Raw genomic sequence first — 57223 nt, forward strand, 5'->3', positions numbered from 1 at the left:
TGAATTGTCTGAAAATAAAAGAAATAAACTGATATCAAAAAAAGAAGAAAAAGTGCCAACGATTACTTGACACATACATTTTAGCAAATAGCCGTTGACTTTTCAAGGCTTTTCAGTCATAATTGTAATAACTTACTAGACGCCGTACTAGAATGCGGTCTACTATATGGCACCTGCCGCTTCCGGCTTATGCCGCCGGTATTTTTTTTCTGCATACCGTACAGCGTCCCGCCCGATAGATTTATCGCTTTTATCTATAGGCAATCAAAGTTTATGAAGTATTTTTTCTAAGGAGGATCTGATCATGGAACTGAACCCAAAATTAAATCTTGATAATTTTGAGGCATCTTTTTTAGCTGTGGATACACACACAGTCGGAGAATTTACACGTATTGTAGTTTCCGGTTTCCCGAAACTGGAAGGTAATACCATGATTGAAAGAAAGAACTATCTCGCAGAGCATTACGATCATTTTCGTCAGGCTTTGATGTTTGAACCACGGGGACATCACGACATGTTTGGCGCTGTTGTGACAGAACCGGTCAACCCTGAAGCTGATTTCGGCGTTATTTTCATGGATACCGGAGAGTATCTGAACATGTGCGGACATGGTACAATCGGTACAGTTACAGCCGTAATCGAAACAGGACTGATCGAAGCAAAAGAACCTGAGACAGAAGTCGTTCTTGAGGCTCCGGCCGGATTAATCCGTACAAAGGCTCAGGTAAAAGACGGAAAAGTTGTCAGCGTTACTTTGACAAACGTACCTGCATTCCTTTATAAAGAAAATCTCAAAACAGTCGTAGACGGAAGAGAAATTACTTATGATATTTCCTTCGGCGGAAGTTTCTTTGCCATTATCGATGCAGAACAGCCGTCTCTGAATCTTCACGTAGATTCCAAGACTGTTCCGTTCCTTCAGGATTTTGGAATGAAGCTTCTGGAGAATGTCAACAAAGAAGTAAAAGTAAAACATCCGGAGCTCGACATTACAACTGTAGACCTTGCCGAGTTCTACTGTCATACAGATACACCTGGATGCAGCCGCAGAAATGTTGTAATCTTCGGCGATCATATGGCTGACCGTTCTCCGTGCGGAACAGGTACAAGCGCAAAACTTGCCACACTGTACGCAAAAGGTGAAATCGGTATCGGTGAACCTTTCGTATACGAAAGCTTTATCGGCTCCCAGTTCAAAGGTGTTATTCTCGGTGAAGCAAAAGTAGGCGATTACAATGCTGTTATTCCGCGGATTACAGGATCTGCTTATGTTACAGGTCTTTCCACCTACGTCATTGACCCGGACGATCCGCTGAAATACGGATTCCGCGTAGGTCACTAGACCTCACAGTCATGCAGAAAGGACACAGATTTTTATGCCAAGAAAACGTTCTTCCACGAAAAGCCGTATAGTAAAAGCGGCATGGAATCTTTTTTACAAAAAAGGCTATGACAAAACAACCGTAGAAGATATTATCGCTCTTTCCAAGACATCAAAAGGAACCTTTTACCATTACTTCAAGGGGAAAGAGGCACTGCTGAATTCCATCTCCGATCTGTTTGACTCAAAATATGAAGATCTTCAGTCAAAAATTGATCCGGATCTGTCTGCCTATGATACACTTCTGTATCTGAACAGAGAACTGTTCCATATGATCGAAACGAGCATTGATGTTAATCTTATTTCGTTTTTGTATTCTTCTCAGCTTGTCACAAAAGACCACCGGTCGCTTCTTGACGAGCAGCGTCTGTACTTTACCTGGCTGAGAGAGATCCTGGAACACGCGGTGGAAACCGGAGAGTTTCATCCCGGCTGTACTGTCGATGAACTGCTCAAGATTTACGCCATGTATGAGCGTTCCATGATTTATGACTGGGCATTATGCCGGGGTACATATTCCCTGTCCGAGTACAGCGGGCGTCTTCTGCCCCACGTACTGGATACATTTGTTCATGGTATTTAAAGAGAATCCTGCACTTTTCATGCAGGATTCTCTTTTTTCTTTTTTACAAAAGACTTCCGACCGAAAGGAACAACGGTGCAAACACCAGCGAAACAATTGTCATCAGTTTGATCAGAATATTAATAGACGGCCCCGAGGTATCTTTGAAAGGATCACCCACGGTATCTCCGACTACTGCCGCTTTGTGCGCCTCACTTCCCTTTCCACCGTGATGTCCGTCCTCAATATATTTTTTTGCGTTATCCCAGGCTCCGCCTGCATTGGACATGAAAATGGCCATCAGGACACCGGTTACAAGCGCTCCTGCCAGAAGACCGCCCAGCGCCCCCGTTCCAAGGATCAGCCCTGTTACTACCGGAGATGCGACCGCCATAATTCCCGGGATCAGCATTTCCTTCAAGGCTGCTGTTGTAGAAATTGCCACACAGGATTTGTAATCAGGTTTTTCTGTACCGTCCATAATCCCCGGCATTGCCTTAAACTGTCTTCTTACTTCTTCGATCATCTGGTATGCTGCTTTCGATACACTCTGCATTGTCATGGACGAGAATAGAAACGGCAGCATTCCTCCAATAAAAAGTCCGATAATAACTCTGTTGTCCAGAATATCAATCTGATCCAGCCTGACTGCCTCAGCGTAGGACACAAACAATGCCAGCGCGGTCAGGGCTGCAGAACCGATGGCAAATCCTTTTCCTATCGCCGCTGTCGTATTTCCAACGGAATCGAGCTTATCCGTAATCTGACGGACCGATTCGTCCAGCCCCGCCATCTCTGCAATACCTCCCGCATTATCCGCGATCGGGCCATAGGCATCCACCGCAACAGTAATAGCCGTTGTAGACAGCATTCCTACTGCGGCCAGCGCAATTCCATAAAGACCGCTGCACTGGTATGCCGCAAAAATACCGACACAGATCAGAAGAACCGGCGCCGCTGTCGATTTCATTCCGACAGCCATACCGCTGATAATCGTTGTCGCCGCTCCTGTCTCTGACTGCTTTCCAATCTCTTTTACCGAATTATAATCTGCTGATGTATAAATTTCTGTGATAATTCCGATCAGCAGGCCCACAGCCAGACCGGAAATCACCGCTCCCGCCATCCTGAGGCTGCCAAAGAACGCAAGGCTGAAGACAAGCGACACAACAACCACCAGTGCGCTTGATACATACGTTCCCATCTTAAGAGCTCTGTGCGGATTCGACTTTTCATCTCCTTTTACAAAGAAGGTCGCAAGAACAGAAGCAATCAGTCCAAGCCCGGAAATCACGAGCGGATACGCGACGCCTGCCGTCTCATGATATACGATTCCAAGTGTCAGAGCCGAAATCAATGCCCCTACATAAGACTCAAAAAGGTCAGCTCCCATTCCGGCCACGTCTCCGACATTATCTCCGACATTGTCCGCGATGACAGCCGGATTTCTCGGATCATCTTCCGGTATTCCGGCCTCTACTTTTCCGACCAGGTCAGCGCCAACATCTGCCGCCTTCGTATAGATACCGCCTCCCACACGGGCAAACAGTGCGATGGAAGATGCTCCGAAGCTGAATCCGGAGAGCACATCAATATTTCCTGTAATCAGATAAATCATGCTGACACCGAGAACCCCGAGACCTGCCACACAAAGCCCCATCACGGCTCCACCGGAAAATGCTATGGAAAGAGCCCGGTTCATACCGGATTTCATTGCCGCATTTGCCGTTCGGACATTTGCCTTTGTCGCCACCTGCATTCCAAAGTAACCGGCAAGTGTCGAAAACAGAGCACCTGCTACAAAACACACGGCCGTTACAAGGCTTCTCGTTCCAATACCGATCAGTACAAACAGCACTACAACAAAGACTATCAGAATCCGGTATTCCGCCATCAGGAAAGCTCCAGCTCCTTCCGCAATGGCTTCGGAAATTTCCCGCATTCTCCTGGTTCCTGCCTCCTGTCTGGAAACCTTAAGCGCCAGATAAACCGCAAACAGAAGTGCCGCTGCAGCAAATACAGGAACTACTTTCAGCATTAATGTCATATCATCTCCTCCTCTCAATTTCATGACTTTGCTGTACTTTCTGCTTTTACAGAACAGCCCGCCCCGCGGAAATTTGTCCCCCAAAAAGCAAAACCGGATTTTCATAATGAAAATCCGGTTTTCTCCTGATTATACCATACATTCGTGAAGCTCTTCGTGTTCAATTCCCACCTGATCCATGATGTCAAGCACCGAATCCCTGTCCGTAAGATCCGCACACCAGGCAAGTCCGCATCCCGCCGAAATCGCCCTTGGTACAGGGATCAGTCTGCCATTCACTTCATGTTCTTTACAAGTCTTTTCCATTGCCATAGCATCTGCTGTCGTATGGAATGTCACTACCAGCTTTAATTCTTTCTTTCTCATGATTCAATCACTATTTCAAATTCAGAGCCCTTTTCCGTCACGGTAACCTTCTTGCCTTTATCTTTCGCGAATTTCTCTACATTCGTTCTCTGATGAGGTTCGCTTACAAGTACCTTTACCGGCTCCGTCGTTCCTTTGATCGCCTCTGCTGTCAGCATGATCGGTTCCGGACAGGAAAGTCCTCTTGCATCTACTTCCTTCATTTCATTATCATCCTTTCTCATAGAATAACATACATTTCATTAAAATACCATACTATTTCGCCATTTTCCGCTTATTTGTCAATGCAATTATGAAACATACGACAATACAGATGACAACTGCAATCTGACCTGCTGTGCTGACTCCGCCTGCGGACGCTGCCTTGTCCGCAGTTGCCGCACTTGCTGCCGCGCCTGCCAGTCCAAAGTTATGTGATACAGCAGCGCCGACAAACAGTCCCAGTACCGTGACTGCGGAATCGGAAGATCCCTGTCCTGCCAGAACGAGCTGGCGAAGAGGACATCCACCGGCAAGTACTGCCGCGAACCCTACCGCATACATCCCGAGAATATTCCACAGATGCGCGGAATGTGCGATCGGCTGTCCACTGAATCCGAGGTGGAATCCGCCTGTTGCGATATTATAAATCAGCATAACTGCAAACAGTCCTACGATAACAGAAATCAGATCGAAACTTTTGACAAGAATAATATCACGGATACTTCCCGCAAAACACATTCTGGATTTCTGCGCAAAAGCTCCAAAGATCAAACCACCGATCAGAGAAATCAGAATCGGGGCGTGAAGGGCTCCCGGGCCTGCCCCCGGCTCTGATGCAGCAAGCAGTGTTGTGCATACGCTTAAAATCAGAATTCCCACCATCAGAATCGGAAGTACTGTACCACTTGCGGCATTGGTCTCATGTGCCCGTCCAAGGCTGAATCCTTTCTTCAGGAAAAATGCTCCTGTTGCAACGCCGGCAGCAAATCCGATCAGGGCAACCCATGCATTCAGGTCACCTGCTGACATACGGAGTACCATACGAAGCGGGCAGCCAAGGAATGCAAGAGAACCGATCATAATGATCATTCCAAGGACAAAACGGATCATCGGAGAAGATCCTCCGGTAGACCGGTATTCCTTTGTCGCTAATGAGATCGCAAATGCTCCCAGCACAATTCCTACAATTTCAGGTCTGGCATACTGTACTGCCGCCGCGCTGTGGAATTTCAGAGCTCCTGCAGTGTCCCTGACAAAACATGCGATACAGATCGCCATATTCGCCGGGTTTCCTGTTGCAGCCAGAACTGCAGCAACAATACCGCAGACAACGCCGGCAAGCGCCAGTTTTTTCTTTGAGTCAGATAAATTCATTCTCTTTCCTCCTGTTCCTTATTCTTCTTTCGCGAGTTCTTCTACTGCACGGATGGCAGTCTGAATCTCTTCCTCAGTATTGAAATGGGAGAAGCTGAAGCGTACGGATCCCTGTTCTACCGTACCGAGCGCTTCATGCATCAAAGGCGCGCAGTGTCCGCCCGGTCTCGTGGAAATGTCGTACGTCATCAGAAGTTCGTCGCTGACTTCCGCGGAATCATAATCCCCGATATTCAGTGTAACGATCGGGCATCTCTCTTCCGTCTCGAAATCACCGTAGATTTTCACGCCGGGAATATCTTTTACCCCCTCGTAAAACATCCGCATCCACTTCTGCTCGGTTCTGCGGATCGTATCAATCCCAACACGTTCGATGTAGCCGAGTGCCGCATTCAGTCCTGCGATTCCATGCCCGTTGAGTGTGCCTGCCTCCAGTGCCGTCGGCATTTCAGACGGATGATGATGATTGTATGTCTGTACTCCGCTTCCTCCCATCTTCAGCGGACGAATCTTCAGTCCTTCTCTCACATAAAGCCCACCGGTTCCCTGCGGGCCCAGGAGTCCTTTGTGTCCTGTAAAGCAGAGTACATCCACATGCATGGCTTTGACATCAATCGGGAAAACCCCCGCCGTCTGGGATGCATCCACAATATAGAGAACACCATGGTCATGTGCCATCTTTCCGATCCTTCCAATATCAACCAGATTTCCCGTCAGATTGGATCCGTGTGTCGTCACGATGGCCTTTGTCTCTGGACGGATTGCCTGCTCGATCTCTTCATAACAGATCCTGCCCTTGTCATCACTCTTTACAAAGGTCACTTCCACTCCTTTTTCCTGAAGATCATAGATCGGCCTGAGGACAGAATTATGCTCCAACACAGTCGTAATTACATGATCTCCAGGATCTATCAATCCCCGGATTGCCGTATTCAGGCTTTCGGTAGAATTGGATGTAAACGCGATCTGCTTCGGATCCTCCGCACCAAAGAGCTTTGCCAGGCGCTCTCTTGCTTCATAAATGATCCGCGCCGCCCCCAGAGATGCTGTATTGGCACCTCGCCCTGCATTTCCAAGGGAACCCATTGCATTTACAACCGCATCGATCACTTCCTGCGGCTTATGCATCGTAGTCGCCGCATTATCAAGATAAATCATAGTCTCTCCCTCCCATTACCTCTAGTATATCTTTTTTATCAAATCCAGTCTAATTTAAAAACCCTATGAAAATTGCCAATTTATAGAAACATTCTATAAATTGGCAATCTGTAATTACTTGTGAATTTGATACATTTCTTTCACTACTTTAATAAACCGCTCAGCGGATTTTGAAAGGTGAAAGTTTTTATTGTAAACGACATTCAGGTCCCGGCCTTCTCCTTCACCCGGCACCTTGCGGCAAAGCACCTTTCCTGTTCTGACCTCTTCTTCCGCTGCCAGTCTGGAGATAATGGAAATTCCCATTCCGTTCATGACGGAACGTTTAATTGCCTCCTGGCTCTCCATACTTGCGACTACGGTAAGCTGATCCACATCGATCCCGTAGCGTTTCAGCTGTTTTTCCGCTTCCTTTCGTGTCCCGGATCCTTCCTCCCTCATGATATAGGATTCTGATTTCAGCCAGTCCAGATTTTCCTGCTCCATAAGCGCCTGATACTTTTCCGTATTCGGCATAATGATAATCAGTTCATCCTTATAGAAAGGAATATATTTGCAGAACTTCCTCTCGAGAACAGTTCCGGAAAACCCGATATCAGCCGCTCCCCCGGAGATCAGTTCGATCACTTTGGAACTGTCCGTCTCAATGATCTTAAACTGCTCTTTCGGATATTTCTCAATGAACCTTGCCAAAATCCCCGGCAGAATATACTGCGCCGGAATTGTGGATGCCGCAATTGTGATCTTTCTGACATCCGACTGTCTCTCTCCGCAGAAACATGCCTCAATCTGCTCTTCCAGATCAATCATCTGTTTTGCGTAGCTGTAGAGAACGGTTCCATCCTCGGACAGACTCACCTCTTTTGTATTTCTGATAAACAGCCTTGCATCCAGCTCCTTTTCCAACGAGGCAATATGTGCGCTGATCGTCGGCTGTGTCAGATACAGCTCCCTTGCCGCTTTGGAAAAGCTCTTCTTATCTGCAACACATACGAATGCCTCCAACTGTTTTAAATTCATAAATATGCAACCCTTTCGCTCTCTGCTCCTGTTTTCTTAGTCACTTTCTGGCTGTCCATATATTCCAGGATCGGCTTGGCGCTCTTCCGGCTTGTTCCAAACATATCCCGCACCTCAGCAATCGTAATCAAACCGTCCTTCTGAAGTTTCTCAATAATCTTTGCTTTTGCTTTCTCCATATAGGACGCCAGTGTATACATTTCATCGTTGATCTTTACGACAGTTCCGTCGGAAATCAGCACCTGAAGCACATCTTCCTTCACTCCGTCCGGGAGCTTCGGAAATACGATCTCTGAAAAACGGACAAAATCATACCCCGCTTTCTCAAAGGTCTCAAGAATCGTCCGGGATGCTTTCTCAAATACCGCATCTTTTGGTATCTCATAAGCCGGGGCATGGAGGTACTCTCCGCTGCGTCCGATCTTTCCCTCATTTATCAGCATTTCAATATACATGTCAAATACATTTGGCTTGACCTGCTTCATAAAGCGCATATGCACTTCTGCCTTCGGCATACCCGGCCGGTACGGATGAGCCTTATGGAATCCTTCCAGCTCTTTTAAAATGGACTCTGTCATGCTCTCCTGCGAACTTCTGTGCCATACATAGGTATCTTTCTTCATAGGGAACACATGAATCTGTCCTGCCGCCTGCAGCTCTTTTACATCTTCCTCCACTTCCTCCGGTGCAAGCGCAGTGATCTTGGCCAGTTCCGCAACTGTCACCATAGTCTTGTCATGCTGGCGGATATGAAGCTCGATCACATCAGCAGAGGAGCCGGACTCTTTTTTCTTCAGTTCCTCAATCACATCCGGCTGGAATCTCTTCTTCCATTTCGGATTCGGCTCCAGAATCACGCCGCCCCCGATGGTCTCCATTGGAGAATAGAAGCGCACAACAAACCGGTCGCCTCTTCGCACGGCGATCTCCTCCTCCAGACGCAGCTGCACAAAGCCGCTCTCGCCCGGTCCGATCTCCTCTTTATCAAGCAGGACGGCACGGCACAGAACTTCGCTTGTCCCTGTAAACAGGTGAAGTCTTGCATTATTGGTAAGGATCCTCATGGAAGATGGAAGGACATTGAGCCTTACGTCCAGAAGATCTGTATTTTTCATATTTTTCGGTGGCGCAAGAACACAGCCCCTCTTGATCTCAGACTTTTTGATGTTGGAGAGATTGATGGCCACACGCTGTCCGGCATAGCAGACATCCACATTTTCGCCGTGGACCTGGATATTCCGGATTTTACATTCTTTTCCGATCGGATACATGCAAAGGGTATCCTCTTTCCGGATTGTCCCCGCAAGCAGGGTTCCGGTAATGATTGTCCCGAATCCGGATATGGTAAACGCACGGTCAATCGGAAGTCTCGGAATCGTATGAATATCTTTTTCCGTCACTTCATTTTCCGTCATCCGCTGGATCGTATCGATAAGATCAGGCAGCCCCTCTCCTGTAGCGGCGGATACCTTTACAATCGGTGCATTCTCAAGGAATGTGCCATGCAGTTCCTCACGCACTTCCTCCTCGACAAGCTCCATCCACTCTTCATCCACAAGATCGCATTTGTTGAGGACAATGATACTCTTCTCAATACCAAGCTCGCCAAGAATGTCCATATGTTCTCTTGTCTGCGGCATGATTCCCTCATCCGCCGCGATTACAAGCATGACCAGATCCATCCCTACCACGCCTGCAACCATATTGTTGATAAAACGCTCATGTCCCGGCACGTCGATAATCCCTGCCCGGTCGCCGTTTGGAAGGTCGAAGTAGGTAAATCCAAGATCGATCGTGATCCCTCTTCTCTGCTCTTCTTCCCATCGGTCTGTATTTCTTCCTGTCAGCGCCTTGATCAGCGTCGTCTTTCCATGGTCAATATGACCGGCTGTTCCTATGATAATGTGTTTCATGTTATTTCATTCCCACTGTCTCTATCGTAATTATAATATCTGCTTTAACTCGTCTGCCGCAAGCTTCATCCGGTCTTCCTCGATGGTCCTCACATCCATCAGAATCGTATCGTTGACCGTCCTTGGGATGATCGGAACCTCCAGATGGCGCATTGCCGTCTCAAGCTCCGGAACACTCATCGTTTCCGGACGGATGCCGACAGCCATACTCGGAATCCTCTCAAGCGGAAGAGATCCCCCTCCGATCTGGGATTCACACTTCTGAAGAGTGATAGCCGCCTTAAGTCCTTTTCTTTCCAGCATCCGTTTAAATCGTCTTGCAGACTTTTCCACCTCTTCGGCAGATTTTGTAATCATGCGAAGAACCGGAATCTTGTTTACCGCGTTTTCTTCGCTTAAATATTCCTGTAATACCAGCTCCAGCGCCGTCGCCGTAAACTTGTCGATACGGAGGGCTCTTGTCAGCTGGTTCTTCTTCATTTTATCAATGTATTTTTTCTTTCCGACGATAATTCCCGCCTGCGGTCCTCCAAGAAGCTTGTCCCCGCTGAAGCAGACTACATCCGCTCCCTTCCGGATGGAATCCTGTACCGTCGGCTCATAAGTCAGTCCGTATTTACTCAGATCAATGAGTACACCGCTTCCGAGGTCTTCGATAATCGGAAGATCATACTCCTGTCCCAGCGGAATCAGATCGTCGATGCCTACGGACTCGGTAAATCCGACAATCCGGTAATTACTTGTGTGAACCTTCAGAAAAGCTTTCGTCTCCTCTGTGACAGCATCCGCGTAATCAGAATAGTGCGTCTTATTCGTCGTTCCCACTTCCACAAGTCTGGCTCCGCTTTGCTCCATCACGTCCGGAATCCTGAATTTCCCGCCGATTTCCACAAGCTCTCCTCTGGATACGACAACCTCTCCTCCTTTTGCCATGGAACTTAAAATCAGCATAACGGCAGAAGCATTATTATTGACTGCCATGGCAGCCTCCGCTCCCGTAATCTTGCAGAGAAGCTTCTCAAAGTGAGAGTACCTCTCCCCACGTCTGCCGGCCTCCAGATCATACTCCAGATTGGAGTATCCGCATGCTACTTCCGCAAGCCTTGCCATATGCTCCCTGCTGATCGGGGCACGTCCCAGATTGGTGTGGAGAATCGTACCTGTCGCATTGATCACCGGGCGCATATCCGGCGTATGCATCTTCTCCACCCGCCGGATAATATCCGGAATCAGATTGTCAATTCCGCGGCGGATCGTCTCCTCTTCGTCGCATGTCCGGATCAGTCCGCGCACATACTCTGTCTGCTCCCTGATAGCATCCATCACCGTGTCTCGTTCATAAATCGAAGCTGCGTTTTGGATTCTTTCATCTTCCAGCAGTATATCCACCTTCGGAATACTGCGGTAAAAAATATTTTTGTCCATTTTCGTCTCTTTTCCATTCTCCGGCATCTATACAAGCCGGATGAATGTGTTGTCCTCCTGATCTTTTTCCGATACTTCGCCTATCATGGCCACCCTGGTATCCAGTCCCTTTTTCTCAAAATCTTCCATGACAGCATCTGCCTGCTCCGGCGCAACGCTGATCAGAAGCCCTCCGGATGTCTGCGGATCATAAAGAAGATCCACGTAGTGTTCCGGCGTACTGCCGATATCCACATACTGTCCGGAATGTCCTCTGTTTTTATACGCCCCTGCCGGAATCAGTCCCATCTTTGCATACTCAACCGCATCCGCAAAATACGGGATCTTTCTCACATCCAGATTCAGGCACACTCCGCTTGCAGTTGCCATCTCGGCCCCGTGTCCAAGAAGCCCGAATCCTGTCACGTCCGTGCAGGCGGATACGTCATACTTCTCCACAACCTCTTTCGCTTTCTTGTTGAGAGAAGACATGACAGTCTCTGCCTCCTTGATCGCTCTTTCAGAAGCCATCTCCGCTTTGATCGCCGTATTGACGATACCGTTTCCAATCTGCTTTGTCAGAATAAGCTTATCTCCCGGCCTGCATCCGTAATTTTTAAAAATCTTCTTCGGATGAACGAATCCGGAAACACAGAGTCCGTATTTCGGTTCATCATCCTGAATGGTGTGTCCGCCCACCAGCACGGCGCCTGCTTCCATCACCTTGTCCGCTCCGCCTTTTAAGATTTCTCCTAAAATGGACGGATCCAGACAGTTCGGGAATCCGACGATGTTAAGCGCCACCTTCGGCTCTCCTCCCATGGCCCACACATCGCTTAACGAATTGGCTGCCGCAATCTGGCCGAACATATATGGATCATCTACGATCGGAGTGAAGAAATCAACCGTCTGGATCATGGCGATGTCATCTGTCACCTTGTAGATCGCAGCATCATCCGCTGTCTCGATTCCGACGATCAGGTTGTCATCATGGAATTTCGGTAGCTTACCCAGAACCTGGGCAAGGGTCTCAGGACCTATCTTGGCGGCTCACCCCGCCGTCTTTGTCATTTGTGTCAATTTCACATCCTGAATCATCTTTTTCTTCTTCTCCTTTCGCATGTACTTATAGAAAAAACTTATAACTTTTTTATTATATCATAAACCGAAACAAGATCAACCAAAAATCTACGTTTCCCGTCAAAAAAATATCAGGATCAGCACAGTCTGATGCCGATCCTGATGTATACTTCCATACTGTTGTCTTTATGGTCTGATCACTTTTGATGCCTGTTCCATCGTCTCTACAATGCTGTACATATTTGTTACTGTTCCGACAGCCAGCTTCTCTTTCAGTCCATAGTAATCAAGACATGTTCCGCACGTCATGATCTCAACGCCCTGTGCCTCCAGATTCTTCAGATCTTCCAGAGAGTCGGACTCCTCTGTCGTCAGTGTCGCGCCTCCATTATAAAAGAGCATGGTCTTTGGCAGCTCCTCAAGCTGTGTCACCGCAAAGAGGAAACTTTTCATCAGGACTTTTCCCAGCTCCTCGTTTCCGCTTCCCATCTTGTCCGAAGATACGACAACGATCGTATTTCCTCTCTTGTCCGGTGTGCAGGAAACCTCTTCTTCAGCCTCTTCTTCTGCCGGTGCACCTTCCATCTCAATCAGGATGCGGTATTCTTTCTCCGCTTTCTTTTCGGATGTTACTTTTCCGCCTGAGGACTGAGCCATCTTTGTCACATTCTGAACAGCGATTTCGTTATCTACCAGTACTTCGATTGTATCCGGTCCTGTCAGCTCCTTCATTGCTTTCTTTGTTTTAATTACAGGAATCGGACAATTATCTCCGATTGCGTTTACTTTGATCATTTCTTGTTCCACCTTTCCTGTTTAGTTCCATATCTACCGATTATTTTAACACTAAGCAAATAGCCGGTAAACGGATTTACTTATCGGTTTTTCGTATATCAATCATTTGCTTTTTCTATAGGTTCAGCTCAAAAAGGGTGTTTTTCATTGAGCTTTTATTCCTTTACTGCTATAATAAACAGGATTATGGAGGATTCACAAAACGGAATCACACCGTCACGATAAATATCAGATATAGAAAGGATTGTTAATCATGTGGATTGCAGATGGTTGGAAAGATTATGAAGTCATAGACTGTTCCGGCGGGGAAAAGCTGGAACGCTGGGGTGATTACATCCTGGTCCGCCCGGACCCGCAGGTAATCTGGAATACTGAAAAGACAAACCGCGGGTGGTATCATCCAAACGCACATTATCACAGAAGTAAAAAAGGCGGCGGAGAATGGGAATTCTTCAGCCTTCCGAAGCAATGGCAGATCCATTACCGGGATCTGACCTTTAATCTGAAGCCTTTCAGCTTTAAACATACGGGACTCTTCCCTGAACAGGCGGCAAACTGGGACTGGTTTTCTGAAAAAATCCGTTCCGCCGGACGCCCGGTCAAGGTGTTGAACCTGTTTGCCTACACCGGAGGAGCCACTCTTGCGGCTGCCGCTGCCGGAGCGCACGTCACTCACGTGGACGCTTCCAAAGGCATGGTCACATGGGCAAAGGAAAATGCTGCTTCTTCCGGCCTTTCGGACGCGCCGATCCGCTGGCTTGTGGACGACTGTATGAAATTTGTCGAAAGAGAAATCCGCAGAGGAAATCATTATGATGCCATCATCATGGATCCGCCTTCCTACGGCCGCGGACCAAAAGGCGAGATCTGGAAGATCGAGGATGCCATTCATCCTCTGATCCAGAAGTGTACACAGATTCTGTCCGACAAGCCGCTGTTTTTCCTTGTCAACTCTTACACAACCGGCCTCGCTCCTGCAGTTCTGGCCTATATGCTCGGCACGGAGTTGAAACAGTTCCACGGTCATGTGGACTCTCAGGAAATCGGTCTTCCGGTTTCTTCAAACGGTCTTGTACTTCCATGCGGGGCAAGCGGCCGTTGGGAAAGCGGGGTTTCGGCATAATGAAAATTCAGATCCTCTCCTTCCCGGAACAGTTATCTTCAGAGGGCACCTCATTTGAGGTGTCCCATTTACTCTGGGGGACGAAATTTGCTCCTCCCGTTACAGGCCGGATCGGATATGTGCCCGGTGACGGATTCTACGTGGAAATGACCTGTTTTGAGACAGATCCGCTCCGCCGTCAGACCGGCTTTCAGGTTCCTGTTTACCTGGACAGTGCCATGGAAGCGTTTTTTCACTTCCCGTTTTCCGGAAAGCGAAGCCGGAAACTCTCTCCGTATATCAATCTGGAATTCAACGCAAACGGCGCTCTCCTTGCCCAGTACGGATTTGCCCGTACCGGCCGTACCCTGTTTTCGGAAGCAGAATGCCGTGCGCTGTCACACCATGTCCGTCTGATGCCGGACTGCTGGAAACTGACCTTCCATCTTCCGCTTTCCCTTTTGGAACAGATTTACGGAATCACAAAATCCGGTCTTCCCGATACCTTTTCCTGCAACTTTTATAAGATTTCGGAAGATCCGTCCATCGAGCATTACGCTGCATTTTCGCCCATCCTGTCAGACGCTCCGGATTTTCACAGACCGGAATTTTTTGAAAAAGCCACGTTTTGAAAGTACTTTCTCTTTTTATGTGTTATACTGTAACTATCAAACAAAAGGGAGATTTTAGTCATGAGATTCTACGTGGAAAAAGATTACGATGCTCTGAGTCAGAGAGCTGCCAACATCATCGCAGCACAGGTTATTTCAAAACCGGACTGTGTACTTGGTCTGGCTACAGGTTCTTCTCCGGTCGGAACCTACAAAAACCTTGTTGCCAAATACGAGAATGGTGACCTTGATTTTTCACAGGTGAAGACAGCCAATCTGGATGAGTACAAGGGACTTCCAAAAGATAATGATCAGAGCTACTATTATTTCATGCATGATCATCTGTTTGATCATGTAAATATCGATCCGGCAAACACCAATATCCCGGACGGCACATGCGAAGACAGCGAAGCAGAATGTGCGCACTACGAAGAAGTCGTTGCTTCTCTCGGCGGTGTGGATCTTCAGCTTCTCGGAATCGGACACAATGGTCATATCGGATTCAACGAACCGGGCAGTGAATTCCCGAAAGCAACGCATTGTGTTGACCTTCAGCCAAGTACGATTGAAGCAAATAAACGTTTCTTTGCTTCCGCTGATGATGTTCCGAAACAGGCTTACAGCATGGGAATCGGAACCATTATGCGCGCAAAGAAAATTCTCCTTATTGTAAGCGGAGAAGATAAAGCTGAAGCGGTCGCAAAATCATTCTTTGGGCCTGTTACACCGGAAGTACCTGCATCAATCCTGCAGTTCCATCCGGACGTAACCGTTGTAGCTGATGAGGCTGCTTTTTCCAAAGTTCCTCGTTAACATGTAATCAGGGATGCCGGGAGGAAGGATTCTTTCCCGGCATCCTTTTCTTTCAGACAAAGGAGTACTATTATGATTATCAAAAATGTAAAAGTATACGGGGAGGATTTTCACTTCCATCCGGGTGATGTAGTGATTGAAGACGGACTGTTTTGCGAAACTGCTTCCGGTTCCGGTGAAGTTGTGGACGGCGGCGGTGCCTACGCCATTCCGGGACTGATTGACATTCATTTTCACGGATGCATGGGAGCCGACGTCTGTGATAACGATCCGGAAGCACTTCGGACAATTGCCGAATACGAAGCTTCCATCGGTGTAACAACCATCTGTCCGGCCACCATGACACTTCCTTCAGAAGAGCTCAAGAAGATTCTTGCTACCGCTGCTTCCTACACAAATGAGCAGGGTGCACATCTTGTGGGTCTGAATATGGAAGGGCCTTTTATCAGCATCGCAAAGAAAGGCGCGCAGGACGAAAGGAATATCATTCCGTGTGATGCCGCTCTTTTTAATGAATTTCAGGATGCCGCAAAAGGGCTGATCAAATTTATCGGCGTTGCGCCGGAAATGGGTCTGGAACGGACACTTGATTTTATCCGAAAAGTGAAGGACAACGTATCCGTTTCTCTGGCACATACAAACGCTCCATATGCAGACGCAAAGGCCGCTTTCGATGCCGGAGCCTGCCATGCGGTTCATCTTTTCAATGCCATGCCTGCATTTACCCACCGGGAACCGGGTGTTGTCGGCGCTGTATTTGACAGTCCACATGTATTCGCAGAGCTGATCTGTGACGGGGTCCACATTCATCCGGCCATGGTACGGGCTGCCTTTGCCATGCTTGGTTCCGAAAGAATCTGCCTGATCAGTGACAGTATGCGCGCCACAGGAATGCCGGACGGCTCCTACACCCTCGGCGGACTGGATGTCAATGTGTCCGGAAAACATGCCACTCTGGCAGAGGGCGGAGCACTGGCCGGATCCGTGACAAACCTTGCCGACTGTATGCGTACCGCAATAACTGAGATGGACATTCCGCTGGAAGACGCTGTCCGTTGTGCCACCTACAATCCGGCACGCGCACTGCACCTGGAGCATCTGTACGGAAGCATCTCTCCCGGCAAAATCGGAAATCTGGTCCTGTTAAATCCGGATCTTTCCCTGAAACAGGTTATCATCAACGGCTAATGACAAGGAGGTGCCGGATATGAACCATCAGGATTTCATCTCCCGTCCGGGATTTGTCTACCGGATCGGAAATCAATATTATTACCTTGGAAAGTGGATCTGTCAAAAATGCAGTGATTCTGACGCTGCAGACTCCCACTATATGTATGAACTGGCATATAAGGAACAAAATCCCGCGGACCTGAACCTCTATTTCCAGAAGCTTCGGGCCTACAGCGATTTCGCTCTTACGCCTCCTCTTGACAAAGAAGGCGTACACCGTGCTCAGGATCTTCTTCTGGAAAGTCTGTCCGACATACAGGCAGAAGACCTGACACATCAGATTCACGTCTTTGAGGAATGCTGCAGCCGCTTTCTGAATCTTTAGGATGTACGCACATTTCTCATACATCACAAAATCAGCCGCACAGAGAAGGACTGCCTTTTCTGTACGGCTGATTCTTACTTTTCTTTCAGGATATTGATCACATCAAACAATGATTCACACTGCCATGTGCTGAGACTTTTGATCTCCTCGTCCGGCCTGACCAGATCCGGTATGACAATCGGATACATGCCCGCCGCATGCGCAGAACGGATTCCATTCGGCGAGTCCTCCAGTGCGGCTGCTTCCGAAGGCTTCACTCCAAGTTTCTCACATGCTTTCAGATAAATCTCCGGGTCCGGCTTGGCATGTGTGACCATATCGCCAAAGACCGCGGCGTCAAAATAATCCCAGATCCCTCCCTCTTTCAGAAGCGTTCTGGAATAGGCCTCCCCGGACGAAGTGGCGACCGCCAGCAGGTATCCTTCTTCTTTTGCGTAGGAAAGCAGCTCATCCACACCCGGCTTTTTCGGAACTCCTTCCGTCTCCTTCAATTCATAGAAAATCTCCCTTGTCATCTGATTAAAGGTCTCTACCGGAAATTCCTCTCCAAATGTCTCCCTGAAATACCTGCTTCTTCTTACAACATTAAACCCGAGGGTATGATAGATGTGATCTCCTACGTTTGGGTATCCCAGCCGTTCTCCGGCGATATACCACGATTTTTGGACCACTTTCTCCGAGTCAAAGAGAAGCCCGTCCATGTCAAATACCAGTGCCCTGATCTTTGGCTGCATCGTCTTTCATCCTTTCTGCTTTATAGTTTTCCGCTTCCCATGGCATCCTTTACATAGGAGGTCACGTCTTCAAGCTTTTGCAGAATTTCCTGACGTTCTTCCCACTCTTCGCCTTTGAGATCAAGGTCTACCAGTGCCTGTTTTACTTCTTTTAATTTTAAAATCAGTTCCTGTCCCATAAACTTTCCCTCCTGATGTTCTTTTGCCTATATTTTACTACTTCCGTCTTCCAAGGTAAAGGAGTTTTAATTTTCCCACTCCCAGAGATTCTTCTTTTCCTGATTTTCTTTTGGCGTTTTGAAAATCAGTTCCGGGCTCTTGGCGCTTACTTTCGTGTAAGGCGGCACGGACTCTGTAATGAAAGTATTTCCTCCGATAATGCAGTGTTCCCCGATCACGGTATCTCCACCAAGGACGGTGGAATTCGAGTAGATCGTCACATGGTCGCCGATGGTAGGGTGTCGTTTCAGTCCGGCAAGCTTCTGTCCGTTTCTTGTAGACAGCGCCCCGAGCGTCACGCCCTGATAAAGTTTGACATAGTCACCGATCTCGGTCGTCTCCCCGATTACAATTCCGGTGCCGTGGTCAATAAAGAAATATTCTCCGATTCTGGCTCCCGGATTGATATCGATCCCTGTTCTTCCATGCGCATACTCTGACATGATCCGCGGAATAAACGGGATCTTTTCACCATAAAGCACATGGGCAATCCGGTACACATAAACCGCGAACAGTCCAGGATAGGAAAAGATAATCTCCTCCCGGCTCTGGGCCGCCGGGTCCCCATCAAATCCAGCCTGTACATCTTTGAGCATCAGATTCTGGATATCCGGAATCCGGGAGAAGAAGCGGTCCGTCACTTCCTGAGCCTTCTGCTCTACATTCTCTTCTTTCCCCTGATATCTCAGTGCAATGGTGATCTGCTCTTTCAGCGCATCGTAAAGATGGTTGATCCGGTATCCTGCATAGTAGGCGGTATCCAGTTCCAGCGCGCTGTCTTTTCCAAAATATCCCGGAAAAATAATCTGTCTGAGATCACGGATAATCTCAATCACCGCCGCGCGCTCCGGAAGCCTCCGCCCTTTTTTCGGCATGAACAGTTCCTCAGTGAGGTAATTACGGTTCAGTTTTTCTACAACTTCTTTTATCGCATCTTTTTTCATAATGACTCCATTTTCTTTTTGCTTTATCTTATTACAGTGTGAATGTGATGTCAACCTTGTTCTTTTCCATGCAGTCCTCTCCCTTCCCTGACGTTCCGGGCCGGGTAAAAGAAAAAAACAGGAAGATCTGCATCAGAACCTCCTGCTCTTTTTTGTGAGTTACATTATAGCCATGAATGACAACTCTATTTTATTTTAAAGTTGTTACTTTTGCAAGTACTTTTTTACTGATGCGGATACATAAATTTCTGTACCCTTTCCGGACATTCCTCATCCCCTGTATAATACAGGATATCATTGAGTTTAAACACCGCTTTTGGCCCCGGAGACATCATAAGCACTCCATTTCTCCTGATTGCGATCACGGTCGCAAAGGTTTCCTGCCAGAAATCCACTTCCCCGACAGTCCGGTCCAGATAAGGAGTCTGATCTGTAATCACAATTTCATACGGGATAAATGGATTGGTTGACCGGTAACGCTCAATCTGATCAATCATCTCTGTCAGATAATCATAAAGCTCTTTGATTTCCTCCTGCTGGCGTTCCACACTGTCAAGAATATTCCGTTTTAGATTCTGGATTGATTTTGTCTGTTTCTGCTGCTGAAGAAAATTCTTTGCATTATCCACCGACTTGATCAGAACACCGCTGTTTTTCTCAATCGTCACCACATCCCAGTCCGCAAGAATGCACATTGCTCTGCGCGCTGTCTCCGAAGAAACACTGTACTGACTCCCGATGGCGGATCTTGCATAGATTTTCTGATCCTCCTGATAAATTCCATTTACAATTTTATAGGCAATATCCGTAGCAATCTGCTGATACTTCGGGATTCCGTTATCTGCTCTTCTCTTATTCATTCTGTCTGTCCTCCCTTTCTTTGCATGTCGGCTCTTTTCTTTCGTGCTACCGGATGACGGAATAATGATGCGGAGATGTGATCTGCGCGCTCCAGCAGCTGCAGATGCCGTTCCTCCGCCCCTCGCACCAGTCTGCGCTGGTACAGTGCATCGTTACATCCGGGACGGCGAACATGCCGCTGTAACGTCCGGATACCTTCCCGTTCTCCTGTCCCGCTACGTACCCGTTGGATACGAGGAAGTGCTTCGGAGCATACTCCGAGAAATCCCAGTAACAGGCATCCGTCCCATGTCCCGGAAGCGTAATGCACCAGTATTCTCTGTGAAGTCCGGCGAGCCCGTCCTCATTTGCCGCCAGCCATGCCGCCCTTTCTTTCCAGGTGTTTCCTGTATAGAGAAAATTCCTGCTGCCGTCTTCACGGGTATGAAAAATCAGTCCTGTCCTGTCATGAAATGCTTTCAGAATCTCAAGATGTTTCTGGCACCGTTCCACCATTCCAAGAAACCGCTCGTTTCTACGCAGCTTTCTGAAGTCCGACCGGAAGTTTTTGATGTCCTCTTCCAGTTCCACCGGGATTCCCTCTTCATTTCTCGGAACATCCGCGCTTCTGGAAATGGCAAGAAGCCGCATGTAAATCTCTCTCATTCTTGAGGAGACCCGGACCAGTTCTCTCCACATGCAGCGGTCCTGCTCATAAAAAGCGTCGAGAATCCCCGCGGACTTAAGTGTCTGTTCCATCTCCGCTTTCAGTCCGTCTTTCTGCGGCCAGAGTACCTGATACCTCCCGCCGATGCTCTCTCCCCTTTTCAGGAAACAAAGCCTGCCCGGAAAAGTTAAAAGTACTTCCATCAGGCTGGTAAGTGTCACCGCTTTTCCCGGAAGAAACCCTCCTCTGGAAAGATCCTGCAAAAGCAGCAGAGCAAGCACCTCGTTCATCCACCGTTCCGAAAAGAGATCCGGAAGGTATACAGTCCGGATTCCGTCACCCGGCCGTACCCGGCCTGTCTGGAGGAACCCGCTGATATGTTCCGGATCAAACTGTGTAATCAGCAAATCATATCCCTCTTCTGCCGCCCGGTCCTGTATCTCCCGGTAAATCTCTCCGCTGTCTGTCCCATTGATTCTTTTATTGCGGGTTCCACAGTTGACTGCCAGTTTTTCTGTTCCGTCTTCCAGCAGGAAACATTCTCCAAGCCCCATATTGTACATCTGTATTTCCATATTCCGGTCCTCTCTTTTGTCCTTGTTCCAGACTCCCCCTACGTCTGACAGGAGATCCCCTGCCGTCCGGCCGGAATCTCCTGTCTGCATTCGTCTGTCTGACTTTTCTCTTTACTCCTCATCCTGGAGTTTTCGTACCACTTCTTTCATGGATTTGCGGAACTCTTCTTCATTGGAATTATAAAACAGAAGGAGCTCCTGATCTTTGCTTTTGTCGTTCAGTTCTTCCGGGATGGAAAAATCAGTCTTTGCCATGTACTCATCCCAGTGTGCCAGCTTCCATGTGTCACGGTCGCTGTTTCTCCGGATCATCCTCTTCTTGCAGATCGCCGGATCTGTGACAACCCACACAACATAAAGTCTTGCATTCTTTCGCATCAGATCCTGCCGGAGGCTCTCCATAAATCTCGGATTTCTGACCTCACGGGTAAACGGCGCGTTGATCAGCGCAATGTCATCGTATTCCAGCGCATCCACCGCCATATCCAGAATCGCCGCATATTCGTAATCACGGATATGTTCTTCAAAGAAATCCGAGCTTCTGTCATATGGCTGATTTGCCACTTCAAAAATCTGTCTGCTCAGAATAATCAGTGCATCTTTATCCAGATATACAACATGATTCAGTTCTGCCGCAAGTTTCATGGCAACATAGGTTTTTCCGCATGCCGGTGGTGATGTAACTAAAATGAGTTTCTTTTTCATGGATTCATGCCCCTTTCCTCATATTATCTATACACTATCATACCACAATGTCTAGCAAACCTCATCAAAATTTTGTCCCGCGAACTGAGAATGATACAGTTTTTCGTACATTCCTTTCTTTGCCAGAAGCTCTTCGTGTGTTCCCTGTTCCACAATATCTCCGTCCCGCAGTACCAGAATCATGTCCGCGTCCCGGATTGTAGAAAGCCGGTGGGCGATAACGAAGGATGTTCTTCCCTCCATCACCCGAAGCATGGCTTCCTGAAGCCTTCTCTCAAGTCTGGTGTCCACCGAGGATGTCGCCTCGTCCAGAATCAGAATCTGCGGATCCTTTAAGATCGCTCTTGCGATGGTAAGGAGCTGCTTTTCTCCCTGAGAAATATTGTTCGCTTCCTCATTGATCAGTGAATCGTATCCTCTGGACAGTGTGCGGATGTAGTGATGGACATTTGCCATCTTCGCAGCGCTGATAATCTCATCTTTTCTTGCATTCTGTCTTCCGTAGCGGATATTATCATAAATACTTCCGGAGAACAGCCATGTATCCTGCAGTACGAGCGAGAACAGCGATCTCAGATCTTCCCGTTTCATATCCCGGATATCAACGCCGTCAATCTTGATGGAACCACCCTTCACGTCGTAAAAGCGGAGCAGCAGATTCATCAGCGTTGTCTTTCCTGCTCCTGTCGGACCGACGATCGCCACCGTCTGGCCTTTCTTGACATCGATATTGACATCTTTCATCAGAAGTTCCTTATCGTATCCAAACTGTACATGTTCAAAGGTCACATTGCCTTCGATTTTATCCTTTGCAATCTCTGCCTTTCCGCCCTGATCCTCTTCCGTCTCAGCAAGAAGGGTAAAGATTCTGCGCATGGCGGAAAAGGCTGCCTGTACCTGTGCGGAAAGCTGGGAAACCTGGGACAGCGGATCGTTGATCTGCCAGATATAGCGCACAAATGCCTGAAGCTGTCCGATCGTAATGGTCCCCTGAATAACCTGAAGACATCCGATTACCGCACAGGTACCGATCGTCAGGTAAGTCACAAGTGACACGCAGGGAGAAATCAAAGAGGAGACAAACTGCGCCTTGAACGCGGAATTTCTCATCTTCTGATTGACTTCCTCAAACTGTTTTTCCACATCTTCCTGTTTATTGTAACTGATAATCTCATTAAATCCGCCGTACAGCTCCGTGATTGCACCATTCAATTGTCCTACGGTTTTCTGCTGAATGTCAAACAGATCCTGGGAACGCTTTACAAATACCTTCGTAATAAGCGCCACGAGCGGAATAATGATCAATGCAATCAGCGTCATCGCTACATTGATCCGAAGCATCATGCTGACCGCAAGAATAAAAGTCAGCACCCCGCTGATCACCCTGGTCAGCGTCTGCTGCAGAGCATTGCTCAGCGTATCCACATCGTTGGTCACACAGCTTAATACATCTCCAAAAGCGTGCTCGTCAAAATAGCTGACCGGCATCTTCTGGATTTTCTTCTGAAGTGCCCCTCTCAAATCATGCATCGTCTGCTGAATCGCATTGGTCAGGAAAAATGCCGACACAAGGAGCGCCAGTGCCCTTGTCACATAACTTGTACCAAGAAGCGCCAGAATGCGGAATACCTTGTCAAAATGTACATGTGCCCCGCTGACACCCTGGAGAATTTCAGACGCGTCCCGGGCGAGCTGTGTCGTTGCAAGCCCCTCTATTGTCGGATTCAGGGAATAGATTGCTGTCGCAAACACTGTCGTCAGGACTGCCACTAAAAGTTTTCCTTTGTACGGACTTACAAACCGTCCCATCCCTTTCATACATGCCTTCCAGCCGATCTGTTCTTTATTCATAAGCCAGTTCCTCCTCACTCAGCTGGGAAGCTGCAATTTCATGATATACACTGCAGTTTTTAAGCAGTTCTTTGTGCGTGCCCTTTCCGACGATCCTGCCCTCGTCCAGAACAATAATCTGGTCTGCATCCATAATCGTAGAGACTCTTTGCGCAACGATCAGGACAATCTCATCCGTCATCTCCTTACGAAGCTCACTGCGCAGCTTTGCGTCCGTCCGGAAATCCAGTGCGGAGAAAGAATCGTCATAGATATAGATATCCGCGTGCCGCACCAGTGCTCTTGCGATCGAAAGCCTCTGCTTCTGTCCTCCGGAAACATTTCCCGCGCCTTCTACAATCCTCTCCTGAAACTGCCCCGGTTTCTCCATAATGAAATCATAGGCCTGCGCTACTTTTGCCGCATGGACTACTTCTTCCATGCTCGCGTTCCGGTTGCCGAAACGGATATTCTCCTCGATTGTCCCACTGAAAAGATTGGCCTTCTGGGACACAAATCCGATCCGTTCGCGGAGCTTATAAATGTCCATATCCCGTACGTCCACTCCGTTGATCAAAATCTTTCCGGCTGATACATCATAAAATCTCGGGATCAGCTTGATCAACGTACTCTTTCCGGAACCGGTGCTTCCGATAAATGCTACCGTCTCGCCTTTCTTCGCCTCGAAAGAAATATGCTGCAGAGCTGCTTCTTCTCCGTCCGGATAAGCAAAAGTAACATCATCAAATACGATACTCTTTTCCCTGTCCTCTGTCTTTGAAGCATCCGGGTGGTTCTCGATGATTGACTCGGTTTTAAGTACCCGCCGGATACGTTTTGCCGACACATTCGCCCTTGGATACATCATAAACACAAGGCAGAACAGCAATACGGAAAACATTGCATGGAAAACATAGTCCATAAAAGCAATCAGCTTTCCAACAGGAAGTGTACCGGCATCAATCATAAAGCTCGCAACAACATAGATCGCAATGATCGCAAGATTCATCATAAGAAAGAATACCGGATCTGTCGAGGTCATCAGCTTAAACAGCTTTTTCGACTGGTTCATAAAATTTACATTTTCTTTGTCAAACCGTTCAGATTCATATTCATCATTATTAAAAGAACGAATGACACGGATACCGGTCAGATTCTCACGGAAAATCCGGTTGATAGAATCCAGTGACGCCTGCTGCCTCTCACTGATCGGAGAGGAAATCTTCGCCACAATAACGACCCCGATAATAATCAGAGGAATCGTAGAAATAATGATCAGCGACAGATCCAAAGAGGTGCGGACTGTCAGCATGAAACTTACTACAATCATAACCGGGGTCAACACTGCCGTCCTCAAAATTACATTCATAAACATCATGATCTGAAAAGCATCATTGTTTGTTCTCGTAATCAGAGATGCCACTCCGATCTCATTCATTTCGCTGTGCGAAAAAGTCTGTACCTTTCGGAAAACATCCTGCCGGATATCATGAGCAATCCCTGTGGAAATCCGGGCACAGCAGTAACCAAGAAGAATGGTGCCGCAGACGCCAATCACAGAAATCACCGCTGTCAGCACTCCCATCTTCATCAAAAATCCTTTGTCCTCATTCATGACTCCCTGGTCGATCATATAGGAAATGATCGTCGGAATCCCCAGTTCCACCAGAGCAAATCCAAAGACGGAAATCACGTTCAGGACAAACCAGAATTTGTATCTTTTCAGATACTCCAAAATCAGTTTCACCTCATAACCTCCCTCATCCAAAAGTGTTGTAAGCCCAATGTATCATATCCTATATTTTCCGGCAAGAGGGGAATGCATTTTCACGTAAAAAAAGGGATTCCGGACTGTTTCCAACATCACAAAACGGACATTGGAACAGTTCCGGAATCCTTTTTCTATTCTGTCTTAAATCAGCATTTTATTTCTGTGCAATCTCATACATTGCTGCCGCCAGAATCTGGTAGGACAGCATCATTTTCTCTACATCCGCACATTCATTCGGCTGGTGAATGACATCCGGCTCTCCCGGGAATGTCGGCCCAAAAGCAACCATATTATCAAATGCTTTTGCATATGTACCGCCTCCGATGGCGATCGGCTGATCGTCTCTTCCTGTTTCTTCTTTATATACGTTCATCAGCTTCCGGATCAGCTCAGAATCCTTCGGCACGTATAACAGTTTGCCTTCAGACTCCAGATCTGCATTCATTCCATAAGCCTCTGCCTGTTTCTTCATTGTTGCAACAAGGGTGTCGCGGTCTCCGTTCTTTGGATAGCGGATATCCAGTGTGAAGAACAGATCTTCCTCTGTGCATTTTACAACACCAAGGTTGACTGTTGTCTCTCCTGTCTCCTCGTCTGTCCAGCAGATATCGAGAGATTTTCCATTTGTCTCTGTTCCGATCTTTTCCAGAATAAAGTTGATCATCTGTCCCGGATCTCCATCGATGCCACAATCTTTTACAGCCTCAAACAGCTTGATTGCCGCATTGACTCCTTTTTCCGGAGTACTGCCATGTGCGCCCTGTCCTTCTGCCACGATTGTAGTCTTTCCATCTGCCTTTGTCACGGTGATGCCGTCTGCTTCTTTGACATCCAGATCACCTTCTACAACCATTGTACATTTTGGTGTTACGACATTCTTTGCTGTACCGCCCTCAATAGAAAGCACTTTGACACTGGACGGATTTTCTACTTTCTTTGTAACTTCCCAGAAAGACTGTCCCTTTTCACAGAAGATAACCGGGAACTGTCCGTCCGGAGTAAAGCCGATCGCAGGCTGTTCTCCGCCAGCTTCGTTATAATGTTTTACACAGGAAGAACCGTTTTCTTCATCTGTTCCGAAAATCACACGGATTCTTCTGTCGATCGGAAGTCCGAGATCACGGATCGCTTTCAGTGCATAAATCGCTCCTATTACCGGTCCCTTGTCATCCAGAACTCCGCGGCCGTACATCTGTCCGTCATGAATCTCGCATGCCAGCGGCGGGTATTTCCATCCCTCTCCAAGCGGAACAACATCCAGATGTCCAAGAACCGCTGCCATTTCTTCGCCCTCGCCATATTCGATCCAGCCAACCTTGTTGTCAAGATTGCCTGTCTTAAATCCAAGCTTCTCGCCCAGTGCCAGAGCGTGGTCCAGAGCTTCCTTCGGTCCTCTTCCATATGGTGCGTCTTCCTCCGGTGCGCCTTTGACACTTTCGATTGCGACACTCTCTTTGATGGAAGCAAAGATCTCATCTTTAAGCTCCATCATCTTCTCGTTTAATTTTTCATATCCCATTGCTATAACTCCTTTCGCTGAATCACTTCAGCATAGTAACTCACAGAATTATTCTATAATATTCCATGGCAAAAGGCAAGAGATATCAGACGATTTTGCCAGGAGAAAACTACTGAGAAACCCGCCCGGTTCCGATAGTCAGATTTTTCGGCTTTCTGGGGAAATTTCTCCATTATAACCGCAGGTTTTAGCGGCCGCAGACGGTTTGATCTGGCAATTCTTGTTTCGCAACCGTAGATTCTGATTTCTACGGTTCAAATGCAATACCCTCTTCTTTTAACCGTAATATCTGATTTGGCTTTCTCTCATACGAGTCATGTCCCCTATTTCCAGATGGCAAAAGCAGGGCAGTACCGTTTGCCGCGATACTGCCCTACTATAATCATTAACCTTTTTACGAAACCAGTTCCCACATCTTTATCTTCGCTTCGTCCGCCTGAATTTGAAGTCCGTAGTTTTCCGGATAAAATCTCGTGGAAAAGACATACTCTCCATCATTTACAAACACCTCACAGGTCGATACATCTGTGAGAATGGTTACATTATTCAGAGTTTCGATTTCCTGATACCGGATGGTCCGTCCGCCGGACGCATTCTCTTTGGAAGGATTGATAAACCGCATCTCAAATCTGCTGTCCCGATATTCAAGAATCAATTCTTCTCCGAGTACAGCATGGAACTTATTTTCTTTGATTTCCGTAATTCTTGCTTCATAAACAGGTTCTTCTTCCACATAAAGGCCGCCTGTCGCTTCTGCCAGAATCCGTTTCCTTTCTTCCAGTTCTCTGACCGGACGCTGCAGGACTCTTCCGTCTTTCACATAAATTTCTCTTGGAATAGTGAAGCAGTGCTGCCATCCGTCCTCGATAGTCCGGTTTATATATTCCGGACAGTCCGGCATTCCCATCCATCCAATCTGGACTCTCCGGCCATCCTCTGTCTCAAAGCTCTGCGGCGCATAATAATCAAAACCGTAATCCCAGAGTACATATTCCGAAAGCGTACACTGCTCTGCAACGTGGCCTTTCACTTCAAAATAACCGGACTGGTAGACATTTTTGTCTTTCCATTTCTCACCTTCCAGTCCCTGTACCGATGCAGAGAGAATCTTCTTTCCATCAATTTCAAAGTAGTCCGGACATTCCCACATGAAGCCAAACGGCTCTTTTGTGGTAATTCTGTTTTTCAATAACCAGTGAATCCGGTCTGAAGATGCAAATAGAAGCGCCTCTCCAACATCATCTTTCCGTCTGGCCCCCTGAATCATGTAGTAGATGCCATTCCCTTTCCAGACTTTCGGATCCCGAACATGTTTTGTCACATCTTCCGGATAATCTTCATTTGTCATCAAAAGCTGCTTTCGTCCAAATTGGAAGCCATCCTCGCTCTCCACGAGTATGGTGTTGGCTTCCCTTCCTTCCGTCACATAATCAAAGTCGCCGTCCAGCTTGACATTTCCGGTATAGTAGAAAGAAATTCTGCCATCTTCTGTCAACGCACAGCCGGAATAAACACCATGGCAGTCGAACGGCTGATCCGGGTAAAGTGCCGCTCCCTTATATTCCCAGTGAAGCATGTCACGGCTTGTGGAATGTCCCCACAGTTTCAGGCCTCCCTCCACGTCAAATGGAGAGTACTGAAAAAAGGCATGATACAGGCCTTGATACTGGCACAGCCCGTTCGGATCGTTCAGCCATCCGGCCGGAGGGGCCAGATGGAATCTTGGCCGGAACCTGTCTGGCTCTCCGGACCGGCTCTCAATCTTCTCAATCATTTTGACCAGTTTTGTAAGATCTTTGGATAATGCATTCATTGAATTCTAAGCTCCTGTTCTGATCGTCATTACTGTCGTTCCCCGGCTGACCTCCTGCGGTTCAGCCTTATCAACCGCCGCAAAGCTGTCGGCATTGGTCAGAATCATCATGGTTGCCGTATCGTATCCGGCCTTTTTAATCTGATCAAGATCCGCTTCGATCAGCAGATCCCCGGCATGTACCTGATCCCCGTCCGCTACTCTTGTCGTAAATCCTTTTCCTTCCATCTTGACTGTATCGATTCCTACATGAATCAAAATCTCTCCTCCGAGACTGCTTGCAATGCAGACTGCATGTCCCGTCTCATAGATACTGACAATCTGACCGTCACAAGGTGCCACGATCTGTCCGTCTGACGGGATGACTGCCGCCGTCTTCCCAAGCACTTCCGCCGCAAACGTCGGATCACTGACCTCAGATACCGGAATCAATGTTCCGTTGACCGGTGTATGAAGTTCTTCGCTTCCGGCCGTTGCTGTTGTGTTCGCAGGAATCTCGCCTGCCTCTTTTTCATCCCTGTGTTCTTCCGGCAATGTCTGCGGCGCATCCGCCTTCACAACTTCCGGCTTCTGATCTTTATTCTGATCCTTATAAAGAATAAAAGAGAGAATAAATGCCACACCCACTGCGATGACCATCTCGATAATATACTGAACCGGCTGTTCCAGACAAAGCAGGATTCCGAAAATACCCGTTACACCGGTTCCTTTTGCTCCCAGATGCACGATTGAGGCATAAAGTGCTCCACATCCTCCTCCGATACACCCTGCGATAAACGGTTTGAAAAACCGAAGGTTGACGCCGAAAATTGCCGGCTCCGTGATTCCCATAAACGCACTTAATGACGAAGGAAGGGCAAGTGATTTCACCTTTTTATCTCTGGATTTGATTCCCACTGCCAGCGCCGCCGCACCCTGTGCAATGTTTGCCGCACTTGCAAGAGGAAGCCAGTAGGTCACTCCGTACTGTGCAATCTGTCCAAGGTCAATGGCCGTGTACATCTGGTGGATGCCTGTTACAACCGTTGGAGCATAAAGTCCGCCCATGATAAGGCTTCCGATCCCAAGCGGCAGGGTAAGCAGCCACTGAATCGCACTCAGAACCGCATTTTCCGCCCATACGAAAACCGGACCGATAACCGCAAGTGTAAGGTATCCTGTCACAAACACGCTGACCAGAGGGGTAACAAAAAGATCCAGGACCTCAGGCACGACTTTGTGAAGTTTCTTTTCCAGTACTGATAACAGCCATACTGCAATGACAACCGGAATAACATGTCCCTGATAACCGACCATGTCAATGTCATACAGTCCGAAAAAGACGGACTGGGTAGCCTGCACACCTTCTGTCGCTACGGTGTAGGCATTCTGAAGACTCGGATTGATCATAATCATACCGATGACTGCTCCCAGATACGGGTTGGCACCGAATGCTTTTGCTGCCGAAAACGCGATGAGGATCTGTAAGAATGTATACGCCGTATTGCTGAAGATATTGGCAAATACATAGAAGGACCCGCTCGTATCAATGTTGATAAATCCATTGGAATTCATAAAGTCCAGAGAGTTCATGATTCCCATAAGGAATCCGCTTGCCACAATGGCCGGAATGATCGGAACGAAAATGTCCCCCAGAAGCTTGATTGCCCTCATAAATATATTCTGCTTCTGTACCGCGGCCTCCTTGGCCTCTGCCTTGGAACTGGCCGTCACTCCGGAAACCGCAATGAATTCATCAAAGACCTTATTGACCGTCCCTGTTCCAAGGATGATCTGAAGCTGTCCGGATGCCTCAAATACGCCCTTTACGCCGTCTACGTTTTCCAGGGCTGTTTTATCCGCTCTGGAATTGTCTGCAATGACAAGGCGAAGCCTTGTTGCGCAGTGTGCGGCAGAAACAATATTTTTGCTTCCGCCCACATGCTCCAGGATTTCTTCTGCTGTTTTTCTGTAATCCATGTTTCTCCTCCTTCATTTTATGTAATCGATTTCATATCCTGCATAAATAATAACGAAAAAAGTGCCACTTGTAAATATGGCACTTTTACTGATTTTTCTATTCTGTTTTTGTGAAAATTGATTGCTTATCTGTTTTATCCTCTGTCTAATGTTCCATAATCTGGTATCCGAGTTTCATCCGGATCGGCACCTGATGTCCTTCTTCAATAATGTCCAGCAGCATTTCCGCAGCCTTGATTCCGCTTGTTTTATAGTAAAAATGGACTGTTGTGATTCCCTCGGAAACTGCTTTTAAGAACTGATTGTCCCCAAAACCCGTCACTTTCACCTTTTCTCTTCTTTCCTTTTTGCACTCTTTCAAAGCTTCCATCGCTCCCGCCGCGATTGTATCTGTCGCGCATGATATGATATCGATATCACTATTTTTCTCTAAAATCGCTTTTGCCTGACGGTACCCGGACTCAACAGAAAACTCCGAAAGCCCGTACAGTTCTTCCGGAAGAACAATTCCCGCCTCCAGAAGTCCGGCCCGGAATCCGTCTTCTCTTTCCTGCCCGACAGCCCGGTCATCTCTTGTCACTCCGATATAGGCAATTTTTTTCTTTTCTTTTCCGGCAATCCTCCCTGCCAGATCTTTCGCTGCGCCATAATCATCATGATACACACAGTTTGCTTTATCCGTATACTGTCCCAGCACTACGATGGGAACCTTGCTCTGCTCAAAAAATTTCTCGTGCTTTTTGGAGATGACCGTTCCGATCAGAATAATCCCGTCTACCGGATAATTTTCAAACAGCCGCATATATTCCAGCTCTTTTTCCGACCGGTTGTTCGTGACAGTAAGCAACATCTGAAACTGCTTTTCCGCCAGTACTTCTCCAATCCCGTCCGTCACCCGCGCAATGGACTCGGAACTGAGCTTTGGTGCTACAACACCGATCAGCCTGGCTTTTTTCGTCCTCAGAATCCGCGCCTGGGCCGACGGATGATATCCGGTCTTCTCAATAGCCTCCCGTATCCGTTCTTTTTTCTCTTCACTTACATATCCACCATTCAGATATCTGGAAACAGCCGCACTTGACACCTGCGCGAGCTGTGCGATTTCTTTGATTGTCATATCAAACTTTTCCTCCTTTGCCTGCATTCTCTGCATCCACATCTTCATTCAACAGTGTGAAATGATTTTTGCGAAACGTCAGAACTCCTTCCTTCTTCAGCTTTCCAAGCACCGCTGAAAGGGCACTTCGGTCCGCCGCAAGATAATCCGCAAGCCCCTGCCGGTCAAACGGGATCTCAAAACTATTGCTTCCCTGTCTCGCCGCCTGTCCGCCAAGATATGACAACACTTTCTCACGAAGTGTTCTTCTGGAAAGATGGGCGACCCTCCCTGCAAGAAACAGATTTTTCTTCGCCAGGATCTGCATCATATTTTCCACAAGGATCTGCTGCGCCCTTCCTGTCCCGCTTCGCCTCATCATCCGTCCAAAATGAATCCACAGTACTTCCGTATCTCTGGCTGCCTCCACCGTAACAAGAGACGGCTCACCTGCCGCCGCAAAGGCCTCCGCAAAAATCTCTCCCGGCATTCCCTGCGCAAGCAGTGTAGTACTTCCGCTGAACTCTTCTCTCAATATATGAATACATCCTTCCAGCACGATACCGAATTCACCCGGAACCATTCCCGCATGAAGCAGGACTTCCCCTTTCCGGTAATATTTCTTTATAGCCCGGATCTCCTCTACAAGCCCCCGGATTTCCATATCGGTCATGCCCGAAAACAACGGGCATTCTGCTATAATTTGTATTTGATCCATAATTCTCCTTCGTTGTAATTACAACCGACTCTTTTTCCTGAGTGTACTATCCTATACTCAGGAAGTCAAGCCGTTTCCTGTAAACAAAATGAACAAGGAGGAATATGATGATCAGAAAAATAATCAAAATCAACGAAGAACTCTGCAATGGCTGCGGCCTCTGTGCCCAGGCGTGCCACGAGGGCGCAATTGAAATGATAGATGGAAAAGCAAAACTGGTGCATGAACATTACTGCGACGGTCTTGGAGACTGTCTGCCTGCATGCCCTGCCAATGCAATTACATTTGAAGAGCGGGAGGCGCCTGCTTATGATGAGGCAGCTGTCAAAGCTGCTCAGGCAGAGAAAGCCGGAAAAGCAGAAACCGAAAAGCCGGCACTTGCCTGCGGATGCCCTGGAAGCATGGCAAAAGCCATTCATCGCAGCGGGGTAGCGCAGACCGCGCCGCAGCCTACCGGCTGTCCGGGACTTCTTTCCCAGTGGCCGGTTCAGATCAAGCTGGTACCGGAACAGGCTCCGTACTATCACAATGCGAATCTTCTGATCGCCGCCGACTGTACCGCTTATGCATATGGAAATTTCCACCAGGATTTCATCCGAAACCACATCACGCTCATCGGATGTCCAAAACTGGACGAAGGCGACTACACGGAGAAACTGACCTCAATTTTAGCAAACAATGAGATCAAAAGCCTTACGATCGCACGGATGCAGGTTCCTTGCTGCGGCGGTCTGGAGCGCGCGGCAGTACAGGCATTGAAAAACAGCGGAAAAATGATTCCCTGGCAGGTCCGGGTCATCACACCGGAAGGACAGATTCTGGACCGTTAACTTTCCGCTGCTTTTGATCAAAGAATCATTTTATATTTTTTTACAAAACAAGGAGGACGTCCGTCACGTCCTCCTCTTTGTTTATCTTCCTACTATTTTTCTGATCACACAGAGCACAACACCAATCACACTGCATCCGAGTATAACTGTGCTGACACGCTCCACTACTGCAAGTGCCAGTCTCGCACCTTCCAGAACCTGTGGACTTGCCGGGATCACCGGTACCACATAACCTGCAGCTGCCGCCAGAATGGCAAACAGAATAAATGCTGTCAGCCCTCGTCCCGTGTCGTAGCTTCTGACACGATTACCGTCCGGCATCTTCTTTCCTCCAAGAAGCCAGAGTGCAGAAATGACACCGTACAGGAGAATGACTCCCGCAATGCCAAGGTAGAGCGCCTGTGCATAATTCCGGTCTGCGGCCACCCGCCAGATCTCGCCAAGCGTACTTCTCTCAACCCAGAATTCCTGCCACAATTCCAGAACAATCACAGCCATCACGACAAAACATCCACATTTCAGCGCAATGGAAATTCCCTTTCCGACTGCTTTTCCTGCTGTCTTTCCGGCTTTTCCTGCCACACGTCCGGCTGCTTTCACCGGGCGGGCCGCTGAGCCTGATTTCTTTTTCTTCTGTCTGTCCTGATCCCGTTGCTCCTGCTCTCGTCTGCCGTCTTTGCGGCTGTCTTTCTGAGGCGCTTTTTTCACCGGTTTTTTACCATTTTTACCGTCTTTTCCTGTACCGGATCCCTGCTGCTGCGGACGGCGCTTTCCCGGACGGCTCTGTCCGCTCGTGCTGCGTGCCCCGGCAGTCTGCTTCTTCTGAGGCTGTCCGTTTGCAGGCTCAGCGGCCTTTGGCTCTTCCGTTTTCTTGTCGAGGTTCCAGTTCTCCTCGTCTCTCCAGTCTTCTATCTCAAACGGCTCCTCTTCAGACTTGTCCTGCGCACCGCCTTGTTCCCCGGAGGCTGCATCCGGCCGGCTGTCCAGATCTTCATCATCATCCAGCCACTCCACATCGATCCAGTCATCCTGTCCCTGAGGCTCTTCCCGTCTGATATGATCTTTAATCCGTCCTCCCTTATGTTCCATACAATCAGTCTCCCCTTCCGTAAATCTGATTTCTTCTGTAACACATGTATTTTAACACGGATTCTTTTAGATAAAATGGTTTTCACATTTTTTTAAGAATTTTAAGTAAATCGTAATCTCCTGTCTTTCTCCAGCCTATCCAAGATATGTCTCAAGCAGAAGAAGAGTATTCTTCACTCCATCCACATGGCTTCTCTCGTATCCGTGAGATGCATAAACACCTGCCCCGATCAATCCATGGCGCACATCATATCCGGCTGTCAGTGCAGCATCCGCATCCGATCCGTAATGAGGATAAACATCCACCGCAAAATCGCATCCCGCTTTTTTCGCCGCCTCAATCAGATTAGAAACGACATCATAATTGTAAGGTCCCTTGCTGTCTTTTGCACAGATCGATACCTGATGCTCTTTGCAGGCAAGACCGTCTCCTACACATCCCATATCCACGGAAAGCACTTCTGTCACACCATCCGGAATGGAAGCGGATCCGCCGTGTCCAACCTCTTCAAAAACTGTCATGTGGAGATAAATTCTCCGCTTCGGAGTCACGCCATCCTCTTTGATATGCTTTGCGTATCCAAGAAGCATTGCGGTACTGAGCTTATCATCCAGGAAACGGCTCTTGATATAGCCGCTCTTTGTAATTGTTGTTCTCGGTTCAAAGCAGACAAAATCTCCGGTCATAATTCCCAGCTTCTCCGTCTCCTCTTTGGAAGATGTCTTTTCGTCAACAACAATCTCCATCACATCGTATGTCCGCTTTGTCTCCGCGTATTTACCATTTACGTGAACAGAGGCGTTGCAAAGCTGGCATGTCCCGTCATAGATACGTCCGTCCCGTGTCCGGATGCGGACAGTCTCACCTTCTGCGGAGTTGGCGTCGATTCCTCCCACCGGAGAAATCTCCAGACATCCGTTGCTCTTGATCTGTGAAACCATCGCGCCCAGTGTATCTACATGAGACTCTACAAAGACCGCATTGTCCGCGTCTTCTCCGCCGAGATCCGCAATCACTCCACCTTTTACTGTGCGGTATGCCGGCACTCCCAGTTTCTCAAATTCATTTAAAAGATAATCCGTCACCTCTTTTGTATAGCCTGACGGGCTGTCGATTGCAAGCAGGTTTTTCAGCTGCTCCAGTACGTATTCCATATTCATTGGTCCTTCTCCTTTCTCATACCTTCTGTTTCTCTTTATATGATCCATTATAGCATCAGACGGGCCTGTTTTGCTACCCATCCATTAAAACGTTTCCCATAATTTACATTTTCTTTTCAAATGCTATAATAAAATAGAACGCAGTGAAATGCTGTGTAATTGATGGATGCGCTTTTACGCATCACTGTAGTTTTATCGAAAGGAATGAGTATCATGCATAATCAACTGACTGTTACCCTTTTTAAGCGGTATTTCATTCTCCTGGCCGGTCTTACCATCATGGCTTTCGGGGTGGCATTTTCCATCAAGGCCAGTCTCGGGACATCGCCGATCTCCAGTGTTCCTTATGTCATCAGCCTGTTTTCTCCGTTTACTGTAGGAACCGCTACTATTCTCATGCACTGCGTTTTTATACTGCTCCAGATTTTAATTCTCCGAAGAAAATATCATCTGATTCAGCTGATGCAGCTTCCTGTAGCCTTTCTCTTTGGATATCTCACTGATTTCGCGGTCTGGGCGGTCCGCGGCATACAGTGCCATACATACTGGCAGCAGTGGATTGTCTGTCTGGCGGGTATCTTTCTGGTAGCCGTCGGGGTCAGCCTGGAGGTCAAGGCCGGTGTAGTCGTTCTCGCCGGAGAAGGAGTAGTCCTTGCCATCTGCCAGGTTCTTCCGGTCAAATTCGGTTATATGAAGGTGGGATTTGATGTGACATTAGTACTGACTGCCTGCATCCTTTCGCTCGTGTTTACTCAAAGCCTTCAGGGTGTCAGGGAAGGAACCGTTGCCGCTGCCCTTCTGGTCGGACTGATTGCAAAACGTCTGGGAAAAATATGGGAGAGATTTCCGCTGGAAGAAGCATAAAAACTGCTTTGGCAGCATACTTTCTGTTGACACTTTCACAAATCTCCGATATCTTAATTATTAGTGAGTTATTTCTATATTGAACATGGAATGAGGTTATGAAAACAAATGGAAAAACGGACAAAATTCATCATTAACTTTTTGTACTTCGCAATTATTATTGCCCTCGCCTTTTTTGTGCTGAGGTTCGCACTGTCCTTTCTTTTCCCGTTTGTCGCGGCGCTTTTTATTGCCTATATATTGAGACGCCCTATTCAGTTTATTACCACAAAAACACAGCTTCCCCGGAAGCTGTCAGCCATTCTTGTGGTTCTGGTATTTTATGTGACAATCGGTACACTTTTAGTGCTTGGAAGCATCCGGGCTTTTTCTTATGTAAGCGACCTGATACAAAGGCTTCCGCAGATTTATCTCCGGTATGTAAATCCGGTCCTGATTGATCTTTTCGATCAGCTGGAACACGCGATCCAGCAGGCGGATCCTTCTATTCTGGATACCGTAGATTATTTGTGGAACCAGCTTATGCAGTCTCTTCGTGGAATTGTATCGAATCTTTCTCTTACCAGTATGGAGGCAATTTCCAATATTGCGTCCTCCCTTCCGATGCTTTTCATCCGGCTGGTTTTAATGATCATCTCTACCTTCTTTATTGCTATGGATTACGAAGCCTTATCCGCTTTCTGCATGCGCCAGTTAAGCGACAAAGCCCAGAACGTGGTCCGGCAGATCAAGCAGTATGTGGTCGGTACATTATTTGTCTGCATCCGCTCCTACGCACTGATCATGAGCATCACATTTGTAGAGCTGGCTGTCGGCCTGACTTTGATCGGTATCAGGAATTCAGTTCTGATCGCTTTGTGCATTGCAGTTTTTGATATTCTTCCGGTTCTCGGTACCGGCGGTATCATGATTCCATGGGCTGTTATTTCTGCAATCCTCGGAGATTTTCCGGGAGCGATCAAGCTTGCGCTGCTCTATGTATTCATCACTGTCGTGCGCAACATTATTGAGCCAAAAATCGTAGGCGGACAGATCGGACTGCATCCGGTTATTACACTTGTCAGCATGTTCGCCGGTGTCCAGCTGTTCGGTGTAGTCGGTCTGTTTGGTTTTCCGATCGGGCTGTCACTGCTTTCCTATCTGAACCGCACCGGCACAATCCATCTCTTCAAGATGGGTTCAAAAGAATCGGACGAGAATACCAATAGCTGACGCTATCTATATAAAAAGCAGGAATTCCTGGATAAATGGGATTCCTGCTTTTTTATGGGGAAATCATCCGGAGCCGGAATATGAAGTTTCCTTCATATATCTGTTGACATTTTCATATTCTTCTGATAACATGAAGTTAACTTCACAAGAAGCTGACTTCACATTGATGAGAGGGTACACATGAAAACAAGAGTAAAAGAATTAAGAACAGCAGCAAAAATGACACAGCAGCATCTGGCTGATCTGGTTCACGTTTCATCGAGGACGATCATTTCCATCGAGAAGGAGCAGTACAGTCCGTCCCTGATGCTGGCCTACCGGATGGCCCTGATATTCGGCGTCACCGTTGAGGACTTATGCTGTCTGAAAGAGAATAAAGAAAAGGAGGATAAACAGTATGAAGATTTATAACAAGAATAATTTTTTCCTTGGATTGTTTTTTTGCCTGCTTGGCATTGCGATGCTGATTGCAAGCATCTGGAAAGGCTTCGATATCAAGGGAAGCCTGATCATGGTTTTATGTCTGTTCTTCGGGATTGGGATTCTAATCCGCAGTTTATCCGCCGGTCTGTCCCGTGAAGATAAAATCAGCGAACTTGACGAAAGAAATCTCCTCGTAAAGATCAAATCCCGAAGTACTGCATTTTTATGGTCGGAAGGCATCTGCTTTCTCTGCCTGCTTGCATGTATGCTGGGGCATTCTGTCATCGGAGAAGTATTATCGGTACCTATGACACTTGCGTTTGGCATCATGTTAGCCGCCATGATGCTTCTGGAATTAATTACTGTAATTTATTATAACCGGAAAATTTAAAATACTTGTTTACCTTTTATCTATTTCCTCTTTTTATAGAAAAAGATATAATAATTATATCTTTGAGTAATGGAGGAACATTAGATGACGGAAAAAGAAAAAATGCTTGCCGGACAGCTTTATGACTGCGGCGATGAAGAGCTTTTGACACAATGGCATAAAGCAAAGGACCTGGCCAGGGACTATAACCGGACAGATTCCGCAAATGCACAGGAAAAAGAACGCATTTTAAATGAATTACTTGGCGGAAAAGGGAAAAATCTCTGGATTACCGCTCCTTTCTATGTCGATTATGGTAACAATATTTATTTTGGCAATAATTGTGAAGTAAACATGAATTGTACTTTTTTGGACGATAATATTATTCGGATCGGCAATAATGCGCTGATCGCCCCAAATGTTCAAATTTACACAGCATTTCATCCAACCAACGCTTCCGACCGTTTCGGTTCACCGAAAGAAGATGGCTCCTTTGAATTCTGCAAAACACAGACCGCGCCTGTCGTAATCGGTGACAACGTATGGATAGGCGGAGGCGCAATTATTATGCCTGGCGTCACGATTGGTGATAACGTTGTTATCGGTGCAGGCAGTATTGTCACAAAGTACATTCCAAGCAACACGATTGCTTACGGAAATCCTTGCCGGGTAAGACGGGAAAATAAATAGATTTAGTAAAAAAGATTTGAAGTTGATAAGGAATTGGAGACTCTCCGTCTATTGCGGCTATTCCAGCTTTAATAGACGGATTTTTGATAAATCCTTGACTGTAAGCCTTGTTTACAGCTTATTATTAAGTAAACTAGAGTTGCTTGAAAGGGGATGCATAACATGACTATGAAAGATGTAGAAGAACGAACAGGTCTATCCCGTTCTAATATCCGTTTTTATGAAAAAGAAAAACTCATTGAGCCTTCAAGAAATGAAAGTAATATTAAAAAGTCAGATTATTGATTTGAACAGAGTGAAATTCATGTGCGAAAAAATGTTGTATGAAGAAAATATTAGTTATGAACGTTAGAGCAGTTCAACCGTATCATTGGAGCGCAGGATATAACGTATTGCTATTGTGCGGACATCTGTGTATAATAAAGAAAAAGATATGAACGAGAAAGGAGCATTGTGTTATTATGGCAAAGTCAGCAAATTTATATGCAAGAATAGAACCTGAAGTCAAAGAGCAGGCCGAAAAAATCCTCTCCACACTTGGTATTCCTGCTTCTAACGCTATCAATATGTTTTATAAACAGATTATCTTACATCGGGGACTTCCTTTTGAAGTGAAAATCCCAGACAGAACGCCCACAGATATAAGTATGCTGGGAACAGAAGAACTGCATGCAGAGTTGGAGAAAGGATATGTGGATATGAAAGCAGGTCGAACCAAAGATGCAAAGACGGTTTTTGCTGATATTCGCAAAGATTATAGCTTATGATTTTTAACGTAGTCACATCAATACAGGCTGAGGAAGATCTGCGAGGGATATTTGAGTATATCACTTTTGAACTTTTGTCACCAGAAAATGCCGAAAAGCAACTGGAACGTCTGGAAAAGCAGATATTAAGTTTAGATGAAATGCCGGAACGCTTTCCGAGATATGGAAAAGAACCGTGGCATAGCCGAGGTTTACGTTTTGTTGCGGTAGATAACTATATCGTGTTTTATCTTCCGGATGTGGAAGAACAGGTGGTAACAATTCTTCGTGTCATGTACAGCGGACGCAACATTGAAGAACAGTTAAGCGTCTATATAAAGCAATAAGCAATTCATACAAAGCGGTTTCTCCTTTGGAGATCAACCGCTTTTTCTATACTCAAATTCAAAAGTGGAAAATGTTTGCAAACACCGATTTTACAAGATTTGCAAAAAAATTTCAAAAAATTAGCACTCACCTCTTGACAGTGCTAATATCAAGTGCTATATTACACATAGAACAAAGGGAACAGATAGAAAAGAGCCGGAAAGCTCAGGTACCTGCCCCGAAATACCACTCCCCCAGCGGGAGTGATCACATAAATATTTTGTCAATTGAAAGGAGAAATGACTTATGATGATGCCTAGTATTTTTGGAGAGAACTTATTTGATGACTGGATGGATTTCCCATTTGATGATGATTTCTTTAGAAGGACACCTTCTTACAGCAAGAAGAGTTCTACATCAGTAATGAGGACGGATATCAGGGACACAGATGATTCCTATGAACTGGATGTCGATCTTCCTGGATACAAGAAAGACGAAATCAATGTTCAGCTGAAAGAAGGATATCTGACCATCTCCGCTTCGAAGAATACAGAGAACGACGAGAAAGATAAGAAGGGCAACTACATCCGCCGTGAACGTTATAACGGCACCATGAGCCGGAGCTTCTATGTAGGCAATGCTATTCACCAGGATGATATTCGTGCAAAATATGCCGATGGTATCCTGAAGATCTCCGTTCCAAAGAAAACGAAAAAGGAAGTTGAGCAGGCAAATTACATCTCCATCGAAGGTTAATATAAAAAGAGAGCCGGCGGCAGTCAAACATCAGTGACTGCCGCCGGTTTTTTATTGTCTTTCCTCTTCTTTATGATCCAGGCTGATACAGACTGCCCCCATCTGCACCGCCTCTTTGCTGTCATGTGTAACAAAGATCACCGTCTTTCCGGTACACATTTCTTTCGTATAGTCCATAACCTGTTTTTTTGTCTCTTCATCCAGACCTTTGAAAGGTTCATCCAGAAACAGGATATCCCAGTCGCAGCAAAGTGCCCGTAAAAGCGCAACCCGCCGTCGCATACCGCCGGAAAGTTCCCGGACCGGCTGATCCTCGCACCCGGACAGCCCGGCCGCCGTCATTGCTTCCCGGATCTGACGCACCTCCTCCCGGTCCCGGCCCCACGGCTTTTTCTGCCGCACCAGCCGGATATTTGCGGAGGCGCTTAAATTCTCACAGAGCCGGTCCTCCTGAAAGACCATGCTCTTTTTCATTTCTTCCATTCCTTCGATACTTCCCGAATCCGCCTCTTCCAGTCCGGCCAGAATCCGAAGAAGCGTCGTTTTTCCCGCACCGGACGGTGCCATAACACATGTAGTCTTCCCTTTTTCGAACTCCGCCGAGAAACCGGCGAGCACCATGTGCGTACCATAGGACTTAAAAAGACGGGAAATCTTGATTTTTCCATTATCCATCTCAGCTCATCCTTTCCAAATGACTGACAATCCGGTCTACCGCCGCCAGAAACAGTTTCTCAAATACAAGGCTGATCAGCACAATCACCACCGTCCACGCAAACAGATCCGGCGTGTTCAGATAGACTTTGGCATTGTACAGATTTTCTCCGATAGAGCCGTCCGGAATTCCAATCACTTCCGCCGCCACCCCTGCCTTCCAGCAAAGTCCAAGAGCCACCGAACACCCTGACCGGAAAAACGGAAGGACCTGCGAAACATAGACATAACGGATCTGTACTGCCTTCGGTACTTCAAATACCTGCACCATCTCCAGAAGTTTCGAATCCGTACTAAGGATCCCATCCAGTACATTCGTGTAAAGAATCGGAAATACCATCAGAAAGGAAATCACGATGGAAAGATTCCGGGAGGGCACCCAGATCAGCACAAGGATGACAAAGGACGCGACCGGAACCGCCTTGATCGTCAGCACCGCAGGCGCAAGAAGCTCTCGAATACGCCTGAACCGGGCAGAAAGTCCTGCCGCCAGAATCCCCGCTGCCATGGCAATAAGAAAGCCGCCCAGAATCCGTACCAGGGAAAATCCGATGGACTGCCAGAATTCAGTTTCCCTTACAAGCTCTGTCAGCCTCCTGAAAACAACAACAGGAGATACCAGCAGTATCTCCTGTCCGATCCAAGTGCTGACTGCCTGCCACACAAGCAGCCAGACTGCCACAGCCCATAATCTGATTGTTCTTTTTTTCTTCTTATTCGCTGTAGTAGAAATCATCTTCCGGCAACGCTCCTCCTATTGACTGCGCATTGGCATCCAAAAGCACCTGCAGATATCCGGAAAGCTGTTCTTTCATCTCATCCCCGGTAATGCAGACAATGTTGCACTCCGGAAGCGCTTTTTTCGCCACTTCTTCCGTCACAATTTCATACTGTCCAACCAGCTTCGCCGCATCATCCGTATTTTCGTTTACATAGTCAACGGACTCTTTGTAGTGATCGAGGAAATTCGCCACTGCTTCCGGATTCTCTTTTACAAACTCGCTTCTCGCAACAACGACTCCTGTCAGAAGCGCGCTCTTCTCCTCTTTATTCTCCTGAATCTTATCCCATTCCTCTGTCAGATCCAGCGCAACGCGGATATTTGGATTCTTTGTCTGCGCTGTCGTCACAAACGGCTGCGGGAGCATTGCGATTCCGCTCGGATCATTTGCCAGTGCCGCCACACATTCCGAGTGCTCGCTCTTCCACTCAATCGTCACATCTGCTGCCGGATCGATTCCGTTTTCCGTCAGAATATAATTCAGCGCATATTCCGGAGTAGACCCTTTTCCGCTTGCATAGATCGTCTTTCCCTTCAGATCTGCTGCTGACTGTACTGTCTCTCCGTTCTCAACGATATAGAGAACACCAAGTGTATTAACTGCCAGAACCTGTACCTGACCTTTTGTATTGTTGTACAGTACGGATGCCAGGTTGGCCGGTACCGCCGCGATGTCAAGCTCTCCCTGCACCAGCTTCGGTGTCACTTCGTCTGCGGATGCCGCAATCTGGAAGTTGTAATTTTCATCATCCACTTCGCTCTTGTCCACATCATCCATGAACTTCACCATTCCCATGGCGGTCGGTCCCTTCAGTGCCGCGATATTGACATCCACCGGCTCTGCGGTCTGTTCCTGCTTTGCAGAATTTTCTTCACTTTGCTTACTGCCTTCATCCGTACTCTGAGAGCCGCATCCTGCGAGGGACGCCGCAGCCAGTACCAGGACAAGCAGCCATGAACATAACTTTTTCATAATAAGCTCCTTTCTTTCTGTCAGATAATATTATGATAAATCAATTCTTTACTCCAGGCAAGCCTGTTTTGTTTTTTGCACAATTTCCTGGCTGTCACGGAAACAAAAAGCCAGGTTCCCCTGGCCGCCTATGTGCATACAATGATGCACATGGCGGCACCGGGAACCCGGCAGCTGAATCTTATACATATTCAAAATCATCCGGCCCTTTGAACCAGGTATTTCTTCCAAGGTGAAGAAGGAATGCCAGCACGGCAATAATCAGATATCCGATCGCAAACGGCGAGGTCGGATAAAAGCCCAGCTGTGCACTGTGGATAAATCCAAAGCAGGCAAGCAGAAAACCTACAAGAGCCGTAATCCCTACTTTATGAAGCTGTTTTTCTATGATGAAGACTGTCATGGTTCCAAGCAGAATTCCAATAATGATTGCCCCGGCTTTTACGCCCGGCACACCGTTCCACATCACCCCGGCATCTTTGATCATCTGTGTAACTTCTGCATTGTAGCCGGACGTTCCGTCCGCCAGCACTTCCGTACTGTAACCGGCAAGTCCCACTGCTCCGGTGATCTGCGTATACAAATAGTCCGCAACCGGCGGAACCATGGCCACGGCAATGGCACCATAATGCTTTACCGGACAGTCTTTGAATGCCTGTGCTACCATAACCACGGCACACCAGAGGAAGGTCACCGCGCACACTGCCGGCGGAACCATATTGCTTAAAAAGGTAAACAGTCCGAAGATTCCTGCCGCTCCGAGTACAAGACCGGAAACAAGTGAATATCCGATTCCGGCATGAGATTTCTTCAGTCCGGCATGTCCAAGCCATACCGTGTTCGGAATGACCCCTCCGCAGACTGCGGAAAGCATGGTACAGATTCCGTCCGCAAACTGTGTCTCCCGCACATCGTAATTGTCCCCGGCAGCATTTGCACCTTCTACATTGTCCATCGTCTCGATGAAATTATAAATTTCCACTGGAATCACAATGGTCAGGTACGGAAGTACCACAGAAAATCCATTAATCAGATGCTGCACACTGTTGACCGGATTCGGAATGTAAAATCCGATCCCGCTGAAATCAACGGTTGTCCGTCCAAGGCAAAATGCATATACGATTCCACCTACAATGGCCACCACCAGCGGCGGAATCTTCTTCGGGAACAGATAGCCTCCAAAAATGCCCACGAACGCGACAAGCAGGATCGGAAGTCCTACAAGCGGATCTCCAAACACATCAAATACTCCCTGCGTCGCCATCCAGATAAATCCAATCCCGGAAACCGTTCCGAGAAGTGCTGCTCTTGGGAGTTTTCTCTTCATCCACGGACCGATAAATCCACCAAGAGCTTCCACTCCACCTCCAATGAAACATGCTGCTACCGCTGCCGACCATGCGAGTTCCGGATCATTGAGCGCATAGTGAAGCGGCATGATCACTCCGTACAGCATAACGAACATGGCAGGTGTAGAAACACCGGATGGCAAAGCCGTTACGTCTGCCCGTCCTTCTTTTTTAGAAAGCCGCCGTCCCATAAACGCATAATAAATGCCGCTCAGCATCAGACCTACAGACATACCCGGTATAACGGATCCGTATACAATCTCATCCGGCCATTCCAGGACGCCGGAAAGAGTTGTGATAACAATCAAATAGTTTACAATGTTATTTGTAATGGAATAGGTCATTCCACCAATGTCGCCACGTTGAAACCATGGCACAAGTGTTTTCTCTTTATTCATTTTTTTCTCTCTCTTCTTTTTAAGTATTATGCTTCTGTCGAAATAAAGGAGAAGGTTGTCACATCAAACAGTCCCATATCGGTCAGTTTCACCTCCGGAATCACCGCAAGGGACATGAAGCACAGTGTCATAACCGGCTCTACCTCTCCGCAGATACCAAGTTCTGAATATGCCTTCTCATGAATTTCCGTAAGCTTTTTGTCCACCCATTCTCCGCTTTGATCGCTCATCAGTCCTGCAATCGGCATCGGCATGCTCTCAATTACTTTTCCTTCCTTCACAAGGACAATGCCGCCTTCCTGTGCAATCAGGCTGTTGACCGCAAATTCCATTTCTTCATCACTGACACCAACCACGATGATGTTGTGGGAATCGTGAGCCACAGAAAGAGCAACCGCACCTTCCCTGATTCCGTATCCTTTCAAGAATCCACAGGCCACGTTTCCTGTTCCCTGATGACGTTCCACCACAGCCACTTTCACGATATCTGTTTCCGGGTCCCGGATAAATTCCCCATTTTCATCCAGTCTGATATCCGCTGTTTCCTTTTTCGTCACAACTCCTCCCGGCAGAATACCGATCACGTTGACATGACCGGATTTCAGATGCATTTTGAATTTCTCTTTGGAGAAATCCTTTACAACTACGCTTCCTTTTACGGAAGAAATATCGTGGAACTGAATTTCCGGAAGGTATCTTCCTTCTTCCGCCGTCAGCTCTCCCGAAATCCATACACGGTTGACATGGAAATCGTTCAGATCATCCAGAAGGACAATATCCGCACGGTATCCCGGCGCGATAGCTCCCCTGTCATAGAGGCGGAAACATTCTGCCGCATTCAGTGTCGCCATCCGGATCGCCGTCACCGGATCCAGTCCTTCTTCCACGCAGATCCGGAGATGGTTGTCCAGATGTCCTTCGTGCAAAATGGTCTTTGGCTGGCGGTCATCGGAACAGAGCAGACACCGTCTGCTGTTTTCCGGTGTCACGCCTTTAATCAATGTACGCAGATTATGGCAGGCAGATCCCTGTCTTAACAGGATATACATTCCCCGTTCCAGACGGTCTTCCATTTCCTCTACAGTAGAACACTCATGATCTGCAAGAATTCGCGCTGACGCATAGGCATTGAGTTCTTTTCCCGTAATTCCAGGGCCGTGTCCGTCAATGATCTTTCCTTCTTCTTTGGCTGTCATCAGTTTGTCCAGCACGCTTTCGTCCGCCGCAATGACTCCCGGGAAGTTCATGAATTCCCCAAGTCCGAGAATTCCGTCCCTCTTGATCGGCTCTTCCATCTCCGGAGCATTGATGACCGCGCCGGCATGTTCAAACGGAGTAGCCGGAACACAGGATGGAAGTACATACTTGATATCAAGCTTCGTCCCTTTTGCGGCCTCCATCATATAATCCAGCCCTCTGATTCCGCAGACATTGACAATCTCATGCGGATCCGCAATGATCGTTGTTCCCCCGTGAGGAACAAGAAGACGTCCGATCTCTTCCGGGCTTACATAAGCAGATTCAATATGAATATGGCTGTCGATAAATCCAGGCGCCGCATACCGGCCCCCGGCATCGATCACTTCTTTTCCCTCATAGTCGCCGATTCCTGCAATCTGGTCTCCGCAGATGGCAATGTTTCCCTCTACTATTTTTCCCGAAAATACATTGACAATTTTGCAGTTCTGAATCACAACATCCGCCGGGATTCTTCCGGCTGCCGTATCAATCAGCTTTTTCAGTTCTTCTTTTTTCATGATCTCTACCTTCTTCTTCTACTTCTATTTCTCAGTAACTTCAAGGACTGGTTCAAATGTAGTAAGCGCCGTATAGTCAACCGGGCCAGCATCCGTGATGGCGTAATCCGGGATCGCTGTAATCGGCAGGAAGAACATGTACATCATCGGGTCCGGCAGATCGGATCCCAGGCTTCTTGCCGCATGGTCGATTTTCTTTTCCCATGCCGCTATTTCTTCCGGTTCCAGATCACTTACGATTCCTCCGACCGGAAGCGGCAGAAATTCCAGAATCTCGCCGTCTGCAACAACAACCTGTCCGCCGCCCTGCTCGATCACATAGTTTGCGGCGATGGACATATCTTCCGCACTGACTCCCATGACAACCAGGTTATTGTCATCCGGTGCCGCAGAGGAAGCCATGGCACCCTTTTTCAGTTTCCATCCGGAGCAGAATGCAAGAGACTTGTTTCCGTTTCTTCCAAATCTTTCGAGGACAGATACCATTGCCACATCCTGTTCCGGATCCGGAAGCACAATGCCGTTTTCCACTTTCAGTACGACATCTCTTCTCTTACGGACGAACGGTCCTTTGACGTCCATAGCCAGTACCTTCGCTTCCCCGTTCTCAATGGAAGTCCGGTATTCAAAATCTTCTTTTGTTGTCTTTTTGCATTTCAGAACCCCTTTTAATACAGAACTTCTCTCCGGCGCCTGCAGCTCATAGCTAAGCTTGTGGTCCTTTGCTACCATTTTACCATTTGTCATGACTTCTTCTACATTGAAATTGTGAAGATCATCGACAAACAGAATATCCGCGATTCTTCCCGGGCAGATGGATCCTACCAGATGGTCGATCCGGTATGCTTCCGCGCTGTTGATGGTTGCCATCTGAATCGCTGTCATCGGCTCTACTCCAGCCTTGATTGCCAGACGTACCACGTTGTCAAGATGTCCCTTTTCAAGAATATCCGTTGCGGTCACATCATCCGTACAGAAGCTGACACGGCGCGCAAATGCAGGGTTGACCTCTGTTACCGCCTTGATGTTCTCTTCCAGGAAATGAGTAACCGATGATTCACGGATCAGCATGTGCATTCCTTTTCGCATCTTCTCCACTACCTCTTCATGGGTGTAGCTTTCATGGTCAAGACGTACTCCTCCGCAAAGGTAACCATTCAGGTCATTGCCCTGTGCCATCGGCGCACATCCGAAAACCGGAAGACGGTTCTTGAAGGCCTCGGCAATTGCCCCTAATGTGTCCTCATCTTCTTCCTGAAGGAACTCTCTTACTGTTTCCCATACTCCAAAGCATTCCGGCCACTTCTGCACTTCCTGATGCACTTCTTTGGTAAAATTAAAAGCAACCGTTGATTCCGGAATCGTATACGGAGTCTTGTACGGCGCACCCCAGAATACTTTCAGCGGGCTCTGTTTCACTTCCGCGAAAATTTCCTTCAGCCCTTCCAGGCCGGATACAGAGATATACTCATCCAGACCGGAAATCATACTTGTCGTTCCTCTTGGCACAACCGCTTTTGCGTAACTTGTAATACTGAGCTTGCTGCATTCACTGTGAATGTGGCCGTCAATCATACCCGGCACAAGGTATCTTCCTTTGGCATCGATAATCTCTGTGTCCGGTCCGATGTAGTCTTCCACATCACCGACTGCCGCGATCATATCATTGTACACGGCAATGTCCGCCGGATACACTTCGCTTGACATGACGTTGACAAGCTGTCCGCCCCGGATCACCTTGTGTGCCGGGATCTTTCCGCGTCCTGCGCGGATCATTTCCTTTAAATTTTCCACTGTTCTTTCCATTTTCAAATCCTCCTTGCGTTTCGCTTCCTCTTACGGATGATTCCGTAAAGGGTGTTTTTACTCCCCATACAGCAGGAATGGGAAATAAAAAAGATACATCGGCCAAAGGCTAAACAGGTTTCCCGTCCTGCGAATGTATCTTGAAGAATTTTCAACTATATTTGGTTGTGCCGAAGCTTTCGCTTCCTTTCGTTTTCCATCATAGCATAAGTGAAAATGATTGGAAATATATTAGTATATTATAATTTTGTATGATTATTCATTAGACGTACTTATATATCATTCCATGATACGCCTCCTCTGCCACTTTCTTCCTTTTATTTTTTGATAGCCACTTTCTCTGTTTTGTATTATAATACTGGGATATGACGCATTTAGAAAGAAAGGAAGCAAAATTCATGCATCGTCTGACAAAACACAAAGAATTACTCGGCACCGTTTCCATTATCATAGCAACTCTCTGTTGGGGATTTTCCGGATGTTCCGGGCAGTATCTGCTGCACGATCTGGCCCTCCCGACACCGGTTGTCCTCTGTATCCGGCAGATCAGCGCCGGGATTATCCTGATTCTGCTGGACCTGATTTTTCGTAAAAAAGATTCCAAATCACATCCGCATCCTTCCATCTGGCAGTCCAGGGAAGATACGATGACACTGGTCTTTTTCGCGATTTTCGGCATCTGCCTGACACAGTTTACCTTTTTTATGTCGATCTATTATTCTGACTCCGGAACCGCGACGGTGCTTCAGTATCTGTCCACGATCATCATTTTGATCGTCACCTGCATCCGCACCAGAACGCTTCCGAAAAAGACGGAAACGGCAGCGATCATCGCCGCGGTGGCGGGCACCTTCATCATCAGCACCGGGGGACGGCCGGGGAACCTTGCGATCTCCGGGTACGCCCTGTTTTTCGGTCTGATCTGTGCCTTTTCCTACTCCACTTATACCCTGATTCCAGGAAAAATCGTGCGGACTTACGGCGCCAAATACATCGTGGGGCGCGGAATGCTGATCAGCGGAATCTTTTTCTCCATTTTTGTCCGCCCATGGACCTATTCCATCGACATCACGCCGCAGGTCATCCTCGGATTTTGCGGGCTGATCCTGATTGGAACAGCGGCCGGCTCCACCTTCTATCATTTCGGAGCATCACTGCTGCCTCCGGTGAAGGCCGGAACCCTTGCAAACTTTGATCCGGTCTCCTCCGTGATCCTGACCGTTCTCCTGCTTGGCACCCGGTTTACGGCCGCCGATCTTGTAGGATTTTTCTTTATTATCGGAGCAGTATTTCTTCTGAATATCTATCAGGTTAAAAAGTCGTAACATGTCAAAAAAGTTCCGCCTCTCCTCACGGGAAAAGCGGAACTTTTCTATTTGATCGTATGCAGCCTTCTGAATACCGGCTGGAACAGTTTCTGGTCCGTTGTCTTGCAGACCAGATAGTAGGTGACGTCCACCTCCGGGTCGAGAATCGGGATAATCTTTTTCCCTTCCGGCCACCCATTCTGTTCTAAAAGCACATCCGACGCAAAGGACGGAAACGATCCTGCTTCCGCCACTTCGGAAAACGCGTCAAACTCATTCATCATCAGGAAATGAACGTGCGGAAGCTTTTCTTTGCAGAATTCGTACCAGAAACCAATCTGCGTAAAGAGCAGAATGTTCTGCCCGTCAATGTCAGAAAGAACAATTTCATCTTTTTCAGCCAGCGGATGCTGCTCCGGAACAGACAGATACAGACGTTCCCGGCGGAACGGTACCGCATACAGGCCGTCCTTTTTCGGATCATGGTGCAGAACGACGATCTGATAAGAACCTTTCATCAGCCCCTCCATCAGCTCTTCATCGCTGTTTACAATCTCGGATGAAATCGTCATCCCTCTATACTGCCCTGACAGAAGCGGTACAATATCCGAAACCGGCACCGGTGCGCAGGAGCCAAGGGTGATTGTCCTTCTGCTCTTGTCAAAAAGCCGGACCCGTTCTACCATGTCCCGTTCCTGCTCCAGAATCTTCCGGGCATACTCCGCTGTAAGCCTGCCATTTTCATTTAGTGCAAGCCTGTTTTTCTGACGGTGAAACAGCGGGACTCCCATCAGCTCCTCCAGCTTCTGCATAGAATGGCTGAGGGCCGGCTGTGATATATGAAGATATTCCGCTGCAGCCGAAAGCGTTCCATATGTTTCAAACGCCACCAGCTGTTCCAGAAGATAGATTTCAATCATGTAAACATCTCTCCTTTTCACTATTCATTTCAATTATAGCACAATTCGGAACCTGTATTGTACTTTTCTGAAGGGATCCGCTACAATGAAGTCATCAAAAGAAATGGAGGTAAAAAATCATGGAATATGTTACTTTAAATAATGGAATCAAAATGCCGCTGGAAGGATTTGGTGTGTTCCAGGTACCGGACCCGGCACAGTGCAAACAGGCTGTTCTGGATGCTATAAACAGCGGTTATCGTCTGATCGATACGGCAGCTGCCTATATGAATGAAGAAGCAGTCGGTGCAGCAATCAAAGAAAGCAGTGTAGACCGCAGCGAGCTTTTCATCACAACCAAGCTCTGGGTACAGGATGCAGACTACGAAAGCGCAAAGAAAGCAATCGAGAGTTCTCTTGAAAAACTGGGACTTGATTACCTTGATCTGTACCTGATCCATCAGCCGATGGGTGATTATGCAGGAGCTTACCGTGCAATGGAAGAGGCTTACAAAGAAGGAAAACTTCGTGCCATCGGTGTCTGCAACTTCTATCCGGCACGTCTGGCAGATCTTTGCGAGACAGTCGATGTGATCCCGGCAGTCAACCAGGTAGAGCTTCACCCATTCTTCCAGCAGGAAGACGCTCTTGCACTGATGAAAGAATACGGCGTACGTCCGGAAGCATGGGGACCATTCGCAGAAGGAAACCACGGCATCTTCACTCATCCGGTTCTTTCTTCTATCGGAGAAAAATACGGAAAGAGCGCAGCTCAGGTTGCTCTTCGCTGGAACGTACAGCGTGGCGTTGTCGTAATTCCAAAATCCGTTCACAAAAACCGTATGGAACAGAACATGAACATCTGGGATTTTGAACTCAGCGAAGAAGATATGAACGAAATCGCAAAACTGGATATCGGACACAGCGAAATCGTAAACCACGATGATCCGAACTTTGTAAAAATGCTTCATGGCTTAAAAGTACATGGATAAAAAACAGAAACAACATTGAAAAACCAGGGATTGAAAAGGGAGAGGCCGCAAAACCTCTCCCGCTTTGTTATTCGTCGTCCGCCAGCGTCAGGATTGCCGTAATACTTCCTTTTCCAAGTACCTGTTTCAATTCTGTCTCTGACAGATTCCGGATCTTTCCAAGCCTCGTAAAATTCCACGTATTCGGTGCATAATAGATAACGAGAAGATTCCCTTCCGAAAGGATCACATCTCCGGCTTCGGTTGTAATCGTTTCGTCGTTCGTCGGAAACTGCATCCCAAAGCTTCCGAACTTTTCCATATGGGCATAATCTTTCATTTCTATTGTAAACGGGCCTTTCTTCAGCAGTTCTTTCACTGCCTCCGCCGAACTGTTCTCGTATAATTTCACCTGAATGGTCGTTCCATTCACTTCCATATTCATCATGATTCCATTCTCCTTTGCAAGCTTTTATTTCTCTTATAAACTGGTCAAAACAGGGTTGTTCAGATAATCGTACACTCGCCTGATCTCACTGATTTTTCGGGTGTCCAGCATGGACGGACAGTTTTTGTCCAGTTCCGCGATCCGCTGCATGTCTTCTGCATCCAGTTCAAAATCCCAGATCTTTCTGTTTTCTTCCATGCGCTCCCTATGAACCGATTTCGGAATGACAATGACGCCCTGCTGCACATTCCAGCGCAGGAGAATCTGAGCCGGTGTCTTCTGATGTTTCGCCGCAATCTCCATCAGCACCGGTTCCTCAAACATTCCCTTCAATCCTTCCGCAAAAGGTGCCCAGGCCTCCGGCTGCACGCCGAGCTCTTCCATCAGCTGCAGATCTTCTGCGCGCTGGTAATGCGGGTGGCGCTCAATCTGATTGACCTGTGGTTTGATTTCCACGTTATAGCAGAAGTCAAGCAGGCGGTCCGGAAGGAAATTGCAGACTCCGATGGCACGAATCCGCCCTGCCCGGTACAACTCTTCCATTGCCCGCCACGATCCATAATAGTCGCCAAACGGCATATGAATCAAATACAGATCCAGATAGTCAAGCCCCAGCCGTTTCAGGGAATCCTCAAATGCCTTCATCGTGTTGTCATAGCCCATTTCCTGAATATATGCTTTTGTCGTAATAAAAAGTTCCTCCCGCGGGATGCCGCAGGTTTTGACTGCCCGGCCGACCGCCTCTTCATTCTGATAGGAACTGGCCGTATCAATCAAACGATAACCGGATTCTATCGCATTTCTTACGACCTGCTCACACTCCTGCTCCGGTATCTGGAACACACCAAATCCTTCCATTGGCATGGAAACTCCATTCGACAGTTTCACTGTTTCCGTCATAAAATCCGCCTCCTGCATTTTTTATTGATGACAGCAGACCGTCCGCACGGCGGCTGTCTCCTGTTTGATTTCATTATAGGTCCGTTTTAAAGAAACAACAAACAGTTATCACTTCTTATTTATCATCACTTTCAGGAATGATAGACTTGTGGTATACTGACCATATACTGATTTTATATTCCATACTTGAAAGGGTGAAACGGCATGATCGAAACGCGACTGCTCCATTATTTTCTTGCAGTAGCAAGAGAACTGAATATTACAAAGGCGGCTCAGACACTGTTTATTTCCCAGTCTACCCTTTCCAGGCAGATGATGGATCTGGAAAGCCAGCTTGGAAAGCAGCTCTTTATCCGCGGAAAACGAAGCATCGAACTGACGGAAGACGGGGTATTCCTTCGTAACCGTGCGCAGGAGATTATGAAACTTCTGGAAAATACAGAGACCGCTCTTCATACGGACGCCGAGCATCTGAGCGGAGATATTTTTATCGGCTGCGGCGAAACGGTAGGAATGGATATGATCGCCGGGCTTCTGGCAGGGTTTCACAGAGATTATCCGGATGTCAAGCTTCATACTTACAGCGGGGATGCTGACGCCATCATGGACCGGATTGACAAAGGGCTCTCCGATATGGGACTTCTGCTTGGCCCGGTGCGGCAGGAAAAATACGATTACCTGAATCTACATCAAAAAGATGTTTACGGACTGCTGATGCCAAAGGACTGTGCGCTCGCCGGACAGAACACCATCAACATCGATCAGCTGAAAACGCTTCCGATGATTCTGGCAGACCAGACCTTTTCCGGCCATCAGGATCTGGACTGGTTCGGTGAGGATGCCCTGAATGTCGTAGCGACCTACAATCTGATTTACAATGCTACCTATCTTGTGGAGCACGGCATCGGATATGCCCTTTGCCTTGACCGGCTTGTCAACACCATGGGACGAAACCTTGTATTTCGGCCAATCAGTCCGGAATTATCTGTAGGCCTTTATATGGTCACCAAAAAATATCAAACATTTTCACCGGCCGCAAAAGTATTCTATGAACGCCTGAAAGCATTCACAACGGCGGCCGGTTCCGAAACATAAAGCCAGAGCAGGCAGCGGTTCTATCATCGTCCGCTGCCTGCCCTGCGTTTTCATCATCTATTTCCCGGAATTCTTTTTTCCTCTGTTCTTCCACACTCTTGCCAGAATATCTTTCAGCACCAGCATGGAATCCAGCTCATTATATCCATATTCTTTTTCCATCCGGATCAAGAGCCTGCACAACTCTTCCGCATAATACGAAATGTCCACCTCTTTCTGGTAGGACGCCAGAATCGGATACTTTTTACTCCACGCTTTTGTCCAGTCGATCTTTTCTGTCACCTCGTCACTCATCCGGTCGATCACATCCTGAATCTCCTGCATTTCCACATCAAATGAAATCAGCTCATCCAGCGAAAGACCGTACAACATCGAAAGCTGCTTTGCCTGGCGGATATCCGGAAGCGTCTCGTCGGTCTCCCACTTGGAGATCGTCTGCCTGCTCACACCAAGCTTCTCAGCCGCATCCTCCTGAGACAGCCCTTTCTTTTTCCTTGCCTGATACAGATTATTTCCTAAATTCATAACTGTTCCTCCTGATGTTTTCTGTCTTCATTTTACCTGTTTTCGTGAAAAGATACCAGCAGGAATCCTGTACAGTTTCGCCCGTTTTCCTGACAGAAGGTGGGAACAAAAAGGGGCGGCCTTTTCGGCCGCCCGCATGATTTATTAGCCCTCGATCGCGATGTGCGATGCTTCTTCTACTTTCTTCTGATCTTTCTTCGGAACTGTCAGTTTCAGGATACCGTCTTCGTATTTCGCATGAATGTCTTCCTGTTTGACGTCATCGCCTACATAGAAGCTCCTGCTCATGCTGCCTGCATAACGCTCCTTGCGGATGTAGTTACCTTTTTTATCCTTCTCATCTTTATCCAGTCCCTTCGCTGCAGAAATGGTAAGATATCCATTCTTCAGCTGGGCATTGATCTCGTCTTTCTTAAATCCAGGGAGATCAATATCTACTTCGTAAGAATCATCTGTCTCTCTGACATCTGTCTTCATCATGTTCTTTGCGTGTTTTCCATACAACGGGTTTCTCTTTCCAAAGAAATCATCATCAAATGGGAAATCCATCCAGTCATCAAATAAGTTTTCTCCAAAAATACTAGGCATCATCATAAGTCATGTCTCCTTTCTTTATGACAATTCATTTTATTTTAGCACTATCGGAGAAATCCGAAGTGTTGAAATCGAACAACTTTCTTTCGAGATCTTCATCTCTTCCTTTGTTCTAGTTGTAATATAGCACTTATTATTAGCAGCGTCAAGAGGTGAGTGCTAATTTTTTTAATAATTTTTTTGGAAAACCTCAAAAAAGCTTGATTTTACGGGCTTTTTCGGGCTTTCCAATTTTTTAATTTTTTCAAAAAATGGCTTACTACACCATTTTTACACCATTTCTACACCAATTTGCGCGAAAACTACGAGCCATGCAGGGACGAAATCGGGGTGCCTTTTGGGAGCTTGCTCACATAAAGGCAGCTCCGGTTTTGAACCTATAAGGCGACAGCCGCGACTGAGCGAACTTGTTCGCGAAGTCCATGGCGAGCAGTTCTGTAATCATTCTTAAAGAAATCTGAGCCATCACATGATCTGAACCAGATCCATCTTCGCAATCTCTTTTTCAATCCTGGACCGGTCTGTAATATGGTTATAAACTTCCATCGTGACACTGATGTTCGCATGTCCCATCACATACTGAACGACCTTCATATCCAGATCTGTCTCTGCCATTCTAGTACAGGCTGTATGTCTGAGAATGTGGGCGGAGATGTGCGGCAGCTCTTCCGGCTTTCTCCTCTCCCGCTTTGCCCGCTCATTTTCTTCCTCGTTATAAGCCTTTACAATATCCCGGAGAATAAAGTTCACGGTAGTGGGCATCATAGGACGTCCGCTCCTGCTCATAAACACGAAATTCGAAAGCCCTTCGATCTTCACATCCCTGGGAATCCCCATCTGAAAATTCAGCCGTCTCTGGGTCTTAAAGGCTTTTGCCACCATTTTGCTCATGGGAATCTCCCGGATCCCGGCTTCTGTCTTCGGCATGGTCACATGAAAATCACACCCGTCTCCATAGTTCTTATAGATCAGCTGATGATTCACGTATACGGTCCTGGTCTTCAGATCTACGTCCTTCCAGGTGAGTCCGATCAGTTCTCCACAGCGGAGCCCGGTTCCGATCATCACCTGCAAAAGTGGCAGGTAGATATGGAATACCTCGCTGTTCTTTACATAGTTCAGCAGATTTTTCTGTTGATCAAAGGACAGGGCGGTGCGTTTCTTTTCCGGTTCCCCATAGTCTCCCAGCGTTCTCTTGGCCGGATTCTTCCGGATGATATCATCATCTACAGCTACCTCAAAGCTCGGTAAGATCATATTATGGAGAAACTTGATGGTACTGTGGGAATATTTCTGTTTGCTCAGCCGGGAATAAAACAAGCGTACATGAGATGGTCTTACCTGTACTACTTTCATCTGTCCGAGTTCGTTCCTCACAAGACTGTTCCACATCCTTCTGTAATTGGCCTGTGTACTCTCCGCCAGCTTTCTGGTATCCATGTGGATCTCAAACAAATCATTGAGAGTCATATTCTTGAATTGGGTATCGGTCAGAATTCCTTCGCTCTGGTCTTTCTCAATCTCTTTTTCTTTTTTCCTGAGTTCAGCCAGATCCGGAGAATAAACGGCCAGGCGTCTGCCGGTCCGTTCATCCTTGTACCGGTACATATAGAGTCCATCCTTGCGCTGGGATTCCCCGGTCCTCAGATTTCTTCCTCTATTGTCTTTTCTTGCCACAAAACCAT

General features: G+C 47.4%; 57 protein-coding genes. 20 read left to right on the forward strand and 37 right to left on the reverse strand.

The annotated features are described in order from the left end of the window. Positions 1-304: 304 nt before the first annotated feature. Together FGQ85_RS11065 and FGQ85_RS11070 are read left to right on the forward strand one after the other, a co-directional pair. Positions 305-1342, forward strand: coding sequence for a proline racemase family protein (locus FGQ85_RS11065; protein ID WP_087168696.1), 1038 nt, complete (start codon positions 305-307; stop codon positions 1340-1342). A 34-nt stretch (positions 1343-1376) separates the two neighbouring features. Further along, a complete protein-coding gene (locus FGQ85_RS11070; RefSeq protein ID WP_138373482.1) occupies positions 1377-1964 on the forward strand; it encodes a TetR/AcrR family transcriptional regulator in 588 nt (195 codons plus the stop codon). Positions 1965-2007: 43 nt separating this feature from the next. Here the strand turns inward: FGQ85_RS11070 and FGQ85_RS11075 are convergent, their stop codons facing one another. The 10 genes from FGQ85_RS11075 to yedF form a co-directional block, all read right to left on the reverse strand. Continuing rightward, positions 2008-3990, reverse strand: coding sequence for a sodium-translocating pyrophosphatase (locus FGQ85_RS11075; RefSeq protein ID WP_087168723.1), 1983 nt, complete (start codon positions 3988-3990; stop codon positions 2008-2010). Positions 3991-4119: 129 nt separating this feature from the next. Continuing rightward, a complete protein-coding gene (locus tag FGQ85_RS11080; protein WP_087254621.1) occupies positions 4120-4356 on the reverse strand; it encodes a DUF3343 domain-containing protein in 237 nt (78 codons plus the stop codon). Continuing rightward, positions 4353-4559 carry a sulfurtransferase TusA family protein gene (locus FGQ85_RS11085; protein ID WP_087168699.1) on the reverse strand — a complete coding sequence of 69 codons (207 nt, stop codon included), beginning with the start codon at positions 4557-4559 and terminating at the stop codon, positions 4353-4355. Before FGQ85_RS11085 ends, FGQ85_RS11080 begins: the two co-directional genes overlap by 4 nt. Before the next feature lie 52 nt (positions 4560-4611). Beyond that, on the reverse strand, positions 4612-5712 hold the full coding sequence (gene yedE / locus FGQ85_RS11090) for a YedE family putative selenium transporter (RefSeq protein ID WP_087168700.1): 1101 nt from the start codon (positions 5710-5712) through the stop codon (positions 4612-4614). Positions 5713-5730: 18 nt separating this feature from the next. Beyond that, on the reverse strand, positions 5731-6870 hold the full coding sequence (locus FGQ85_RS11095) for an aminotransferase class V-fold PLP-dependent enzyme (protein ID WP_087168701.1): 1140 nt from the start codon (positions 6868-6870) through the stop codon (positions 5731-5733). 114 nt (positions 6871-6984) lie between these two features. Next, complete coding sequence (locus tag FGQ85_RS11100; protein ID WP_138373483.1) at positions 6985-7890, reverse strand: selenium metabolism-associated LysR family transcriptional regulator; 906 nt, start codon at positions 7888-7890, stop codon at positions 6985-6987. Continuing rightward, positions 7887-9803, reverse strand: a complete 1917-nt coding sequence (gene selB, locus FGQ85_RS11105; protein ID WP_087254629.1) for a selenocysteine-specific translation elongation factor — start codon at positions 9801-9803, stop codon at positions 7887-7889. Before selB ends, FGQ85_RS11100 begins: the two co-directional genes overlap by 4 nt. 30 nt (positions 9804-9833) lie before the next feature. Next, positions 9834-11228 (reverse strand): L-seryl-tRNA(Sec) selenium transferase, encoded by a 1395-nt coding sequence (gene selA / locus FGQ85_RS11110; RefSeq protein WP_087168724.1) that lies wholly within the window; start codon positions 11226-11228, stop codon positions 9834-9836. Positions 11229-11255: 27 nt separating this feature from the next. Further along, positions 11256-12305, reverse strand: a complete 1050-nt coding sequence (selD, locus tag FGQ85_RS11115) for a selenide, water dikinase SelD (RefSeq protein ID WP_087168704.1) — start codon at positions 12303-12305, stop codon at positions 11256-11258. 168 nt (positions 12306-12473) lie between these two features. Then, complete coding sequence (yedF, locus tag FGQ85_RS11120) at positions 12474-13082, reverse strand: sulfurtransferase-like selenium metabolism protein YedF (protein WP_138373484.1); 609 nt, start codon at positions 13080-13082, stop codon at positions 12474-12476. A gap of 253 nt (positions 13083-13335) precedes the next feature. Between yedF and FGQ85_RS11125 the strand changes: the two genes are divergently transcribed. From FGQ85_RS11125 to FGQ85_RS11145, 5 genes are all read left to right on the forward strand, one after another. Continuing rightward, positions 13336-14205 carry a class I SAM-dependent methyltransferase gene (locus tag FGQ85_RS11125; RefSeq protein ID WP_138373485.1) on the forward strand — a complete coding sequence of 290 codons (870 nt, stop codon included), beginning with the start codon at positions 13336-13338 and terminating at the stop codon, positions 14203-14205. After that, positions 14205-14816 carry a carbohydrate-binding family 9-like protein gene (locus FGQ85_RS11130; protein WP_158099290.1) on the forward strand — a complete coding sequence of 204 codons (612 nt, stop codon included), beginning with the start codon at positions 14205-14207 and terminating at the stop codon, positions 14814-14816. The genes FGQ85_RS11125 and FGQ85_RS11130 overlap by 1 nt, the downstream gene beginning before the upstream one ends. A 60-nt stretch (positions 14817-14876) precedes the next feature. Next, the gene (gene nagB, locus FGQ85_RS11135; RefSeq protein WP_087168708.1) at positions 14877-15608 is read left to right on the forward strand and encodes a glucosamine-6-phosphate deaminase; all 732 of its coding nucleotides are present in this window, start codon (positions 14877-14879) and stop codon (positions 15606-15608) included. A 72-nt stretch (positions 15609-15680) separates the two neighbouring features. Then, a complete protein-coding gene (nagA, locus tag FGQ85_RS11140) occupies positions 15681-16796 on the forward strand; it encodes an N-acetylglucosamine-6-phosphate deacetylase (protein WP_138373486.1) in 1116 nt (371 codons plus the stop codon). 19 nt (positions 16797-16815) lie between these two features. Further along, the gene (locus FGQ85_RS11145; protein ID WP_087254635.1) at positions 16816-17163 is read left to right on the forward strand and encodes a hypothetical protein; all 348 of its coding nucleotides are present in this window, start codon (positions 16816-16818) and stop codon (positions 17161-17163) included. A gap of 74 nt (positions 17164-17237) precedes the next feature. Here FGQ85_RS11145 and FGQ85_RS11150 read toward each other — a convergent pair whose 3' ends face one another. From FGQ85_RS11150 to FGQ85_RS11205, 13 genes are all read right to left on the reverse strand, one after another. Next, positions 17238-17897, reverse strand: a complete 660-nt coding sequence (locus FGQ85_RS11150; RefSeq protein ID WP_138373487.1) for an HAD family phosphatase — start codon at positions 17895-17897, stop codon at positions 17238-17240. Positions 17898-17917: 20 nt separating this feature from the next. Then, on the reverse strand, positions 17918-18076 hold the full coding sequence (locus FGQ85_RS18395; RefSeq protein ID WP_171027948.1) for a hypothetical protein: 159 nt from the start codon (positions 18074-18076) through the stop codon (positions 17918-17920). Between the two features lie 66 nt (positions 18077-18142). Further along, on the reverse strand, positions 18143-19060 hold the full coding sequence (gene epsC, locus FGQ85_RS11155; protein ID WP_138373488.1) for a serine O-acetyltransferase EpsC: 918 nt from the start codon (positions 19058-19060) through the stop codon (positions 18143-18145). Between the two features lie 224 nt (positions 19061-19284). Further along, the gene (locus FGQ85_RS11160) at positions 19285-19920 is read right to left on the reverse strand and encodes a GntR family transcriptional regulator (RefSeq protein WP_138373489.1); all 636 of its coding nucleotides are present in this window, start codon (positions 19918-19920) and stop codon (positions 19285-19287) included. 46 nt (positions 19921-19966) lie between these two features. Further along, the gene (locus FGQ85_RS11165; RefSeq protein ID WP_138373490.1) at positions 19967-21142 is read right to left on the reverse strand and encodes a hypothetical protein; all 1176 of its coding nucleotides are present in this window, start codon (positions 21140-21142) and stop codon (positions 19967-19969) included. A 111-nt stretch (positions 21143-21253) separates the two neighbouring features. Further along, the gene (locus FGQ85_RS11170; protein WP_087168715.1) at positions 21254-21847 is read right to left on the reverse strand and encodes an AAA family ATPase; all 594 of its coding nucleotides are present in this window, start codon (positions 21845-21847) and stop codon (positions 21254-21256) included. A gap of 51 nt (positions 21848-21898) precedes the next feature. After that, complete coding sequence (locus tag FGQ85_RS11175; RefSeq protein ID WP_118636508.1) at positions 21899-23698, reverse strand: ABC transporter ATP-binding protein; 1800 nt, start codon at positions 23696-23698, stop codon at positions 21899-21901. Next, positions 23691-25424, reverse strand: coding sequence for an ABC transporter ATP-binding protein (locus FGQ85_RS11180; RefSeq protein WP_138373491.1), 1734 nt, complete (start codon positions 25422-25424; stop codon positions 23691-23693). Before FGQ85_RS11180 ends, FGQ85_RS11175 begins: the two co-directional genes overlap by 8 nt. A gap of 178 nt (positions 25425-25602) precedes the next feature. After that, positions 25603-26967, reverse strand: a complete 1365-nt coding sequence (gene pepV, locus FGQ85_RS11185; RefSeq protein ID WP_087254661.1) for a dipeptidase PepV — start codon at positions 26965-26967, stop codon at positions 25603-25605. A gap of 394 nt (positions 26968-27361) precedes the next feature. Beyond that, positions 27362-28780: a glycoside hydrolase family 32 protein gene (locus tag FGQ85_RS11190; RefSeq protein ID WP_138373492.1), complete on the reverse strand. Its 1419-nt coding sequence runs from the start codon at positions 28778-28780 to the stop codon at positions 27362-27364. Positions 28781-28786: 6 nt separating this feature from the next. Next, positions 28787-30739, reverse strand: a complete 1953-nt coding sequence (locus FGQ85_RS11195) for a PTS beta-glucoside transporter subunit IIBCA (protein ID WP_138373493.1) — start codon at positions 30737-30739, stop codon at positions 28787-28789. A 145-nt stretch (positions 30740-30884) separates the two neighbouring features. Continuing rightward, on the reverse strand, positions 30885-31856 hold the full coding sequence (locus FGQ85_RS11200; protein WP_087254727.1) for a LacI family DNA-binding transcriptional regulator: 972 nt from the start codon (positions 31854-31856) through the stop codon (positions 30885-30887). Position 31857: 1 nt separating this feature from the next. Continuing rightward, entirely contained in the window at positions 31858-32553 is a 696-nt protein-coding gene (locus FGQ85_RS11205; protein WP_087254671.1) for a Crp/Fnr family transcriptional regulator, read from the reverse strand. A 107-nt stretch (positions 32554-32660) separates the two neighbouring features. Between FGQ85_RS11205 and FGQ85_RS11210 the strand changes: the two genes are divergently transcribed. Continuing rightward, positions 32661-33383, forward strand: a complete 723-nt coding sequence (locus tag FGQ85_RS11210) for a 4Fe-4S binding protein (protein WP_087169630.1) — start codon at positions 32661-32663, stop codon at positions 33381-33383. Positions 33384-33464: 81 nt separating this feature from the next. On the opposite strand, the gene FGQ85_RS11215 is transcribed toward FGQ85_RS11210, so the two are convergent. After that, complete coding sequence (locus tag FGQ85_RS11215) at positions 33465-34472, reverse strand: hypothetical protein (protein WP_138373494.1); 1008 nt, start codon at positions 34470-34472, stop codon at positions 33465-33467. 135 nt (positions 34473-34607) lie between these two features. Then, positions 34608-35633, reverse strand: a complete 1026-nt coding sequence (locus FGQ85_RS11220; RefSeq protein WP_330616923.1) for a M42 family metallopeptidase — start codon at positions 35631-35633, stop codon at positions 34608-34610. A gap of 213 nt (positions 35634-35846) precedes the next feature. Here FGQ85_RS11220 and FGQ85_RS11225 point away from each other — a divergent pair, with 213 nt between their 5' ends. The 9 genes from FGQ85_RS11225 to FGQ85_RS11265 all read left to right on the forward strand — a co-directional run bounded on the left by FGQ85_RS11225 (position 35847) and on the right by FGQ85_RS11265 (position 41021). Next, positions 35847-36497, forward strand: coding sequence for a DUF6198 family protein (locus FGQ85_RS11225; RefSeq protein ID WP_087169633.1), 651 nt, complete (start codon positions 35847-35849; stop codon positions 36495-36497). Between the two features lie 108 nt (positions 36498-36605). Beyond that, entirely contained in the window at positions 36606-37709 is a 1104-nt protein-coding gene (gene ytvI / locus FGQ85_RS11230; protein ID WP_087169634.1) for a sporulation integral membrane protein YtvI, read from the forward strand. 180 nt (positions 37710-37889) lie between these two features. Further along, positions 37890-38120, forward strand: a complete 231-nt coding sequence (locus FGQ85_RS11235; protein WP_138373495.1) for a helix-turn-helix transcriptional regulator — start codon at positions 37890-37892, stop codon at positions 38118-38120. Continuing rightward, a complete protein-coding gene (locus FGQ85_RS11240) occupies positions 38107-38523 on the forward strand; it encodes a hypothetical protein (RefSeq protein ID WP_138373496.1) in 417 nt (138 codons plus the stop codon). The genes FGQ85_RS11235 and FGQ85_RS11240 overlap by 14 nt, the downstream gene beginning before the upstream one ends. An 84-nt stretch (positions 38524-38607) precedes the next feature. Then, a complete protein-coding gene (locus FGQ85_RS11245; protein WP_138373497.1) occupies positions 38608-39192 on the forward strand; it encodes a sugar O-acetyltransferase in 585 nt (194 codons plus the stop codon). A 162-nt stretch (positions 39193-39354) separates the two neighbouring features. Beyond that, positions 39355-39477, forward strand: coding sequence for a MerR family transcriptional regulator (locus FGQ85_RS11250; protein ID WP_330677504.1), 123 nt, complete (start codon positions 39355-39357; stop codon positions 39475-39477). A 176-nt stretch (positions 39478-39653) separates the two neighbouring features. Further along, on the forward strand, positions 39654-39959 hold the full coding sequence (locus tag FGQ85_RS11255; protein ID WP_087169637.1) for a type II toxin-antitoxin system RelB/DinJ family antitoxin: 306 nt from the start codon (positions 39654-39656) through the stop codon (positions 39957-39959). Next, positions 39956-40285 carry a type II toxin-antitoxin system RelE/ParE family toxin gene (locus FGQ85_RS11260; protein ID WP_087169638.1) on the forward strand — a complete coding sequence of 110 codons (330 nt, stop codon included), beginning with the start codon at positions 39956-39958 and terminating at the stop codon, positions 40283-40285. Before FGQ85_RS11255 ends, FGQ85_RS11260 begins: the two co-directional genes overlap by 4 nt. Positions 40286-40571: 286 nt before the next feature. Next, positions 40572-41021 carry an Hsp20/alpha crystallin family protein gene (locus FGQ85_RS11265; RefSeq protein WP_087169640.1) on the forward strand — a complete coding sequence of 150 codons (450 nt, stop codon included), beginning with the start codon at positions 40572-40574 and terminating at the stop codon, positions 41019-41021. A 51-nt stretch (positions 41022-41072) separates the two neighbouring features. Here the strand turns inward: FGQ85_RS11265 and FGQ85_RS11270 are convergent, their stop codons facing one another. The 6 genes from FGQ85_RS11270 to FGQ85_RS11295 form a co-directional block, all read right to left on the reverse strand. Beyond that, entirely contained in the window at positions 41073-41696 is a 624-nt protein-coding gene (locus FGQ85_RS11270) for an ATP-binding cassette domain-containing protein (RefSeq protein ID WP_138373498.1), read from the reverse strand. 1 nt (position 41697) lies between these two features. After that, entirely contained in the window at positions 41698-42471 is a 774-nt protein-coding gene (locus tag FGQ85_RS11275; protein WP_118636523.1) for an ABC transporter permease subunit, read from the reverse strand. Continuing rightward, positions 42449-43489 carry an ABC transporter substrate-binding protein gene (locus FGQ85_RS11280; RefSeq protein WP_087169643.1) on the reverse strand — a complete coding sequence of 347 codons (1041 nt, stop codon included), beginning with the start codon at positions 43487-43489 and terminating at the stop codon, positions 42449-42451. Before FGQ85_RS11280 ends, FGQ85_RS11275 begins: the two co-directional genes overlap by 23 nt. 181 nt (positions 43490-43670) lie before the next feature. Next, positions 43671-45236, reverse strand: a complete 1566-nt coding sequence (locus FGQ85_RS11285) for a xanthine/uracil/vitamin C permease (RefSeq protein WP_087169644.1) — start codon at positions 45234-45236, stop codon at positions 43671-43673. A gap of 26 nt (positions 45237-45262) precedes the next feature. Continuing rightward, a complete protein-coding gene (gene ade / locus FGQ85_RS11290) occupies positions 45263-46993 on the reverse strand; it encodes an adenine deaminase (RefSeq protein ID WP_138373499.1) in 1731 nt (576 codons plus the stop codon). A 24-nt stretch (positions 46994-47017) separates the two neighbouring features. Continuing rightward, positions 47018-48799: an adenine deaminase C-terminal domain-containing protein gene (locus tag FGQ85_RS11295; RefSeq protein ID WP_138373500.1), complete on the reverse strand. Its 1782-nt coding sequence runs from the start codon at positions 48797-48799 to the stop codon at positions 47018-47020. A gap of 398 nt (positions 48800-49197) precedes the next feature. On the opposite strand from FGQ85_RS11295, the gene FGQ85_RS11300 reads away from it, so the two are divergent. Next, positions 49198-50124: a DMT family transporter gene (locus tag FGQ85_RS11300; RefSeq protein WP_171027949.1), complete on the forward strand. Its 927-nt coding sequence runs from the start codon at positions 49198-49200 to the stop codon at positions 50122-50124. A gap of 47 nt (positions 50125-50171) precedes the next feature. Here the strand turns inward: FGQ85_RS11300 and FGQ85_RS11305 are convergent, their stop codons facing one another. After that, entirely contained in the window at positions 50172-51026 is an 855-nt protein-coding gene (locus FGQ85_RS11305; RefSeq protein WP_138373502.1) for a LysR family transcriptional regulator, read from the reverse strand. Between the two features lie 119 nt (positions 51027-51145). Here FGQ85_RS11305 and FGQ85_RS11310 point away from each other — a divergent pair, with 119 nt between their 5' ends. After that, positions 51146-51997, forward strand: coding sequence for an aldo/keto reductase (locus FGQ85_RS11310; protein WP_138373503.1), 852 nt, complete (start codon positions 51146-51148; stop codon positions 51995-51997). Between the two features lie 67 nt (positions 51998-52064). Here the strand turns inward: FGQ85_RS11310 and FGQ85_RS11315 are convergent, their stop codons facing one another. Beyond that, a complete protein-coding gene (locus FGQ85_RS11315; protein WP_138373504.1) occupies positions 52065-52424 on the reverse strand; it encodes a cyclophilin-like fold protein in 360 nt (119 codons plus the stop codon). 33 nt (positions 52425-52457) lie between these two features. Next, positions 52458-53324 (reverse strand): aldo/keto reductase, encoded by an 867-nt coding sequence (locus FGQ85_RS11320; protein WP_195481780.1) that lies wholly within the window; start codon positions 53322-53324, stop codon positions 52458-52460. Positions 53325-53528: 204 nt separating this feature from the next. Here FGQ85_RS11320 and FGQ85_RS11325 point away from each other — a divergent pair, with 204 nt between their 5' ends. Beyond that, the gene (locus FGQ85_RS11325; protein ID WP_138373505.1) at positions 53529-54419 is read left to right on the forward strand and encodes a LysR family transcriptional regulator; all 891 of its coding nucleotides are present in this window, start codon (positions 53529-53531) and stop codon (positions 54417-54419) included. A gap of 57 nt (positions 54420-54476) precedes the next feature. Here the strand turns inward: FGQ85_RS11325 and FGQ85_RS11330 are convergent, their stop codons facing one another. The 3 genes from FGQ85_RS11330 to FGQ85_RS11340 all read right to left on the reverse strand — a co-directional run bounded on the left by FGQ85_RS11330 (position 54477) and on the right by FGQ85_RS11340 (position 57215). Beyond that, positions 54477-54944, reverse strand: coding sequence for a helix-turn-helix domain-containing protein (locus tag FGQ85_RS11330; protein ID WP_087254712.1), 468 nt, complete (start codon positions 54942-54944; stop codon positions 54477-54479). 144 nt (positions 54945-55088) lie between these two features. Then, positions 55089-55538 (reverse strand): Hsp20/alpha crystallin family protein, encoded by a 450-nt coding sequence (locus FGQ85_RS11335; RefSeq protein WP_138373506.1) that lies wholly within the window; start codon positions 55536-55538, stop codon positions 55089-55091. 465 nt (positions 55539-56003) lie between these two features. Beyond that, positions 56004-57215, reverse strand: coding sequence for a site-specific integrase (locus FGQ85_RS11340; protein WP_138373507.1), 1212 nt, complete (start codon positions 57213-57215; stop codon positions 56004-56006). Between the last annotated feature and the right edge of the window lie 8 nt (positions 57216-57223).

Source organism: Pseudoflavonifractor sp. BSD2780061688st1 E11, from assembly GCF_005844125.1.
GTDB classification, from domain to species: domain Bacteria; phylum Bacillota; class Clostridia; order Lachnospirales; family Lachnospiraceae; genus Sellimonas; species Sellimonas catena.

Excerpts from the sequence above, each read along its gene's own strand:
- FGQ85_RS11280 (WP_087169643.1), bottom strand. The coding sequence starts at position 43,489 with ATGAAAAAGTTATGTTCATGGCTGCTTGTCCTGGTACTGGCTGCGGCG.
- FGQ85_RS11265 (WP_087169640.1), top strand. The coding sequence starts at position 40,572 with ATGATGATGCCTAGTATTTTTGGAGAGAACTTATTTGATGACTGGATG.
- yedF (WP_138373484.1), bottom strand. The coding sequence starts at position 13,082 with ATGATCAAAGTAAACGCAATCGGAGATAATTGTCCGATTCCTGTAATT.
- FGQ85_RS11150 (WP_138373487.1), bottom strand. The coding sequence starts at position 17,897 with ATGCAGCCAAAGATCAGGGCACTGGTATTTGACATGGACGGGCTTCTC.
- FGQ85_RS11200 (WP_087254727.1), bottom strand. The coding sequence starts at position 31,856 with ATGACAATCAAAGAAATCGCACAGCTCGCGCAGGTGTCAAGTGCGGCT.
- FGQ85_RS11240 (WP_138373496.1), top strand. The coding sequence starts at position 38,107 with ATGAAGATTTATAACAAGAATAATTTTTTCCTTGGATTGTTTTTTTGC.
- epsC (WP_138373488.1), bottom strand. The coding sequence starts at position 19,060 with ATGAAAAAAGATGCGATAAAAGAAGTTGTAGAAAAACTGAACCGTAAT.
- FGQ85_RS11065 (WP_087168696.1), top strand. The coding sequence starts at position 305 with ATGGAACTGAACCCAAAATTAAATCTTGATAATTTTGAGGCATCTTTT.
- FGQ85_RS11295 (WP_138373500.1), bottom strand. The coding sequence starts at position 48,799 with ATGGAAAGAACAGTGGAAAATTTAAAGGAAATGATCCGCGCAGGACGC.
- FGQ85_RS11220 (WP_330616923.1), bottom strand. The coding sequence starts at position 35,633 with ATGAATATGGAATACGTACTGGAGCAGCTGAAAAACCTGCTTGCAATC.
- FGQ85_RS11285 (WP_087169644.1), bottom strand. The coding sequence starts at position 45,236 with ATGAATAAAGAGAAAACACTTGTGCCATGGTTTCAACGTGGCGACATT.
- FGQ85_RS11310 (WP_138373503.1), top strand. The coding sequence starts at position 51,146 with ATGGAATATGTTACTTTAAATAATGGAATCAAAATGCCGCTGGAAGGA.
- FGQ85_RS11305 (WP_138373502.1), bottom strand. The coding sequence starts at position 51,026 with ATGATTGAAATCTATCTTCTGGAACAGCTGGTGGCGTTTGAAACATAT.
- pepV (WP_087254661.1), bottom strand. The coding sequence starts at position 26,967 with ATGGGATATGAAAAATTAAACGAGAAGATGATGGAGCTTAAAGATGAG.
- FGQ85_RS11145 (WP_087254635.1), top strand. The coding sequence starts at position 16,816 with ATGAACCATCAGGATTTCATCTCCCGTCCGGGATTTGTCTACCGGATC.
- FGQ85_RS11080 (WP_087254621.1), bottom strand. The coding sequence starts at position 4,356 with ATGAGAAAGAAAGAATTAAAGCTGGTAGTGACATTCCATACGACAGCA.
- FGQ85_RS11330 (WP_087254712.1), bottom strand. The coding sequence starts at position 54,944 with ATGAATTTAGGAAATAATCTGTATCAGGCAAGGAAAAAGAAAGGGCTG.
- FGQ85_RS11275 (WP_118636523.1), bottom strand. The coding sequence starts at position 42,471 with ATGATTTCTACTACAGCGAATAAGAAGAAAAAAAGAACAATCAGATTA.
- nagA (WP_138373486.1), top strand. The coding sequence starts at position 15,681 with ATGATTATCAAAAATGTAAAAGTATACGGGGAGGATTTTCACTTCCAT.
- FGQ85_RS11160 (WP_138373489.1), bottom strand. The coding sequence starts at position 19,920 with ATGAATAAGAGAAGAGCAGATAACGGAATCCCGAAGTATCAGCAGATT.
- FGQ85_RS11270 (WP_138373498.1), bottom strand. The coding sequence starts at position 41,696 with ATGGATAATGGAAAAATCAAGATTTCCCGTCTTTTTAAGTCCTATGGT.
- FGQ85_RS11320 (WP_195481780.1), bottom strand. The coding sequence starts at position 53,324 with ATGACGGAAACAGTGAAACTGTCGAATGGAGTTTCCATGCCAATGGAA.
- FGQ85_RS11325 (WP_138373505.1), top strand. The coding sequence starts at position 53,529 with ATGATCGAAACGCGACTGCTCCATTATTTTCTTGCAGTAGCAAGAGAA.
- FGQ85_RS11260 (WP_087169638.1), top strand. The coding sequence starts at position 39,956 with ATGATTTTTAACGTAGTCACATCAATACAGGCTGAGGAAGATCTGCGA.
- FGQ85_RS11225 (WP_087169633.1), top strand. The coding sequence starts at position 35,847 with ATGCATAATCAACTGACTGTTACCCTTTTTAAGCGGTATTTCATTCTC.
- FGQ85_RS11245 (WP_138373497.1), top strand. The coding sequence starts at position 38,608 with ATGACGGAAAAAGAAAAAATGCTTGCCGGACAGCTTTATGACTGCGGC.
- selB (WP_087254629.1), bottom strand. The coding sequence starts at position 9,803 with ATGAAACACATTATCATAGGAACAGCCGGTCATATTGACCATGGAAAG.
- FGQ85_RS11315 (WP_138373504.1), bottom strand. The coding sequence starts at position 52,424 with ATGATGAATATGGAAGTGAATGGAACGACCATTCAGGTGAAATTATAC.
- ytvI (WP_087169634.1), top strand. The coding sequence starts at position 36,606 with ATGGAAAAACGGACAAAATTCATCATTAACTTTTTGTACTTCGCAATT.
- FGQ85_RS11210 (WP_087169630.1), top strand. The coding sequence starts at position 32,661 with ATGATCAGAAAAATAATCAAAATCAACGAAGAACTCTGCAATGGCTGC.
- FGQ85_RS11175 (WP_118636508.1), bottom strand. The coding sequence starts at position 23,698 with ATGAATAAAGAACAGATCGGCTGGAAGGCATGTATGAAAGGGATGGGA.
- FGQ85_RS11075 (WP_087168723.1), bottom strand. The coding sequence starts at position 3,990 with ATGACATTAATGCTGAAAGTAGTTCCTGTATTTGCTGCAGCGGCACTT.
- FGQ85_RS11070 (WP_138373482.1), top strand. The coding sequence starts at position 1,377 with ATGCCAAGAAAACGTTCTTCCACGAAAAGCCGTATAGTAAAAGCGGCA.
- FGQ85_RS11170 (WP_087168715.1), bottom strand. The coding sequence starts at position 21,847 with ATGAAAAAGAAACTCATTTTAGTTACATCACCACCGGCATGCGGAAAA.
- nagB (WP_087168708.1), top strand. The coding sequence starts at position 14,877 with ATGAGATTCTACGTGGAAAAAGATTACGATGCTCTGAGTCAGAGAGCT.
- FGQ85_RS11165 (WP_138373490.1), bottom strand. The coding sequence starts at position 21,142 with ATGGAAATACAGATGTACAATATGGGGCTTGGAGAATGTTTCCTGCTG.
- FGQ85_RS11250 (WP_330677504.1), top strand. The coding sequence starts at position 39,355 with ATGACTATGAAAGATGTAGAAGAACGAACAGGTCTATCCCGTTCTAAT.
- FGQ85_RS11085 (WP_087168699.1), bottom strand. The coding sequence starts at position 4,559 with ATGAAGGAAGTAGATGCAAGAGGACTTTCCTGTCCGGAACCGATCATG.
- FGQ85_RS11100 (WP_138373483.1), bottom strand. The coding sequence starts at position 7,890 with ATGAATTTAAAACAGTTGGAGGCATTCGTATGTGTTGCAGATAAGAAG.
- FGQ85_RS11205 (WP_087254671.1), bottom strand. The coding sequence starts at position 32,553 with ATGGATCAAATACAAATTATAGCAGAATGCCCGTTGTTTTCGGGCATG.
- yedE (WP_087168700.1), bottom strand. The coding sequence starts at position 5,712 with ATGAATTTATCTGACTCAAAGAAAAAACTGGCGCTTGCCGGCGTTGTC.
- FGQ85_RS18395 (WP_171027948.1), bottom strand. The coding sequence starts at position 18,076 with ATGGGACAGGAACTGATTTTAAAATTAAAAGAAGTAAAACAGGCACTG.
- FGQ85_RS11300 (WP_171027949.1), top strand. The coding sequence starts at position 49,198 with ATGCATCGTCTGACAAAACACAAAGAATTACTCGGCACCGTTTCCATT.
- FGQ85_RS11335 (WP_138373506.1), bottom strand. The coding sequence starts at position 55,538 with ATGATGATGCCTAGTATTTTTGGAGAAAACTTATTTGATGACTGGATG.
- selA (WP_087168724.1), bottom strand. The coding sequence starts at position 11,228 with ATGGACAAAAATATTTTTTACCGCAGTATTCCGAAGGTGGATATACTG.
- FGQ85_RS11255 (WP_087169637.1), top strand. The coding sequence starts at position 39,654 with ATGGCAAAGTCAGCAAATTTATATGCAAGAATAGAACCTGAAGTCAAA.
- FGQ85_RS11190 (WP_138373492.1), bottom strand. The coding sequence starts at position 28,780 with ATGAATGCATTATCCAAAGATCTTACAAAACTGGTCAAAATGATTGAG.
- FGQ85_RS11235 (WP_138373495.1), top strand. The coding sequence starts at position 37,890 with ATGAAAACAAGAGTAAAAGAATTAAGAACAGCAGCAAAAATGACACAG.
- FGQ85_RS11130 (WP_158099290.1), top strand. The coding sequence starts at position 14,205 with ATGAAAATTCAGATCCTCTCCTTCCCGGAACAGTTATCTTCAGAGGGC.
- ade (WP_138373499.1), bottom strand. The coding sequence starts at position 46,993 with ATGAAAAAAGAAGAACTGAAAAAGCTGATTGATACGGCAGCCGGAAGA.
- FGQ85_RS11195 (WP_138373493.1), bottom strand. The coding sequence starts at position 30,739 with ATGGATTACAGAAAAACAGCAGAAGAAATCCTGGAGCATGTGGGCGGA.
- FGQ85_RS11125 (WP_138373485.1), top strand. The coding sequence starts at position 13,336 with ATGTGGATTGCAGATGGTTGGAAAGATTATGAAGTCATAGACTGTTCC.
- FGQ85_RS11215 (WP_138373494.1), bottom strand. The coding sequence starts at position 34,472 with ATGGAACATAAGGGAGGACGGATTAAAGATCATATCAGACGGGAAGAG.
- FGQ85_RS11095 (WP_087168701.1), bottom strand. The coding sequence starts at position 6,870 with ATGATTTATCTTGATAATGCGGCGACTACGATGCATAAGCCGCAGGAA.